This window comes from Falseniella ignava CCUG 37419 (genome assembly GCF_000301055.1).
GTDB classification, from domain to species: domain Bacteria; phylum Bacillota; class Bacilli; order Lactobacillales; family Aerococcaceae; genus Falseniella; species Falseniella ignava.
Genome location: NZ_JH932300.1, coordinates 171,643 through 228,606, shown reverse-complemented (window position 1 = coordinate 228,606; position 56,964 = coordinate 171,643). Strand labels below are relative to the sequence as shown.

Below are 56,964 nucleotides of genomic sequence, written 5' to 3'. Positions count from 1 at the left end.
TGGTGGTACAACGGATTATGCCGTAGAAATCTACTATGAAGCATTGCGCCATGGTAAATATGCCTCATATATCGATAAAGGCACTTATATGGATATGCTCTATATGCCGGATGCGATTGATGCGATTATTCAACTAATGGAAGCACCTGCTGAGAATTTAAAACATCGTAACGCCTTCAATATTAGCGGTATGAGTTTTGAACCTGAAGAAATTGCAGCTTCAATCCGTAAAGTCATGCCTGAATTTGAAATGACGTATGACGTCGACCCTGTCCGCCAAGGTATTGCGGATTCATGGCCTAATTCTTTAGATATCTCTTGTGCTGTTGAAGAATGGGGCTTCAGTCCAAAATATGACCTTGATGCGATGACACGAGATATGCTCGATAAGCTTAAGCTCGACTAATTTCAATCCTTACTATAAATTAAGAAGCGTTGCCTTTTTAAGGCTAACGCTTCTTTTTGAATATATTTACTTAATCTCTAGGTTCTAATTTTACTTCTAGGAACATATTGTTATATTCAATCAATTTCTCTTGGCCTAAACCACGATAAACTTCTAAATGTTCAATAACATCATCGGTAGGATAGAACGCAGGGTCATTCACCACTTCCGGATCCATCAGCTCCATTGCCCGTCGATTTGGGGTCGCATATCCAATATATTCTGCATTTCGCGCTGCAATATCTGGCCGAAGAAGGAAATTAATTAAAGCATAAGCTCCGTCAGGATTAGCTGCATTATGCGGAATGACAATGTTATCAAACCACAAGTTGGACCCTTCGGATGGGACTTTATATGCTAAACGATCATCATTTTCCATCGCCATCGCCGCTTCTCCCGAAAAAGTAATTCCGATAATCGCTTCTTGATTATGCATATGCATTTTCAACTCATCAGCAACCAACGCTAAAATATTGGGCATTAATAATTTCATCTTATCGCGCGCCTCAATTAAGCGACTCGTATCCGTTTCATTCAAGGAATAACCTAACGACTGCAATCCGATACCCATGACTTCTCGGGCACCATCATAAATAATAATTTGATTGCGATATTTTGGATTCCACAGATCATCCCAATGATTCAACTCATCTTCATCCACATATTCAGTATTATATAAAATGCCTAAGGTCCCCCAAAAATATGGGATTGAATACTCATTGTTAGGGTCAAAGGGTTGATTTAAAAAACGTTCATCGATATTTTCTAGTCCTTGAATTTTCGACTTATCCAATGGCGTTAATAATTGATCTTCAATCATTTGTTCAATCATATATTCACTCGGAACCGCTAAATCATAAGCCGTTCCTCCTTGTTGAATTTTGGCAACCATCGCCTCATTCGAGTCAAATGTTTCATAGATAACTCGGTATCCAGTTTCTGCTTCAAAGTCCTTCAAAATTGTTGGGTCGATATAATCGCCCCAGTTATAGAATACCACTGTCTGCGAACCTTGACCGCCCATTCCTCGATCTAAGGAATAACGAACACCGTACAAGACAAAAATCAAGGCTAGAACACCTAGTATTAAACGGTTCAATTGTTTCATGCTTATCTGCCTCCTTGGAAAGGAATTCGACGAGACGGACGTATTCGCTTCTGTTGTTCGCTGATTTGAATTCGGTAATACCCAAAGACAAGTAATAAAGCTAAAATAAACATCAACGTACTCAACGCATTAATTTCGAGACTAATACCAGTTCTTGCTCGCGAGTACACTTCAATCGAAACCGTACTAAAGCCCGCTCCCGTCACAAAGAAAGTAACCGCAAAATCATCTAACGAATAAGTGAATGCCATAAAGAAGCCTGCCACAATCCCTTTAAGAATACTTGGAAGAATCACTCGAGTTAAGGTTTGCCACTGTGTTGCACCTAAGTCTTGTGCGGCAGTAATCATATTTAAGTTCATTTCATAACATTTTGGCAATACCATTAAAACAACAATCGGAATACTGAATGCCACATGCGCAATTAAGACAGACCAGAATCCTAAGGTTACTGGAATCACTGTTGAAAATAAAATTAAGAAACTCGCTCCCATCATTACATCAGGGGTCACCATTAATACGTTATTAAATTGCATTGTCACTTGGCTTGACTTACTTCTACGTGAAAAGAAAATTGCTAAAGCACCAAATGTCCCGATAATAGTAGCAATCAATGCCGAGCTCAAAGCGACGATAAAGGTATTCACGATATAACTTAATAACCGTTTATCGGAAAATAAAGTCTGATAATGCTCCAAGGTAAACCCTGTAAAACCTGACATATCTCCTCCGGCATTAAAGGAGTAAAAGATTAGATAGGCAATCGGCAAATACATCAAAATAAAGATTAGGACGATATAAATCGTTGCCCAAGAAAAATTTTTACGCATCGTGGGTCGAACCTCCAATCTCTTTAGGTCGAGTAAATCGCATCACGATAACCATTAGCAGAAGTAAAACAACACCGATGGTTGCTCCCATGCCCCAGTTTTGCGTGACTAGAAAATGTTGTTCCACGGCCGTTCCGAGTGTAATGACCCGGTTACCTCCGATGAGTCGGGTTAGCATGAACAGTGAGAGCGATGGGATAAACACTGCTTGAACCCCACTCGTTACGCCCCGCATGGATAACGGGAAAATAACCCGTCTGAGTGTCACCCATTCACTCGAACCTAAGTCCAAGCTCGCTTCAATAATCGAGTTGGGGATCTCATCAATGGAATTAAAGATGGGCAGCATCATAAATGGAAGTTCCACGTACGCTGCCACAAGAATAAAAGCTGCATTCGTAAAAAGTAACTGAGGTGACCCTAACCCAAAACGCTGAATTAAAGCAACGACAGGCCCAGTTTGACTCAGCAGTCCAATAAAAGCATAGATCTTCAATAATAAGTTAATCCATGTTGGCAAAATAATTAACATCAGCCATAAATCTTTTCGTTTGGTCTTTGTTAGGAAATACGCCATTGGATAAGCAAATAAAAAAGTAATCAACGTTACCAGTAGCGCCGATAAAAAGGAAGCAAACGTCATTTGCATATAATACGGGCTACTAAAATACTCAATATAGTTCCCGAACGTCAAACTTCCGTCAATCCCAAAAAATGAACGATAAATTAATAATAAAATAGGTGTAACCACAAATAACACAATCCATAGATAATACGGAATAGCTAATATATGTTGTAATCGCCGATTCATATGCTACCTCCTATAATTGTGAAGTCACTGAACCGTTCGATTGCAGAAAATCAAAGTGTTCTTCATCTTCCTCGTCGTCCGTATATTGTTCAATCCGAGCATCAAAATCTTCTTCTGATTCATTGTAACGCATCACATGGATGTCCGTTGGACCAAATGATAAACCAATCTCTGAGCCTTCCTCGATAAATTGCGTCGTATGAATCATCCATTCATTGCCTTGCTTATCGTAGGCAATGACTTCGTTAAAGACTCCTCGGAATAGTTGAGTATCGACATCCGCTACCAATTGGCCTTCTTCTGGCGTAGTAATCTCGATATCTTCTGGTCGAATAACCACTTCAACCCGCTCTCCACTTGGAATCCCTCCGTCATTACACTCAAATTGATATCCTACAAATTCCACAACATAGTCATCAATCATTGTCGCATCAATAATATTACTATCGCCAATAAAGTCAGCAACGTAGTGATTGATTGGCTCATCATAAATATCTTTCGGCGTTCCTGATTGAACCACGACACCTTCATTCATTACAAAAATCCAATCAGACATCGCTAATGCTTCTTCTTGGTCATGGGTGACAAATACAAAGGTAATCCCTAACCGTTGCTGTAACTCACGAAGTTCATATTGCATATCTGTTCGTAACTTTAGGTCTAAAGCAGATAATGGTTCGTCTAATAGAAGAACCTCCGGTTCATTAATTAATGCGCGTGCGATCGAGACGCGTTGTTTTTGTCCTCCCGATAATTCACTAATTTGACGGTTTTCAAACCCATCGAGCTGGACAAGCCGTAACATCTCTTTGACTTTCTGATCAATGACTGCCTTCTTTTCTTTACGTAACGTCATCCCAAACGCAATATTATCGTATACATTCATATGTGGGAACAGTGCATAATCTTGGAAGACGGTATTCACCTTACGACGATTCGCACTCACTTGCGTAACGTCTTTACCATCGAGTACTACGGTCCCAGTATTGGGTTGATTAAATCCTGCAATGATTCGTAACAACGTTGTTTTCCCACATCCAGAAGGACCTAACAAAGTATAAAATTTTCCTTTTTCCAAATCCATATCGATATTTTTTAAGACGATCGTATCCCCATACGTCTTTGAAATACCCTTCAATTCGACACTGTACACTTCTGTCATTACAAATCACTCCCTATTCATCGTTTCGTATGGTGAAGCATCTTTTTTATCTTTTTGGTACTCCACCTTTTACTGTAAAAAGTATAGCATAATTTAATAAAACAAACAGCTTAAGGCACACAAAAAGGCCACCACAAAGTGACCTTATTTTGATATCAAAATGTATTTATGCATCAGCGGGTATCGCTTCGCCAATAATGCGAACTTCAGGCTCTAACTGAACTTGATAAAGCTCCCAAATTCGATGCTGTATAAATTGAATCAACTCGATATAATCTGTCGCAGTCGCATGATCCACATTGACGATAAAGCCAGCGTGTTTTTTTGAGATTTCCGCACCGCCAATACGGTAACCTTGCAAGCCAGCATCTTGAATTAATTTACCGGTGAAATGCCCTTCTGGCCGTTTAAATACACTCCCGCATGAAGGTAATTCAAGCGGTTGTTTGGACGTTCTTAATTCGGTTAAACGATCCATTTCGGACTGAATCAAATCAATCTCACCAGGTTCAAGTTGGAATTTAACTTGTAAGACGACTTCGTGATTATCTTGAAAAATACTATGGCGATATCCAAATTGAGCGGTTTGAGTGCTGTAAGTTCTGAATTCACCCGTGCGAGTCAATGTTTCAATCTCTAAGGGCAAGTCCTTAATCTCTCCACCATACGCTCCCGCATTCATAAAAATGGCGCCTCCAACACTACCCGGAATGCCACAAGCAAATTCTAAACCTGTTAGATGGTGATCGCGGGCAACTTGCGTTGTTTCGATTAGTGATGCACCTGCGTCGGCAATTACCGTTTCACCTTCAACTTGAATCTGGTTCATTCGAGTTAAAATCATTACGACACCTCGAATTCCTCCGTCCATCACAATTAAGTTACTTAAATTTCCTAAAATCGTTAATGGAACTTGATTCGTTTCGACCCATTCAATCATTTGTTGTACTTCTTGCTTAGTCTGCGGGAATACTAACGCATCGGCTTTCCCACCTACTTTAGTGTAGCTGTATTGAGATAAAGGTTCATTTAATTTGATATCCATTGCGGGATATTTGCTAATTAATTCATTATAAAGCACAATCATTTCCTCCTTATGCGTTGTAATCATGTAAAGTATGTCCTAATGGCTTCTCCATCACAATCGTATCATAATATTTACCATCTTGATTAATCCATTGAGATGATCGGCCAATTTCGCAAAAGCCGAATTTCCGATAAAGATTGATCGCACGATGGTTGGATGCCAGCACTTCTAAAGTTAAGATGTTTAACGAAGTTTGTTCTGCAAAGTCAATCAGCGAATCAATCAATGCACTCCCAATTCCACATCCCCAATATTCCTTAATAACAGCAATGCCAACTTCTCCAAGTTGAGGATCTTCTAAAAGATTCCGTACAGATAGATTCGCCGTCGCAATTAATTCCCCAGCTAATTCAACAACTAAAATAATGCTGGAAGAAGCTTGCTCATACTGAGCTAAAAGTTCTCGAAGTGCAGAACAATCATTAAGGTCATTTTTTGTATCAAAGATTAAATAAGACGTCTCTTGTCGAAGTTGGCACATGAGTTGCTGATAGTGAGACGCATCTTCAACTTTTGCTTCGCGGAATAAAAGTTCAACCCTTTCAGTGGTGTTCCCTGAATCGCTAGATATATTAGAGTGCGTTGATTCAACCATTCGCTAGATTAACCCTCTTTCTTCGACCGCATCTTCTATCATAGCTATCACGTTATCGTATTTCAATGAATTCCCACAAGGCTTAATAGTAATTTCTCGCGTCGTTGAATCCAATGGATTTAATTGAATCATTAAATAATCTTCAGGTAAATATCCCTCGATAAATTGTGCCCATTCAATAAAAGTAATCGCATCCGGAGAAAGAACAGCATCGATATCAAGTGACTCTGCCCCTCCTTGTTCTAAACGGTACGCATCCATATGAATTAACTCAAAATTTTTATCCGGAATAGGATATTGCTTTACAATAGTGTACGTTGGACTATTGACACGGCGAGTAATTCCTAATCCTTGTGCAAAACCTTGAGTAAACGTTGTTTTACCCGCACCTAACGGTCCGTCTAATCTAATTACCATCCCAGGCTGAATATATTGAGCGAGCAACTTAGCAACTTGTTGTGTTTCAGCATGTGAAGTCGTTCGTATCCGCATCGTGAATATCCCCTTTCTGAATAAAAATTTGATTTCATGGCTATTCTATGCTATTTTATAGATATAAACAAGTCCTAATAAGGAGGCAAATTATGAAAAAATCATTGAAACTTATATTTTTACCTTTATTAACCATCTTACTCGTTGCTTGTACGAACGGGCAAGATAAAAAAGAAAATGTTGAAACCACCGTTGAAGAAACAACGACAGAAGTTACAACAGTCGAAACAACAGTTGAAACTACTGAAGAAACAACTGAGGTTGCAACGGAAGATGCTGTGAAGATTAACATTTACCTTCATGGCGAAGAAGAACCGATTGCTACAGCCTTTGTCAATGACGGTGCTGGCAAAAGCGTACTCGAAGCGATGCATGAAACAGACCTGAAATTCCACTTCAACGAAGATGAAGGTGTCGTAGAAGAAATCGAAGGTCACGAAAATGACTATGAAGATTTCAATACATGGGTATATCTACTCAATGGTGCATATGCTGAACTTGGTGTTAAATCGCAAATCTTAGAAGCTGGCGATGAAATTAGTTGGTACTATGGTACTCAAGATGAAATTCCAGTAAATATTATTGAATAATAAATAAATCAAAAAACGACCTTGCTTGGGGCAAGGTCGTTTTCTTCTTTTTAAATTAAAGCTTGATTTGCTGTAATAATTGATACTTTGTAGACATCCTCTTCATTACATCCTCTAGATAAATCCGATACCGGTTTATTTAACCCTTGTAGGATCGGGCCAATCGCTTGATATTGTCCTATACGTTGCGCTATTTTGTAACCAATATTACCTGATTGAATCTCTGGGAAGACGAATACGTTGGCATGCCCAGCTACATCTGATTCTGGTGCTTTTTTATCCGCAACGGATTCAACGAGCGCCGCATCAAATTGCAACTCTCCGTCGATAGGTAATGATGGGTCTAATTCACGAGCGATTCGCGTCGCCTCTACAACTTTATCAACCTCAGGTGAAGCAGCAGATCCTTTCGTTGAGAAGCTTAACATTGCGACTTTAGGTTCAATATCAAAAATTCTTGCGGTTTTAGCACTTTCAACTGCGATTTCCGCTAATTCTTGAGCATCGGGATTAATATTGATCGCGCAATCCGCCATAATTAACTTCTCACCACCACCTTCAACTGGCGGTATCATGACGAAAGCACCACTCGTTAGTTTTACATTCGGACGAGTTTTTATAATTTGTAGTGCAGGTCGAACCGTGTCTCCTGTTGAGTAAGTAGCTCCACAAACTAAACCATCTGCTGCATCCGTATAAACCAACATTGTCCCTAAGTACACATTATCACGTAACATTTCACGTGCTTGTTCCTCGGTATTTTTTCCTTTACGACGTTCAACAAATGCCGCTACCATCTCTTCAAAGCGAGGATAGTTGGATGGATCAATAATTTCAATATCACCTAGATTCCAATGGTTTTCTGCTGCCAATTGTTTAATATTATCAGGATTACCAATTAAGATTGGTTCAATCAACTTGTCAGCTTTCAAACGAATTGCTGCCCCTAGAACACGGACATCTTCTGCTTCAGGATAGACGATCCGTAAATTTTTATCTTTGATTTTTAACGATAATGCTTTAAATAATTCCATATTTTCGCTCCTTTATTTTCATATCTTTATTTTACACAATTCATCGATGGTTTTAAATGAATATTCTTCATTTTATTTCATACTGCTTGACATTTTTTGTTTACACCTGTAAACTTTAGATTGAAAGGGGAGTTATTATAGATTACACAATTAGCGATGCTGAATGGCAAGTGATGCGTCTAATTTGGAGCCAGCCTCGATTGACGAGCCGAGAAATCATTGATCAACTTCAACAAACGACGTGTTGGAAAGAGGGCACGATTAAATCGTTAATGAACCGGTTAATGCAAAAAAAATTAATCGATTCGATTGATAAGACTCGACCTTACCAATACATTACCACGATTGATCAGAAAAAAGCGTCCCTCGATCAAATAAATGGCTTTATCGATCGAATTTGTAAACGTCAGGTGGGCACTTACCTTAATGAACTCATTGAAACTAGCGCCTTATCACAAGATGACTGCACGTTACTAATTCAAACATTAGAACAAAAAAGAGCTCTAGCGCCAACGGAAATTCCTTGCAATTGTCCAATTGGCGAATGTCACTGTACTCATACAAATATTCACACTTAGGAGGAATTCAATGAAACAAAATTATCATATTGATGGAATGAGCTGTGCCAGTTGTGCCTCACGAGTGGAACAGGCTGCGCTCAAAGTCCCTTCTGTTAAAGAAGCATCCGTTAACTTAGCGACTGATACACTTCGTGTTACCTCAGATAATGAATTAGACCCAACGAATATTATTGAAAGTGTTCAACAGGCGGGGTACCAAGCAAATCTTATTTTGTCCCCGCAAGAACAATTTGAACGTGATGAACGTCAAAAAGAGGCAAAACGCATTATGCAAAAGAAACAATTATATTGGATGTTTCTCTTTGCCATCCCACTCTTTATCATTGCAATGGGCCCGATGTTAGGAATTCCTTTGCCTCATATAATTGATCCCGTATCGTCTCCCTTAGGTAATGCCTTGGTTCAATTTATCCTTACGGTTCCGATTTTATATTTTGGAAGGGATATTTTTATCCGTGGTTTCCGTCAATTAATACATAAGCAACCTTCAATGGACTCGCTCGTTGCCTTAGGGACCTCCGCAGCCTTTATTCAAGGTATCATTGCGACAATCTATTGGGTCATTTCACCAACTTCAACAACAGGCCATCACCCTATCGAGCTATACTTTGAATCCGCTGGAGTCATCATTACTTTGATGACACTGGGAAGATATTTAGAGGAATTAGCTAAAGGACAAACAGCACAAGCCATCCGCGAACTGATGAATTTAACACCACCTACCGCTCGAGTCATTGACGATAACGGCAACGTAACACTCAAACCCGTTGATGAAGTTCAAATTGATGATCTTATCCAAATTCAACCAGGAGAGAGCTTGCCCGTTGATGGTATTATTACCCAAGGCCGCTCAGCTATCGATGAATCGATGATTACCGGCGAAAGCATGCCAGTCGCTAAAGAAATTGGCGACACTGTCATTGGAGCCAGCGTCAATAGCACAGGCGCTTTCACTTATCGGGCCACCCGTGTAGGACAGGATACGATGATTTCTCAAATTATTCGGATGGTTCAAGAAGCGCAAGGTTCAAAAGCACCAATTAGTAATTTGGCAGACCGGGTTGCACACTATTTTGTGCCAACCGTTATTATCCTAGCCATTTTGGCGGGGGTATTCTGGGGATTAGTAATGGGCGAATCCCTTAATTTTACTTTACGTATTGTTATTAGTGTTCTTGTTATTGCCTGCCCTTGTGCACTTGGTTTAGCGACCCCCACTTCCATTATGGTTGGTACAGGCAATGGCGCTAAGCACGGTATTCTCGTTCGAAGTGGGGAATCCCTTGAAAAAATGCATCACACAACTACGGTTGTCTTAGATAAGACGGGTACCGTTACGATGGGGAGTCCTACTCTCACTGATTGGTTGGTTGATTCAGAACAAGATGAAGCCCAAGTCATGCAATTAATTTATAATGCAGAGAAACAATCTGAACACCCTCTCGCCCTAGCTATTACCCGTTATGGTCAAGAGCAGAATTTTGAGACGTTACCAGTTGAATCTTTTAACAGCATCACCGGAAAAGGAATCGAAGCTCAAATTGCTGATCAAACCATTCAAGTTGGAAATCAAGCGTGGATTGAATCGATGTCTTCGATTCCTAATCACCTTATCCAACAAGCAATACAATGGGCTAACGAAGGGAAAACCCCAATCTTTGCTGCTGTCAACCAACGAGCGGTTGCGACCATAGCGATTAGCGATCCGGTAAAAGACTCTTCCGAAGAGGCCATCCAACAGATGATTGCAGAAGGGTTGAAAGTTGTTCTACTTACAGGTGACAACAAAGCGACTGCTGAGGCCATCGCAAAGCAAGTTGGGATTGAACAAGTCTATAGTCAAGTCTTGCCACAAGATAAAGCCCAAATTGTGAAGCAATTACAGACTAATAGTGAATGTGTGATGATGGTGGGAGATGGCATTAATGATGCTCCCGCTTTAGCTCAAGCAGATATCGGACTCGCAGTAAGTTCAGGTACGGATGTAGCAATTAGCTCGGCAGATGTGATCTTAATGCATAACGATCTTAAAGATGTCTTACGAGCGATTCATTTAAGCAAACTGACTCTCAAAAATATTAAACAAAATCTATTTTGGGCCTTTGCCTATAATATCATTGGAATTCCGATTGCAATGGGCGTATTAAAATTATTCTTTGACGGTCCTCTTCTCAATCCGATGATGGCTGCTTTAGCGATGAGTTTAAGTTCAATCTCTGTTCTAACCAATGCACTCCGTCTACGTTACCAACGCCTATTATAAAAATAAATAGCTCTCAAGCTCAAAGCGACGATGCAAATTAAAACTTCGTCGCTTTTTATGGTGTTTATTCCGATATTGGGGGGTATTTGCATTTACCCTCGTAAGGTTCATCCAATACCATTGATTTTTGGATATCAATAATCTCTAGGCTCATTTGATGAAATTTCAAGTTTTCTCCCCTGTGATGGGTCCACAAGCCATAGTGGTAATAATATTTATAATTCGGATCATCTTGAAAAATGACGATAACAAGGTAGCCTCCCTGCTTCCAATCTTTAATCATTTCCTCACTTTCAATCTGCTCACGCGAAACACCTTGAGCAGTAAGATATGCCTCAAATTTCTTGGATGCTAGAAACTTTTGAACGGGATATTGATAAGCTAGAATCGCTAAAATAGCAATCAATAATAATAATCGTCGTTTCTTTTTCGCTTTCATCGTGCCCTCATTTCTTACCACATATTTTAGTTGATTCCTTTCTATAAGAATAACCACGACGAATGATTTTATCAAGGTGCTTTTATTAATCGATAGACTCAATTATAATAAAATTAACAACAGAAAGGAGCTGCTTTCATGTCAAAAAATGTTTATTTTGCGAGTCCTCTCTTCAACGAAATGGAACTTCAATTCAATGCACAATTAGCCCAAAGAATTCGAGAACGCTATCCAGAAATCAATTTATTTTTACCACAAGAACAAAGTGAAATAAATGATAAGTCTAACTATGCAGACTCTAAGTTAATTGCCCAGGTGGATACCGATGCGGTATTAACGAGTCGGTTGTTGATCGCAGTATTAGACGGCTTAGTCGTTGACCCAGGTGTCGCTTCTGAAATCGGTGTCGCATATCAAGCTGGTATTCCAATTATCGGATTGTATTCCGATACGCGCCAAGCTGGAGCTGATAATCCAGAAAAAATCGAAGCGCTCCATACCATTGCAGAATCTCAATTTAGTTATATCAATTTGTATACGGTTGGGTTAGTTAAATTAAGAGGTGAAATCGTCGGTAGCTCGGCAGATCTCATCGAGTCTATCGAAAAATATTTATAATCTCATATTATTTTAACATTTCTCCAAAGTTACCAGACTGTAACTTTCTTTCACAAGAAGAATGTGCTAATATTATCAATGGTGTTCTTAGGACCCAATGATATTAGAGGAGGCTCATAAATGCTTAATGTATCGAACGTCAGTCTTCATTTTCCTGACCGAAAATTATTTGATGACGTAAATATCACTTTTACACCGGGCAACTGCTATGGCGTTATTGGTGCAAATGGAGCTGGAAAGTCTACTTTCCTTAAAATTTTATCCGGTGAAATCTCACCTACAACAGGAAACGTTACGATGGATCCTAACGAACGGCTTGCGGTATTAAATCAAGACCATTATGGTTTTGAAGATTATCAAGTCCTCGAGACCGTGATGATGGGACACCAAGAGCTTTACAATGTTAAAAAAGAAAAAGACCAAATTTATTTAAAAGAAGATTTTTCCGATGAAGATGGAATCCGAGCTGGAGAGCTTGAAGCTAAATTCGCTGAAATGGGTGGCTGGGAAGCAGAAGCTGAAGCGAGCGACCTACTTCAAGGTCTCGGCATTACTACCGATATGCATTATTTATATATGCGAGAGTTAGTTGAAGCCGATAAAATTAAAGTTTTATTAGCACAAGCGCTCTTCGGGCGTCCTGATAACTTACTACTCGACGAGCCGACAAACGGACTCGATGCGCAAGCGATTGAGTGGTTAAGTAATTTTATTATGGATTTCCCGAACACTGTCATTGTCGTCTCTCACGACCGCCATTTCTTAAATCAAGTTTGCACTCACATGGCAGACGTGGACTTTGGGAAAATCAAACTTTACGTCGGCAACTATGATTTTTGGTTACAATCGAGTCAATTGGCTGCCAAATTACAAGCAGATCAAAACGCTAAAAAAGAAGAGCAAATTAAAGAACTACAAGCTTTTATCGCACGATTCTCAGCCAACGCTTCGAAATCTAGACAAGCTACTTCTCGTAAGAAAATGCTTGATAAAATCACCTTAGATGATATCCAACCTTCCTCTCGACGTTACCCTTATGTCGGATTTTCACCTGCTCGGGAGATTGGTAATGACCTACTACGAGTCGAAGGCTTATCCAAAACGGTTGATGGTGAAGTGTTACTCAATAACATCACCTTCACCTTAAATCGTGATGACAAAGTTGCTTTTGTTAGCCGTAACGACCTAGCCGTCACCACTTTCTTTGAAATGATTACTGGGCGCCTCGAACCGGATAGTGGAATCTACGAATGGGGCGTTACAACGACTCAAACCTACCTACCCCGTAACTCTTCGGATGAATTCGATCATAACGAAATGACGATTGTCGATTGGTTACGTCAATATGCTGAAAAAGAAGAACAAGATAACACATTCTTACGTAACTTTTTAGGTAGAATGCTGTTCCGTGGCGATGATGTATTGAAGCCTGTGAACGTTCTTTCAGGGGGTGAAAAAGTTCGCTGTCTATTGTCTAAGATGATGCTTTCGAAAGCCAATGTTCTTATATTAGACCAACCGACAAATCACCTCGACTTGGAGTCTATTACCGCACTTAACGATGGCTTAATCAAGTTTAAGGGAGCTATTTTAATGGCTTCTCACGACTATGAAGTCTTAGACACTACATGTAATCGAGTGATTGAATTAACACCGAATGGTGCTTACGATCTGATCAATACCACTTACGGTGAATATGTTAATAATCAAGATGCTCAACAACGTATTGCAAAATTGTATGAAACAAAATAATAATTTAATTTAAAGGAGAATCTATCATGGAAGTTTTTGATTTTGAAGATGTTCAGTTGATTCCTAATAAATGTATTGTTAAAAGCCGTTCAGAATGTAACACTGAGGTTCAATTTGGCCCGCGTACATTCAAAATTCCAGTTGTTCCAGCAAATATGCAAACCGTAATGAACGAGGAACTTGCTCAGTGGTTTGCTGAACATGATTATTTCTATATTATGCATCGTTTTGATGAAGCATCTCGCCGTCCATTTATTGAAAAAATGCATAACAAAGGACTCTACGCATCAATCAGTATCGGAATTAAAGAACCTGAATATGCATTCGTAGAAGAACTTGCACGCGACGGTGTCATTCCTGAATACGTTACGATTGACGTCGCACACGGTCACTCTGACAACGTTATTCGAATGATTCGCCATATTAAAAAACATCTCCCTTCTGCGTTCCTCATTGCAGGAAATGTGGCGACACCTGAAGCAGTTCGTGAATTGGAAAATGCGGGAGCAGATGCAACAAAAGTTGGTGTCGGACCTGGGCGTGTTTGTATTACGAAATTAAAAACTGGTTTTGGTACAGGTGGTTGGCAACTTGCTGCGATTCGTCTTTGTGCAAAAGCTGCTACAAAACCGATTATCGCAGATGGTGGAATTCGTCATAACGGAGATATTGCCAAAGCATATCGTTTCGGCGCATCCATGGTTATGATTGGATCACTCTTTGCAGCGCATGAAGAAAGCCCTGGAAAATCTCGTGAAGTTGATGGGGTTATTTACAAAGAGTACTTCGGTAGCGCTTCTGAGTACCAAAAAGGTGAACGCAAAAACGTCGAAGGTAAAATTGAACTCATCCCGACTCGAGGAAAACTCGAAGATACATTAATTGAAATGCAACAAGACTTACAATCTGCTATTTCATATGCGGGTGGAAAAGATATTAATTCACTACGCCACGTCAATTACGTTTTAGTGCGTAACACCGTCTACAATGGTGACCGTTAATTACAGAATACTTATCAAGAGTTGTGTTTAAAACACAGCTCTTTTTTGGTCTTAACGGATGAACAAAGATAAGATTGTTCAATCCAAAAAATTTGCTATAATAGATTTATGCAAATTAATGAAAGAAGTGTGATGATATGGGTCGTAAATGGATGAATATTAAAGAAAAGAAAGCCCAAAAAGATAAAGACACGTCCAGAGTGTACGCAAAATTCGGTATTGAAATTTATGCCGCAGCTAAATCAGGTGAGCCTGACCCAGACCTCAACCAAAAATTAAAATTCGCAATTGATCGTGCAAAATCATACGATGTTCCAAAACATATTATTGATCGAGCGATTGATAAAGCAAAAGGAACCGGCGATGAGAACTTCCAAGAGCTTCGCTATGAAGGCTTTGGTCCAGGCGGATCAATGATTATTGTTGATGCGCTAACAACCAATGTTAATCGAACCGCCGGAAATGTCCGTGCCATCTATGGTAAAAACGGCGGTAATATGGGCGTAAGTGGATCTGTCAGCTATCTATTTGATAACACCGCTGTATTTGTATTTGAACATGCGGATGCCGAGGAAATCATGATGGTCTTATTAGAAGCAGACTGCGATGTCCGAGATGTCGAGCAGCAAGAAGATAATGTTGTCGTTTATGGTAATCCAACGGATTTCCAAAAAATCTATACCGCTCTTGAAGCTTATGGAATTGAAAAATTCGATGTTTCTGAACTAGAAATGTTACCGAAAACAGAAATTACTTTAGAAGGTGCGGAACTTGAGCAATTCGAAAAACTCATCGATTTGCTTGAAGATGATGAAGATGTTCAAAAAGTACACCACAACGTAGATCTCTAATAAAGTTGAAACGACTAACTTCATTTTGACGAAGTTAGTTTTTTTATAGATAAATATGACTTTTATATGAATAACGCTTGAAAAAATTATAAACTTTTGTCTATTTCTCTTTTGTAGTCATTTTTTGTTCTATAATAAAGATAGCAACTCAATAAAAAAGAAAGAAGTGATATTCATGCGTAAGTCCTATTTATTAGCAGCGATTCTACTGGCTGGCACAAACACAATGTCTCCAATGGTCAATTTGGTCAACTCTACTCAGCATGAAAGTGTAATTTCTCGAGTTCAAGCTAAATCGATTCAACCGAGCGCTTCTCTTGGTGCAACTTTATCTGAAAATGATATTAAACGCACCTTACAGTTATTAACAGGTCAAACAATTGAGCAAAAAAATCAATATTTGATTGATGGAGAGATCATTAACCATTATCTAAACGATGGATCAACGCGTATCACACCTGTTTATTCGAGTGCGGTAATTGAACCAAGGGAACCTGGTTATGGGGTTCAAGTTCAAATTGTTACACCTCAAACTATTTTAAATGTTAATTCCCAAACCTATGCCAATGCTGCGATTACAGCTGGGGCGGAAGATGTCTTAATTCGAATCGCCTCACTCTACCCTGTCACCGGTGAAGGTGCTTTGGCAGGTGTTTATAAAATGTATGAAGCTGCAGGACAAGCATTGAATCCCCAAAACGTTACAACAGCGCAAAATGAAATTAAAACGGTCATTCAAGTTAAAGAAACTAAAGAATTAACCGAAAGTCAAATTAACGAAATTCAAGCTTTACTAAAAACCAGCTTACATCAATATTTAGGTGAAGGAAATGACACCAGTCAAGCGGCTTTGGATCAATTAATTCAACAAACCATTGAAAACTGGGCTAAAGAACATCAACTTACCCTCTCTCAAACCGTAATTCAATTATTAACAACGTATGCACGAGAATATGCTCAATCTGAAGCAGCTCAAAATGCTCGTACTGAAAAACAAATTGATGCAAATTCATCTACGAAGTGGACGGCTGAACAAGCCATTGATTTATTCGAAGGTGTCTTCTTATATCACACCAATCAATACGCAAAAATTGATCCTAACCAATATGATCGTAAAGCATGGTCAGTAATTGATAACCATGACCAAACGATTACATTGTCCCTTCAAGGGGTTGGAAAGTATGAATTCACCTATCGTGATCATCAAGTAATTATTACTGCCTATACTGACACGCAATCACCTGAAAAAGTAACAGCAATGTATACGATCGATAAAGTTAGCTATTTGATTTTACATGAAAAACATTTTGATTTACTCGATTCTAAAGAAGGTTTCGATTCATTCACGGAAGAAACAGCTTTTGACTATTTGCAAAAAGCTGTAGTAGGTTCAAATAATGATCTCATTCAATCTTGGATTGAACCTGTAGAGGATGGTTCGTATTTAGTCGAGTTAGTCTACCAAACAAAAGATAACCAAGATGATACGACCAATTATGGATTATTTAGTGTCCAACCTGATGGTTTAATTACAGAGGTGAATAATTACGCTCATGTGATGGGACATCCTTATTATAACGATGACCTCCATTCAAACTCCATTCTCAAACATTTGGCCTGGACTTCTGAAAAACAACAAGCCCTCGAACAATTTATGATTCGTTGGCAAGCTGAAATGGGACAAGAATATATCGCGGCAACACCGAATAATCCTGCGAATATGTATGGTATTACTTTCCCTGAACAATTAACGGAAGGGTTATTGGCTGTTAATGATCAAAAGGTAGCCGCAACTTGGAATCCAAATGGTGAATTATTACCAGATACATACAACATTGTCGCTGCATACTACCAAGTTAACGGCCCAGAGATGGCGGGACATTTCTACTTAATGACCATCTATAACGGACAATCAGTAGTACTGCACTCACAACAAAATCAAGGGCTTCCTGATGGACTTGTTCACTTTACCCCAACTGAAAATATTGCATTAGCGAATGCCTTTACAGATATCGCCAACAATCGATTCACTACAACAAACGTTGTAGGCTACCGACCTACGACTCCAAATGAGGAGACCAGCATTGAACCGATTTCTCCAAGTGAAATCGAACAATATCCAAATACAGAAGATCCTGTGTGGGACGCTGTTAAAGATGAACAAATGAAAGGCTATTTCGGTTCTTACGAAGTTGAAACAGGTGAGCAATATATCCAAGCAACCCCTGCTAGTCAACAATCGATGTATGGTGTAGATTTCCCTACAGGGGTAATTGAGCGACTCGCAGTGAGTGATCAACAAGTTCCAGCGCGCTGGGCTAATTTTGATGAACCCCTTAAAGCAGACGTCTATAATATCGTCGCAGCCTATCGCCAAACACCACCTGAGAACTTAGAATATTTCCCTCATTTTTACTTGTTAGCAATCTACAATGGGGAACCCGTAGTATTGCATTCACAACAAAATCAAGGGGCAGAAGATGGGTTAATCCATTTTGAACCGACTCAAACCGAGTACTTGCGACAACAATTTGAAGCTACCTATCAAGCCACCCCTCCGACTGATGATGATTCTAATGATTCTGCTCAAATACCATGGAATAATGAAAAAACTGAGCAATTGAATACTTTTATGACAGAATGGCAAAAAGATATGAACCAAGAATATCTTCCTGCCTCACCAGAAAATCCAGCGAATATGTATGGTGTCGAATTCCCTGCACAAATTACGGATGACTTTTTAGCGGTAGCAGATCAGCCTGTCCAATCCGTTTGGAATCCGGACGGCCCACTGGTTCAAGACACCTATAATATTGTTGCATCCTATTATCAAATTAACGGTCCGTCAATGCAGACCCACTTCTATTTGATGACGATTTATAATGGCGAGCCGATTGTTTTGCACTCACAACAAAATCAAGGGATGCCAGACCAAAAAATCCACTTTGAACCTACACAAAATGCTGCACTGCAAGAAGGTTTCCGTAATATCTATCTTCAGTAACATTTGATGACAATCTTATGTACTACCCGTTAAATATTGATTTAACGGGTAGTTTTTGTTTGTAAAAAGATTGGATTAATCGTTTATTTGTGATAATATTAACAATGGAAAATAACAAAGGAGGTGCCTTTTTCATGTCTAAATGATGTAATATCTCTTGCGCTAGCATAGCGTACCCTACTTGGCACCTTTGCATCTTTTTACAAAATATTTTTCCAGATAGCAGACAGGGTCAAGTGACGAACTCGATCAACTAAAGGAGGATTCTTGAATGTATAGTCTTTTGGCTTTTCTGATTACCTTAGTACTTTTTTATATTTTATACAAAATGCAGCAACGCAAAATGTCTTTAATGGTCCGAGTATTAACCGCGACTGCAATGGGTGCCATTTTAGGATACTTTTTCCAAGGTCACACCGATTACGTCGTAATCTTTGGTAAAATATACGCCAACCTATTAATGGCCTTTGTAATCCCCTTACTACTCTTTTCAATTATTGCAACGATTATCAATATTGGAGACCTTAAAACTTTAGGTTCTATCGGAGGCAAAACATTAGGTTTTCTTTCACTCCATAATATTTTAGGTTCCGTTATTGCAATTATTATGGGTCAATTAATGAACTTAGGACTCAATGCAGGCATTGATATGGTTTCTACCGATGAACTTGCAGAAGTTCCTCATTTTTCACAAGTTATTGTCAGCTTTTTCCCACGTAATATTATCGATAACATGGCCAATAACAAAGTGATTCCAGTAGTTATTTTTGCTGTGATTATTGGTATCATTATTTTAATCTATGAAGACAAACAAGAAATCAAGCCATTTATTGATTTCATTGTGGCGGGAAATAAAGTAATGAATAAAACAATTGGCTCAATCGTTAAATTTACCCCATATGCAGTACTTTCTCTTTTAGCTAATCAAGTAGCTACATTAGATTTCTCGTTCGTAACTTCACTGCTTATTCTTTTATTGGCGGTTTATATTTGTTGCTTCTTCCATACCTTTATCACAACATCTGGTCTAATTACGTTGTTTGGACGTCATAATCCATTAATTGTTCAACGTAAATTATTCCCTGCGTGGTTAATTGGCTTCACTACCCAAAGCTCTATTGGTAGTATTCCTGCTAATATTCGCTGTCAGAAAGAATTGGGAGTACCCGAAAATATCGCTTCGATTTCGGCTTCTGTCGGTACTACTTTCGGAATGCCTGGATGTGCTTCAATCTGGCCAGTATTACTAGCTATCTTTACAGTCAATGCACTAAATATTGATTTCTCAGTTAACCAATATTTCCTAATGGTTGGCGCCGCTTTACTGGCTTCAATAGGAACCGTTGGTGTCCCAGGTACTGGTACTATCCAAGCTACTGCATTATTTGCAGCAATGGGGCTTCCAGTTGAGATGATTCTAGTTCTAAGTCCAATTGCTGGAATGGCAGATATGGCCCGAACTTCTACCAACGTACATGCAGGAGCTTCAACTGGATTTATGGTGGCAGCAAGTAATCATCTCATTGATGAGGAACAATTCCATCAAACTACCGCACAACTTGATGCATAGATATCACGCATTGTAATTATGATCTATTCTGGTCACTTTCTTTAATTGAAAGTGGCCTTATTTTATTCTTCGATATCGTATAATTTCGAATAGCTTCTAAAACAATTATCTTCATTTATATTTTATGGTATACTACCTCTAGTATGATTGGGGGTGAGGAATCTGTATTACGTAAGTACACAAAATCAAGCGCATCGTGTCACTGCTGGGGAGGCTTTATTGAATAGCATAGCTCCGGACGGAGGTCTTTATGTACCTGAACATATTCCGCATTTTGAAGTAGATTGGGAGACATTTTCCCAATTATCTTATCAAGAGATGGCAGAGAAAATTTTAGCACTTTTCTTTGATGATTTCTCATCTGAACAATTGAGCGATGCCATCAACTCTGCCTATCGCGAACGATTTAACCATTATCAAATTACTCCCGTTCGTAAAGTGAGCGATTATTATATTCTAGAGTTGTTCCATGGGCCAACGGTTGCCTATAAAGATATTAGTATGGCGATTTTACCTTATCTTTTTGAAGCTGCGCGAGCCAATATTATGCCTGACAAACAATTAATTTTAATGTTGAGTTCAACAGGTGAATCTGGAAAAGCTGCTCTCGAGGCTTTTAGAGAGTTTGATAACTTTCGTGTCTTACTCTTCTATCCAAAAGATATTATGTCGAGCCTACAAGAGAAACAGCTTAAAGTTCATCAAACGTATCCTAAAAAAGTTGTCTCGATTATCAATAACTTCCGAGAAACTGTCGGAACATTGGAGCATATCTTACTGGATCAACCCCTTACACAGCGCCTCGAAGAACAACATTGGCACTACAGCTCATTGAATGCCATTAATATTGGAAGAGTGATTCCTCAAATTGTCTATTACTATTATGCTTATGCCCAACTTATCCGCCAAAATGAAATTACGATTGGAGAATTAGTAGATTTTAGCATTCCAACGGGGAACGGGACCAACCTACTTAGCGCCTACTATTCGCGCAGAATGGGATTACCGATGGGAGAATTAATTTGCGTTAATAATGAAAATAACGACCTCTATCAACTCTTTACGACCGGCGAATTTGAACTCAATCGACCAACTTATCATACACTCAGCCCTTCTCTCGATGTCCGCCTACCACGTAATTTCGAGCGAATTCTATACTACTTGCTCAATGAAGACGCTGAGCATACAAAACATCATATGGATGAACTTAAACAAACTGGGCGATTCAAATTAGACCCCGAAGATTACAGTAATATTGATGATTTTATTGCAACGTGTATTACCAATGCAGAAACGAAAGCTCAAATTCGACAAACTTTTGAAAACCATATCTATTTACTTGATCCTCATAGTGCCGTTGCGATGGCAGGTATGCGTAAATTAAGACGTGAAGGACGGCTGACACATAAGCAAATGGTTATTGCAACCTCCAGCCCTTATAAATTCCCTTATGCGACGTTAGACGCCCTAAATATTCCAGTAGATGGTAAGACAGATCGGCAAATTTTAGAATTGACCGAAAATATTTTGCAGTACGATTTACCCGATTCGATTCTTGAATCGATTAATACCGTCGACAGCCATCTTTATTCAATAACACATCAAAAACTCAAGCCTTTCTTAGAAGAATGGTTCAATAAATTAGATTAACTTAAAAACTCCAGGTATACACTGAAAAAGTACGCCTGGAGTTTTGTGTTTTATTCTTTCTCGACATAATGAAACGCTAAACGTTCTCCACCACCGTTGATTAATTGAATCGTACCACAATATTCAAAACCTGAGCTTGATAAAAGATGAAGCATCGCCGTATTATCGCGATGTGTATCGATACGGATATTTGAAAAGTTTTGTTTCAATGACTCGATAATAAATCGTCCGGTGCCACGTTGGCGCGATGCCATGCGATGGACGGTTACATAAGGAGCAGTACTTAACCAGGAACCTTCAATTGTCGCATAGGAGGGCTCAGGCTGATTCATTAAACAATATGTCCCGACCAGATACGGTTTCTCATTTTTATCCGTTGAAACAACCACATAACTCTCTCCACGTTCAATATCTGATTCAATATGCTGTTTCAGCGGGTAATTCTCCCCCCATTGATTGAGATTCCCTTGATCTCGTTGCAGCGACTTGGCATAATCAATAATTTCCATGATATCCCACAAATCAGATAACTTAGCCGGTCGAAGTGATAGTTTCATTTTTATAACTCCTTTTGTTATTACATTCATTATATCTTAAGATTGATTTCAATCAAATAATCGTATAATCTAGTAAGTGATCATACATGAAGGAGCAAACATCATGCAATATATTACTGAAAGTCAAGCTAGAAGATTAGCTAAAGAATACATCGCAAACCCTGAACAAAAGTATATTACTTATAATATTCGCGAACGCAGTTATCGTTTAGTTGATTTTTATAAGTTTTATTTTCGTTTTAGTCGCCGGGAATCGGTCTGGAACATTCCAATCTACCATGTTGAGGAAATTTATTTAGAAGATCCTAACGAAGATGCCATGACCGAAGCCATAATGGCGGCCATTAATACGCGAGTAGACGATACACTACAATTAAAATTAAAAAGAAGTTTTACCAAAGACGATTGTAAAGTGATGTTAAATTACTATTTTTCAAGTAAATGTTACCTACTCTATTATGACTATTACTTAGGACGCGTAGTTTTAATTAAAGAGCGGGATAAAACATTAGACTTTATCAATTTAGTAGGTGTTCGCTACCATTTTATCGGTGACATGAACGATATTATGACGCAACGAATTGACATTGATGAGCATACTTTAATGACCTTTATGTCAATCTTTATGAATGAACAGACTCCGATTCGCTCGATCAGTGGCTTTAATGAAATTAACGAAAAAGTTCACGCTTACTTATGTCCTGAAATTCAAAAGCTAGATCAATGGTTGACGGATAAAGAAGTCATTGTGACTGATTAAATTCAAATTTGGTTAAATTAACTTTAAAAAATGGCTGGAACCCATAGGTCCAGCCTCTTTGTTTATTTAAAAATATTTTCTGGATATACCACTTCAACTAGAAATAATCCTTCAGGTTTTGCGGTAGGTCCAGCAAGATTGCGATCTCGAACTTGTAGTAACCGTTCCATATCTGATACCGGACGAATCCCATCGCCAATTTGTAATAGCGTCCCCACTAAAATACGTACCATATTATATAAAAAACCATTACCACTAAACGTGAAGATTAAATGATTCGCATCTTCTTGATATACGATGGCTGCTTCAGTAACCGTCCGAACTTTATCTTCTTGTTGGGTCTTAGTTGAGCAAAAACTGGTAAAGTCATGCGTTCCCTTAACAGCTTGAATTGCTTCCTCAATACGCGCGATTTCAATCGGATAAGGATGATGGAGGGTATATAATCGCGTAAATGGATTTGGAAAATCATTTAAGTCCACAATGTAGCGATAAGTTTTACTGATCGCATCGTAGCGTGCATGAAAAGTGTTACTCACACAAGCAACAGCTACCACACGAATCGAATCATCAAGAATACTATTTAATCCTCTACGCAGCCCTTCAGATGGAATTTCATAAGGAAAATCAACGTGTACAACTTGTCCTAGTGCATGAACACCTGCATCCGTACGCCCTGATACTGTATTAGCAACTCGCGTTGTCGAACTAACTTTTGCAATTCGCCTTAAAGCCCGTTCTAACACCTCTTGAATTGATAATCCATTGTCTTGTACTTGATACCCAACATAGTTCGTGCCATCATATTGGATTTTTAACGCATAACGAGGCATTTGCTCATTCCTTTCCAGAAATTAAGTAAAGTATCGAATCAATAACAGTATGATTGTAAGCAATACGAGTGATAGGAAAGCTATGGAATCCCGGCGAGTATACTGTAATTGGCGGTATTGGGTACGCCCTTCGCCGCCTCGATACCCTCTTGCTTCCATCGCAATCGCCATCTCATCCGCTCGATTGAAAGCACTAATAAATAATGGCACTAAAATTGGAATTAATGACTTGATACGTTGAATCAAACTTCCTTCATCAAACTCAACCCCTCTTGCACGTTGGGCATTCATAATCTTTTCAGCCTCATCCATTAAAGTAGGGACATAGCGTAGGGCAATCGACAACATCAACGCAATTTCATGCGACGGAAAACCAAATCTTGATAAAGGTCTGAGCAGTTGTTCGATGCCATTAGTTAGTTCAATCGGTGACGTCGTGAGTGTTAAAACAGTAGACATTGTTATAATCAAGACTAAGCGCATAAAAATATAAGCCGCATTCGTCACACCTACCGAAGTGATACGAATGATTTTCCACTGAAAATAAACGGTGCCTCCGGTGGTAAAAAACAGTTGAAAAACAACTGTAAACAAAATTATCCATAACATCGGACGGATCCCTTTTAGGAAATAACGCATTGAAATTCCGGTGAAATAGATTACTAAGAAAGCATAGATCACTAGAGCTAAATAACCCCACCATGAATTCGCTAAAAAGACAATTAATATAAAGTAAAAACTAGCCAATAATTTCGTCCGAGGATCCAATCGATGAACAAAGGATTCTCCTTGAATATACCTTCCTATTAATAGCTTAGTATTCATTGGTATCATCCCCCTCCTTTGTTCCCATCGCTTTCATCTTAATAATTTGGTCTGCTAAGGCTTCAATTGTTAAAGGGAGATACACTGTTGGCGCAGGACGATCGGACAACTCTAATAACTGGTGATAAAATTCAGCAGCATGTGGGAGTGCTAGTTGTTTACTTTCAAGCCATTGCTGACTCTCAAATAATGTTGCTGGACTCCCCTCTTTGACAACGCGCCCTCGTTCCATCACAATCGCATGATCGGCGTAACGAGCGACATCTTCCATTTTATGGGTGACGAGAACTAACGTTAGTTGGTAATCCTTTTGGAGTTGCATGAATAAGTCCATCATCTGTTTTTGACCAGCGGGGTCTAAACCTGCGGTTGGCTCATCTAAAACCAAAACTTCAGGTCGGCAAGCTAAAACACCTGCAATGGCTACGCGACGCATTTGACCACCACTAAGCTCAAACGGTGAGCGTTCAAAGAGTTCATCTGGAATACCTACTAGACGCAAAATTTCTATTGCATCCTGACGTGCCTCTTCTGGCGATGCGCCGAAATTAATCGGGCCAAACATTACATCTTTTAAGACTGTTTCTTCAAAAAGTTGTGATTCAGGAAATTGGAAAACAATACTTACTTTTTTACGTAATTGCTTTAAATTCGTGTGTTTTGAATCTTTTGTAAAGACTTCACCATCAATGGTCATTCGTCCATGGGTCGGTCGTAGTAGCGCATTTAAATGCTGAATGAGCGTTGATTTCCCAGAACCCGTATGCCCAATAATCGCAGTGACTTTACCACGTGGTATTGAAACACTGACTTGATCTAGCGCTCGAACTTCAAAGGGAGTCTTCTCATTGTAAATATGGCTTACTTGGTCAAATACGATGTGCTGATCCATCTTAGGAGCTCCTCCTCACTTAAATAATCCTCAGGAACGGTAACACCCCGATTTTCTAGTTCTTTCATCAGTTGAACTGCAAATGGAACATCTAATCCAAAATCAATTAACTGTTCGCCATAATGGAAAATTTCTTCAGGTGTTCCCTCATACATTAAGTGACCCGCTTTTAATACAAAAATTCGATCTGCCTTCGCCGCTTCGTTAATATCATGCGTGATTGAAATGACGGTTAAATTATATTGTTGCTTAAGCTCTGCAATTGCCTCAATCAATTCTTGACGTCCGAGTGGATCCAGCATCGACGTTGCCTCATCTAAAATGATTACTCCAGGTTTTAAAGCTAGCACTGAAGCAATCGCTACACGTTGCTTTTGACCTCCCGATAATCGTGCGGGTTCTTTCTTAAGATGCGGTAACATTCGAACTTGTTCAAGCGATTCATGAACGCGTTGAATCATTTCTTCTCGCTCGATGCCCATATTTTCTAATCCAAAGGCGACATCATCTTCAACCGTAGCCCCCACAAATTGGTTATCCGGATTTTGAAAAACCATACCGATTAACCGACGAACATCCCAAACTGTATCATGATTTAATTCTTCCTGATTAATCAGCACTTGGCCTTGATTAGGTATTTGAAGTCCATTCATCAATTTTGCTAAGGTTGATTTACCCGAGCCATTTGGGCCGATCACAGCGATCCATTCTCCAGCATTGATGGATAAATTAATTTGGTTTAAAGCGTTACGCTCAGCTTGATTATATTTAAACGAAACATCTTTTAATTCAATGATTGGAAGTGTCAAGTATTTCCCTCCTATAGCTAATAATACGAACGCCGTATTTTTTATCGTTAAATTGTCATTCAAATTATGAGTTAAATCATAATTTAACGATAAAAAAACCACTTATACGATGAAGCGTGGGTTGGGGTGAACCCCCAACCCCAGCACGAATAGGCTGTGCTTTAGAGCTAGACTAGTTACTTAAGTACTAATCGTAACACTCTCCATCATTAAGTGTTTCAAAAATCTATCTTATCGATTACACTAATTCTAAAATAACCATTTGTGCGGCATCACCACGACGAGGTCCTTTTTTAAGAATACGTGTATAACCACCATTACGTTCTGCATAGCGTGTAGCATAATCATCGAATAGACGATCTAATACAGATTGAATAATTAGTTCATCTTCTTCAACACGCACATCTGCTAATTCACGACGTAAGAATGACGCTGCTTTACGACGAGATGCTAAATCTCCCTTTTTACCAAGCGTAATCATTTTATCAACAAATTTTCTCACTTCTTTTGCGCGAGCTTCTGTTGTTTCAATACGTTCGTTAATTAATACGTCTGTGGTTAAATCACGTAACATTGCTTTACGTTGTGAACTGGTACGTCCTAATTTACGGTATGACATTCATTTTCCTCCTTATCACTGACTGATTGACGAAGTGGACTTTAATCTTCTTCTTTTAGGCTTAACCCTAACTGATCTAGTTTGTTCTTTACTTCAGCTAAGGACTTACGACCTAAGTTACGAACTTTCATCATCTCTGCTTCGGTCTTATCAGTTAATTCTTGAATGGTATTAATTCCTGCACGTTTTAAGCAGTTATAAGAACGGACTGATAGATCAAGTTCTTCAACAGTCATTACAAGAACTTTTTCTTTTTCAGTTTCTTCCTTCTCTACCATAATTTCTGCTTCTTTAGCTTCTTCAGTTAAGTTAACAAAGATATTTAAATGTTCGGTCAAAATTTTTGCGGCCAAACTTAAAGATTGTTCTGGGCTGATTGATCCATCAGTCCAAATATCCAAGGTTAAGCGGTCATAAACATTCTTTTGACCAATGCGTGTATTCTCAACTTGATAGTTAACTTTCTCCACAGGAGTATAAATTGAATCCACTGGCAATACGCCGATTGGCATATCTTCAGTTTTATTATATTCACTGCGAACATAGCCACGCCCTTTAGATACATTCATACGCATACTTAGCGTTGCGCCTTCAGCAAGTGTACAAATATATAAATCTGGATTTAAAATTTGAACTTCATTGTCATGAATAATGTCAACTGCGGTAACCTTTTTGGGACCTGTTACATTTAATTCAATGACTTTGCTTTCTTCTGTATATAATTTAAGGGCTAATTGCTTCAAGTTTAAGATAATAGCTGGAATATCTTCTACTACCCCATCAACGGTGGCAAATTCATGCAGAACACCGTCTACTTGAATATTTGTAATTGCTGCTCCGGGTAATGAGGATAATAAGATACGACGTAATGAATTTCCAAGGGTTGTGCCATAGCCACGCTCTAGCGGCTCAATCACAATCTTGCCATATTTCTCATCTTCGCTGACTTCTACTATTGTAATCTCTGGTTTTTCAATTTCGATCATTAGCAATAAGGTCCCCTTTCAATACGCTAGTCCAATAATAATTTCAAGCAACAATTTATTTGAGGCTTATTACAATTATACACGGCGGCGCTTCGGTGGGCGACATCCGTTATGAGGAATTGGAGTCACGTCACGAATTGCTGTTACATCTAAACCAGCAGCTTGTAAAGAACGAATTGCAGATTCGCGTCCTGAACCTGGTCCTTTAACTGCAACTTCAATGCTCTTCATACCATGTTCCATTGCACCTTTAGCTGCAACTTCAGAAGCCATTTGTGCGGCGAATGGAGTTGATTTCTTAGAACCACGGAATCCTAAAGATCCTGCAGAAGACCATGATACCGCATTACCTTGCTCGTCTGTAATCATCACAATCGTGTTATTAAAAGTTGAACGAATATGAGCTATACCGCGTTCAATGTTTTTTCTATCACGACGACGTCTACGAGTTTGTTGTCTTTTAGCCATGAAATACATTCCCTCCTTATCAGATTAATTATTTTTTGCCAGTAATGGCTTTTTTAGGTCCTTTACGCGTACGAGCGTTGTTTTTTGTGTTTTGACCGCGAACTGGTAAGTTACGACGGTGACGCATACCACGGTATGAACCAATTTCTTGAAGGCGTTTAATGTTTAAGCTGACTTCACGACGTAAGTCACCTTCCACTTTAATGCCATCTACTACTGCACGAATTTTATCTAATTCGTCGTTAGTTAAGTCTTTGACACGAGTATCTGGATTCACGCCTGCCTCTTCACAAATATGCAAAGCAGTCGTTTTACCGATACCGTAGATATATGTTAATGAAATCACTACTCGCTTATCACGAGGGATATCTACACCGACTATACGAGCCATAGTGTTGTTTCCTCCTTTGTATTATTATCCTTGACGTTGTTTGTGTTTCGGATTTTCACAAATTACCATCACTTTACCATTGCGTTTGATTACTTTACATTTTTCGCAAATTGGTTTTACTGATGCTCTAACTTTCATAATATTTCCTCCTTAGTTCGAACTTCTATTTGAAGCGGTACGTGATGCGACCCTTAGTTAAATCATAAGGAGACATTTCTACTGTAACTTTATCCCCTGGTAAAATACGGATATAGTTCATACGAATTTTACCTGAAACATGAGCCAAAATTTCATGACCGTTCTCTAATTCAACTCTGAACATGGCATTAGGTAACGTTTCTAAAATTGTTCCTTCAATTTCAATGACATCTTCTTTAGCCACTCTTAATTCCCTCCTTATTTATACCAGTGAATAACGTAAGTAATTAAGCGTGCGGACTTTCTCCTAGAATGTCGCGAACTTCCCGATATACGTTTTCAATCTGATTATCACCGTTTACTCGATGGAGTAATCCTTTAGCTTCATAGTATTCAAGAATCGGACGAATTGAGTCCATTTGTAATTGAATACGGTGTCTCACTTTTTCTGGTTTATCGTCTTCACGTTGGTAGAAATCATTTGATCCACATGTATCACATACTCCCGCAGTGGAAGGTGGATTATATAACTTGTGGTATGTAGCGCCACAGTTACGGCAAATAATACGCCCACTTAGACGATCTTCAAGTGTTTGAGCATTAACATCAATATAAATGACTGCATCTAGAGTTTCATTTAACGCTTTTAAATTTTCTTCTAAAGCTTTAGCCTGATCGCTTGTTCTTGGATAGCCATCTAACATGAATCCATTTTCTTTAACATCAGGTTGCGATAAGCGCTCAGATACGAGACTATTTGTCACTTCATCAGGAACGAGATTGCCTGCATCCGTGTATTCTTTCGCTTTTAATCCAAGCTCTGTTTCATTTTTGATTGCTTCTCGGAAAATGTCTCCAGTTGCAATATGAATCATTGGATAATCGCGTGAGATTTGTTCACTTTGCGTCCCTTTACCTGCTCCAGGTAAACCCATCAATAGTATGTTCATTTAATTATCAGTCCTTACTCTTAATTATATAGGAATCCTCGGTAACGACGTTTGATCATACGTCCTTCAATTTGTTTTGCTGTCTCCATTGCAACACCTACGACAATAAGTAAACTCGTTCCACCTAAAGCCATATTTGTTGGAATCTTCCAAATCAAACCGACAATAATAGGTGCAACAGCAATGACAACAAGATATAAAGCACCAACAAAGCTGAGTCGATTTAATAAATAAGTAATATACGATTCTGTATCTTTACCTGGACGTACTCTTGGAATATATCCGCCTTGTTTTTGTAGGTTTTCAGCAACCTTCTCTGGATTTACTTGGACCAAAGCATAGAAATAAGTAAATGCAATTAATAATACGGTATAAAATACTGCACCCATCCAGTGTTGTAAATTAAATAAATTCATAAAGAATTGTTGAACTGGACCAGCATCTTGCGTATTCATTAATGAGAAAATTGTTTGTGGCGTTGTAATAAATGATGAAGCAAAAATCACGGGAATCACACCAGCTGCATTAATTTTTAAAGGTAAATGAGCAGTATGTTTTGCACCCGATGCCTTCTTAGAATGATGGATTGGGATTCTCCGTTGACCACTTTCCATCACAACGACAACAACAATCGCTAATACAAGTAAAACAATCACTCCTAATAGAATTAATACTCCATTACGTAATTTTTCACCCGTTGCGCCATGAATCATTGCGCTAAAGAAACGATAAACGTCTTGTGGTACTTGTGCGACAATCCCAGCGAAAATAATCATTGAGAGGCCATTTCCCACACCTTTACGCGTGATTTGTTCTCCTAACCAAACTAAGAACATCGTTCCTGTGGTTAAAATTAGTGCGATTGTTATATAGGTGCTCATCGACGGATTTTTAATTAATCCTAAGCCCGATAGGCGGTTGAAGCCAAATGATAATCCAAGCGATTGTATAAAACCGAGTATAATACCCAGATAAGTCGTTGCTTGATTGAGTTTACGGCGTCCAACTTCACCTTGTTCAGCCCATTCAGTAAACTTAGGCACTAGATCCATCTGTAATAGTTGCATAATGATTGAAGCGGTAATGTAAGGAGATACTCCCATGGCGAATAATGAGTATCGCTGTAGAGCTCCTCCTGCAAAGGTATTTAACATTCCTAAAATACCTGTATTTCCTAACTTAGATAATGCCTGTGCATTAACACCTGGAACAGGAATATGTGTTCCAAGACGAAAAATAGCAAAGATAAATAATGTAAAACCAAGTCGTTTACGAATATCTTTATCTGCGAGTGCATTTTTTAGAAAGGAGAACATTACATCACCTCAACAGATCCGCCTGCTGATGTAATAGCTTCTTCAGCAGCTTTAGAGAATTTAGCAGCTTGGACTGTTAATTTCTTCTCTAATTTACCTTGTCCTAAGATTTTCACACCAGATAATTCCTTGTTTACAAGGCCAGCCTCTTTTAAGAGTTCAAAATTAACCGTTGTTCCATCTTCGAAGCGATTTAAATCTTCAATATTTACAATGGCATAGTCTTTACGGTTGATATTTTGGAATCCACGTTTTGGTAAACGACGGAACAATGGTTGTTGTCCACCTTCAAATCCTAAACGTACTCTTCCACCTGATCTGGATTTTTGTCCTTTTTGACCGCGTCCAGCAGTTTTACCATTTCCTGACCCTGATCCACGTCCTACACGGTTGCGTTCGAAACGCGAACCTTCTGCAGGTTTCAATGTATGAAGTTTCATCTAGGCACCTCCTTATTATTAGAATAATGTTATACTTCTTCTACTTCTACTAAGTGACTGATTGTATTTACCATACCGCGAATTGCTTCGTTATCAGGTTTAACAACCGTCTTATTTGGTTTTCTCAAGCCTAATGCATGAGCTGTTTTAATTTGGTTTTCTTTACGACCAATCAAACTTTTCTTTAATGTAATTTGTAAATTTGCCATTACATGTCCTCCTATCCTAGAATTTCTTCTACTGATTTCCCACGTAATTTGGCAACTTCTTCAGCTTCTTTTAACTGCATTAATCCGTTAACAGTCGCTGTGATCATGTTAATCGGCGTATTAGAGCCTAGAGATTTACTTGTTACATCTGCGATACCAGCTAACTCTACTACCGCACGAACTGGTCCACCAGCTGCAACTCCGGAACCGGCCGTAGCTGGTTTAAGTAATACTCGCCCGCCACAGAATTCGCCGATCACTTCATGAGGGATCGTTGTTCCAGTACGAGGAATTGAAATCATTCTTCTTTTTGCATTTTCAATCGCTTTGCGGATGGCTTCAGGAACTTCTTGCGCTTTACCTGTACCAAATCCTACATGACCATCACGATCTCCGACAACAACTAACGCTGAGAAACGTAGACGACGTCCACCTTTAACAACTTTAGTAACACGGTTGATCGCAACGACACGTTCTTCGATTTCACCTAAAGTGTTAGGATTAACATATTTCATGAATCGGTATTCCCCTTTCTTCTAAAATTCTAATCCATTCTCACGAGCAGCTTCAGCTAATGCTTTAACTCGTCCGTGATATGCATATCCACCACGGTCAAAGACAACTTCTTTAATGCCTTTTTCAGTAGCTTTTACGGCAATTGCCTTACCGACTGCTTGTGCTTGTTCAGTTTTTGTTCCTTTTTCATCTTGACTAGAGGCACTGACTAGCGTCACACCCGCTACGTCATCAATTAATTGAGCGTAGGTGTTTGTATTAGATCTAAATACACTTAAGCGTGGGCACTCTGCAGTACCAGAAATTTTATTACGGATACGTTGATGTCTTTTCTTACGTAATTTATTACGTTCTGGTTTGTTAATCATTTTGTCACCTCTTTAATTTATTTATTATTTACCAGTCTTACCTTCTTTGCGGCGTACATATTCACCAACATAGCGAATACCTTTGCCTTTGTAAGGCTCTGGTGGACGAACGGCGCGAATATTCGCTGCTAATTCGCCAACTTTTTCTTTGTCATATCCTTCAACAACAACTTGTGTGTTTGAAGGTACTTCAACATTAATACCATCAGCTGGTTCGAATTCAACTGGATGTGATAAACCAACGTTTAATACTAATTTATTACCTTGTTTTTGCGCACGATATCCAACCCCTACTAATTCAAGTTCTTTCTTGAAGCCAGCAGAGACACCTTCGATCATGTTATGAACTAATGAACGAGTGGTACCATGGATAGAACGGTTTTCTTTTTCATCGTTTGGACGTGCAAAAGTAATGATATTATCTTCAATTTTAAGCTCGATAACCGGTGAAAGTTCACGAGTTAATTCACCTTTAGGACCTTTAACTGTTACAGTTTGATCCTTAATATCTACGGTTACTCCTGATGGAATTTCAATAGGTCTATTTCCTATACGACTCACAGTACCGTACCTCCTTAATTATAATGTGTTATAAGTAAATTACCAAATATAGGCAATTACTTCTCCGCCCACTCCTTGATTGCGAGCAGCTTTATCAGTAATTACTCCAGCAGATGTTGAAATAATCGCAATACCTAAACCATTCAATACTTTTGGAACATCTTCAGATTTTGCGAACACACGTAAACCTGGTTTTGAAATACGTTTTAATCCAGTAATTACTTTTTCGTTGTTTTGACCATACTTAAGTTGGATGGTAATTTCATTTTGTTTATTATCTTCTTTTACTTCGAAGTCTTTAATGAACCCTTCTTCTTTAAGAATCTCTGCAATCGCAACTTTCATCTTAGAAGATGGCGCTGAGACAGAAGCATGATGTTGTGCGTTAGCATTACGAATTCGTGTTAGGAAATCTGCTATCGGATCTGTCATTGTCATGTGATATAACCTCCTTTATTAAGAGTTGTAGATTACCAGCTAGCTTTTTTAACGCCTGGTATTTGTCCTTTGTAAGCTAGTTCACGGAAGCAAATACGGCATAATTTGAACTTACGATATACAGAGTGTGGACGTCCACAACGTTCACAACGAGTGTACTCTTGAACTCTAAACTTTGGTTTACGTTGATTCTTTTCAATCATTGATTTTTTAGCCAATATATTTCGCCTCCTTATTATTTTCTAAATGGCATGCCTAATTCTTTTAGTAAGGCATGAGATTCTTCGTCAGAATTTGCAGTGGTTACAATCACAATGTCCATTCCGCGAACTCTGTCAACATTGTCATAAGAAATTTCTGGGAAAATTAATTGTTCTTTAACACCAAGTGTGTAGTTTCCACGACCATCAAAAGCTTTGTTGCTAATCCCTTGGAAGTCACGTACACGAGGTAAAGATACTGAAATTAATTTATCTAAGAAATCATACATTCTTTCACCACGTAAAGTTACTTTACAACCGATTGGCATTCCATCACGTAAACGGAATCCAGCGATTGATTTCTTCGCTTTAGTAATAACAGGTTTTTGACCTGAAAGTAATGTCAATTCATCGACAGCTTTTTCTAAGTTTTTTGCGTTAGAAACAGCGTCGCCGACACCCATATTGATGACGATTTTTTCAATTTTAGGAACTTCCATTACAGATGTATAATTGAATTGTTCAACTAATTTATTAATGACTTCATTAGTGTATTTTTCTTTTAAACGATTTGCCATTCTTAGAATATCCTCCTTCCTCGAGATTAGTTAATTACTTCGTTTGACTTTTTAGAATATCTTACTTTTTTACCATCTTCAAAGCGATAACCTACACGAGTAGGCTCTCCAGTAGATGGATCAATAAGCATAACGTTAGATACGTGGATTGGAGCTTCGAACTCTTCGATACCACCTGTAGACATTTGTGTTGGTTTTTGGTGGCGTTTATGAATATTTACACCCTCAACTACCACACGGTCTTCTTTAGGTAAAGTTCTTAACACTGTACCTTCTTTACCTTTATCTTTTCCTGTGATAACTCTAACTTTATCTCCTGATTTAATACGCATTTATGTCTCCTCCTTCTCTCTATAAAATTACAGAACTTCTGGAGCTAAGGAAACAATACGCATAAAGTTATTGTCACGAAGTTCACGAGCGACTGGACCAAAAATACGTGTTCCACGAGGTGATTTATCATCACGAATAATTACACACGCATTCTCGTCAAATTTGATGTATGAACCGTCTTTACGGCGTGTACCAGATTTCGAACGTACAATTACCGCTTTTACGATATCGCCTTTCTTAACAACTCCACCTGGTGTTGCTTGTTTAACTGATGCAACGATGACATCTCCAATGTTAGCAACTTTACGTCCAGATCCACCTAGTACTTTGATTGTTAGAACTTCTCTTGCTCCTGAATTATCAGCAACTTTTAATCGACTTTCTGTTTGAATCATTTGATGTCCTCCTTCCGATTAACCCATTATCATTAAATAATAACGGCTTCTTCAATGATATCTACTAAACGGAAGCGTTTCGTTTTAGATAATGGACGTGTTTCCATAATACGCACGATATCGCCTTCTTTAGCGCGGTTTTCTTCATCATGTGCGGTATATTTCTTAGAATACTTCACACGTTTACCGTAGATCGGATGAACTTTACGAGTTTCTACAACAACTGTAATTGTCTTGTCGTTTTTTGCAGAAATAACACGTCCACGGTACACTTTACGTTGTTTGCGTTGTTGTGTTTGTTCTTCAGCCATTCTATTCTGCCTCCTTTAATTATTTACTAGATGACAGTTCTTGCTCTCGAAGAACAGTCTTAATACGAGCAATTGTCTTGCGAACTTTACTTAATTGGGCAGTGTTTTCTAATTGACCCGTTGCCAATTGGAATCGAAGATTGAATAATTCTTTCTTTAATTCTTTCTCTTTAGCAACCATCTCTTCAGTAGATAATTCTCTAATTTCATTAATTTTCATTCGATTCACCACCATATCCTTCACGTACGACAAACTTCGTCTTAACTGGGAGTTTGTTCGCAGCTAATCGTAATGCTTCTCTTGCAACTTCTTCGGAGACACCATCGATTTCAAACATGATTTTACCACGTTTGACTGGAGCTACCCATCCTTCAGGTGCACCTTTACCAGAACCCATACGTACTCCGATTGGTTTAGAGGTATAAGATTTATGTGGGAAAATCTTAATCCATACTTTACCGCCACGTTTCATGTAACGGGTCATCGCAATACGTGCAGCTTCAATCTGGCGGTTAGTGATCCAGCTAGATTCAGTTGCTCTTAATCCGTATGTCCCAAAATCTACGTTTTTACCGCCTTTTGCTTCTCCGCGCATTTTACCACGGAACTCGCGACGGTACTTCACTCGTCTAGGTACTAACATGATTAGTTATCTCCTTCCTGAACATCGTTTGATTGTGGAAGAATTTCACCACGGCAAATCCAGACTTTAACTCCTAACTTACCATAAGTAGTATCTGCTTCTTCCCAAGCATAGTCGATATCCGAACGAAGCGTATGTAATGGAACTGTACCTTCACTATAGTGTTCAGTACGAGCCATATCAGCACCGTTTAATCGACCTGAAACTTGTGTTTTAATCCCTTGTGCTCCGGCACGCATTACACGTTGGATTGCTTGTTTTTGTGCACGACGGAATGCAACACGATTTTCTAATTGATGTGCAATATCTAATGCAACTAATTTTGCATCTAAGTTTGCATCTTTAATTTCAACAATATTAATATGAACTTTTTTGTTTGTTAATTTGTTTAATTCATTACGTAAAGCATCTACTTCAGATCCACCTTTACCAATTACCATTCCTGGCTTTGCAGTATGAATCGATACGATAACACGGTTCGCTGCACGTTCGATTTGAATCGTAGATACGGATGCATCAGCTAATCGCTTATAGATGTACTCACGAATTTTTAGGTCTTCGTGTAGGTAGTCAGCATAATTTTTATCTGCGTACCATTTCGCATCCCAGTCGCGAATAACGCCAACGCGTAGTCCTATTGGATGTACTTTTTGACCCATATTATGCCTCCTCTTTCTCAGATACCACAATTGTGATGTGGCTGGTTCTCTTGTTGATTGGTGAAGCTGAACCACGAGCACGTGGACGGTAACGCTTCATTGTTGGTCCTTCATTGACATAAGCTTCTGTAACGTACAATGATTCTACGTCTAAATCGAAGTTATGTTCTGCGTTAGCAATTGCTGACATTAAAACTTTTTCTACCACTGGAGATGCTCCGCGCGGTGTGAATTTTAAGATCGAAATTGCTTCAGAAATATGCTTACCTCTTATTAGATCGACTACTAGGCGAACTTTACGAGGGGCAATTCGAACTGTTTTAGCTGTCGCTTTTGCGGATGTAATTTGTTCTGACATCTTATTCCCTCCTGTTAACGTTTCTTAGTCGTTCTATCGTCTTTTGTGTGACCTTTGTATGTACGAGTAGGTACAAACTCTCCTAATTTATGGCCAACCATGTCTTCTTGAATGTAGACTGGAACGTGTTTACGTCCGTCGTATACTGCAATTGTTAACCCGATGAAGTTCGGGAAAATAGTAGAACGACGAGACCAAGTTTTAATTACTTGTTTTTTCTGTGCGTTGGCTTGTTCTTCAACTTTTTTCATCAAATGGTCATCAATAAATGGCCCTTTTTTCAAACTACGACTCACAGTGTAGCCTCCCTTCGAAAATTCTCTTAACTAGTTAGTAATTATTTTTTACGTCCTCGGATGATTAACTTGCTAGATTTCTTCTTAGCATTACGTGTTTTAACACCCATTGTTTTCTTGCCCCAAGGTGACATTGGACTTGGACGACCAATTGGTGCGCGTCCTTCCCCACCACCGTGTGGGTGATCGTTCGGGTTCATTGCAGAACCACGTACGTGTGAACGTTTAGATAACCAGCGACTACGTCCTGCTTTACCAATGTTGATGAGTTCGTGTTGTTCATTACCAACAGTACCGATTGTCGCACGACATGTAGAAAGAATCATACGAACTTCACCAGATGCAAGACGAACTAATGTGTATTTACCTTCGTGTCCTAATACTTGAGCGCTGGCGCCAGCTGAACGAACAAGTTGTCCACCTTTACCTGGTTTCATTTCAATATTATGTACCACAGTACCTACTGGAATATGTTCAAGTGGTAATGCATTACCTAATTTAATGTCTGCATTTTCACCAGACTCAATTTTATCTCCAACTTTAATTCCTCGTGGCGCTAAGATATATGTCTTAACCCCATCTTCATAATGCACTAAAGCGATATTAGCTGTTCGGTTTGGATCGTATTCAATCGTAGCGATGGTTCCGATAACGCCATCTTTATTGCGTTTGAAATCAATCACACGGTAAGCACGTTTATGTCCTCCACCTCTGTGACGAACAGTAATTTTACCTTGGGCATTACGTCCCGCTCTTTGTTTCTTTGACTCTAATAATGATTTTTCAGGTTTATTTGTTGTGATTTCTGAGAAATCATAGCCAGTCATATTACGACGACCATTTGTGATCGGTTTGTATGTCTTAATTGGCACGTGAATTCCCTCCTATAATAGTTTTCTATTCTTCACTGTCAGCGTCAGTTTCTGAAGCGAACAATTCAATATTCGCTGAACCTTCAGCTAAGGTGATAATTGCTTTTTTGTAACGACGAGTAAAACCTTGGTAACGCCCCATGCGTTTTTTCTTAGGCTTCACGTTGACTGTATTTACTTTGGCAACCTTCACTCCATCAAACATCACTTCAACAGCTTGTTTGATTAAGTTTTTGTTAGCACGACGATCTACTTCAAAAGTATATTTACCTTCATCGATATCATACATAGATTGTTCTGTAATTACAGGACGTAGAATAACTTCTGAAAATTCCATTATGCTAATGCCTCCTCTACAGTTTCTAATGCTTGTTTAGTAATTAAGATTGTATCGTAATTAACCACATCGAGAACATTGACATTACGTTCGTCAATTACTTTAACGTTTGGTAAGTTACGAGCTGATAGATATGCGTTATCGTTATCCCCTTCAAGCACGACTAAAGTTTTTCCTAAGTTCAAGTTTGTCAGGATATCTTTGAACGCTTTTGTTTTTGGTGCTTCGAAAGCTAAACCTTCAATTACTTTAATTTGATCTTCTGCAGCTTTCATTGATAATGCAGAACGAATTGCAAGTCTTCTAACTTTCTTCGGTAATTTATATGCGTACGAGCGAGGTGTAGGTCCAAATACTACGCCCCCACCAACCCATTGTGGTGAACGGATTGATCCTTGACGTGCGCGGCCCGTTCCTTTTTGTCTCCAAGGTTTACGGCCTCCACCGCGTACTTGACTGCGGTTCTTAACAGCATGCGTTCCTTGACGCATTGAAGCACGTTGCATGATGACTGCATCGAAAACTACGCTTTCGTTCGGCTCAATCCCGAAAATTGCATCATTTAATTCAATTTGTCCATTTTCAGTACCATCTTGTTTATATAATGTAACTTTTGGCATATTCTCGTTCCTCCTTCCTGAAATTAGTTCGCTTTAATCGCTTGTTTGATTTCTAATAATGATTTCTTAGGTCCAGGTACGTTTCCTTTAATTAGGATTACATTGTCTTCTGCGTTCACTGCAACAATTTCTAAGTTTTGAATTGTTACACGCTCGCCACCCATTTGCCCTGGTAATTTTTTACCTTTCATAACGCGTGATGGCGTAGAAGCTGCCCCCATTGAACCTGGGCGACGGTGGTAACGAGATCCGTGAGACATTGGTCCGCGGCTTTGTCCGTGACGTTTGATTGCTCCTTGGAATCCTTTACCTTTTGATGTACCCGTTACATCAACGATGTCTCCCACTGCGAACGTTTCAACTGTGATTTCTTGTCCAACTTCGTATTCTCCTAGCTCGACATCACGAAATTCGCGAATGAAGCGCTTAGGAGTAGCATTTGCTTTTGCTACATGACCTTTATGGGGTTTGTTAGCTAATACTTCACGTTTGTCGTCGTAACCTAATTGCACCGCCTCGTATCCGTCAGTTTCGCTTGTTTTAACTTGCAAAACAACGTTTGGTTGCGCTTCGATTACTGTTACAGGAATTAATTCTCCGTTTTCCGTAAAATATTGCGTCATCCCTACTTTTTTTCCTAAGATTCCTTTGGTCATGAGTACACCTCCATTTTCCTTTTTTATTATAATTTGATTTCTACGTCAACACCACTTGGTAAATCTAATTTCATTAATGCATCAACTGTTTTAGCTGTTGGATTAACGATGTCAATTAGACGTTTGTGGGTACGCATTTCGAATTGCTCACGTGAATCTTTATATTTATGTGGTGAACGAATAACAGTATAAAGCGAGCGCTCTGTAGGTAATGGGATTGGCCCAACCGTTTCTGCTCCCGTTCTTTTCGCTGATTCTACGATTTTCTTAGCTGATACGTCTAAAGCACGGTGTTCGTAAGCTTTTAGACGAATACGAATTTTTTGATTTGCCACAATAGTTCCTCCTCGTCATTAATCATTGTTTGACTTGCTCCATAAGAATTACCGACTTCACCAGCGGTGGCAACTCCACCTGGCGTGTCGCAACCTCTTATTTCATCGCTCCCCCATTCCGAAGAATAGAGGGTGCGTAATTTAGGGCGCAACGATCCCCTAATAATAAGCACAAAGATTATTATACCTAAGACAAACCCTCTTTGCAACACCTTTTTCGATCTTTTTTAAGTTTTTATTAACCATTTTTCTTTCTTTGAATTAAAAAAGCAACTTGCTGAAAAACAAGTTGCTAATCTTTGGTTTTATTTTACTTTAAATCTTTTAGACGTGCATTTTTAACATCTTCAATTGTCTGGGTTCCAGCTAGCTGCATTACACGTTTAAGGTCTGTTTCAAAGTATTCAAAAACAGACTTCACGCCTTTCCATCCACCTAAGGCAAGCGAGAATAGCACCGGGCGTCCAATTGCTACGATATCTGCTCCACTTGCGAGCGCCTTGAAGATATGTTCTCCACGACGAATACCTGAGTCAAATACGATGGGTACCCGACCTGCCACCGCAACAGCAATTTCTTCCAACACTTCAAATGAACCTGGCGCACCATCTAATTGGCGACCACCATGATTTGATACCCAAATTCCATCTGCTCCAGCGCCCATAGCAGCTAACGCATCCTCAGGTGTTTGCACCCCTTTAATAAAAACAGGTAACTCTGAGTGCTCCTTGATAAAACGAATATCATCTAAATTAATTTTTTGTTTTGATTGACCGTAAATATTGTTAAGTGACATATTTGCGCCCGTTCCCGTTAAGTAGCGAGATACAATTGGCATTCCAAATGGATAGACAAACTCGTTACGATCGTCGCGGTGTCGGTTACCCGATACTGTGGCATCCGCTGTTAAAATAATCGCTGAGGCTCCGTCCGCTTTTGCTTCATCAAGAATGTTTTTATTTAGCTCATCGTCTTTTGACATATAGATTTGGAACCAGCGTGGTGTATCGCCTAATCCTTCTGAGATTTCCTCAAATGACGCTCCAGAGTAAGCAGAAATTGACATGAGGGAACCACCAAACTCGCGAATTCCTCTAGCTGTTCCTGCTTCTTTACTTTCATGTGCCAACCCGTGAGCAGCAATTGGCGCCATAATAAATGGCACTTTCAACTCATGCTCGAAAATTTTTGTGCTTGTGTCCGGAAATTCAACATCCGCTGCCATTCGAGGGAGGATCCCTTTAAAATTAAAGCATTCAACGTTACGTCTTAATGTAAATTCATCTCCTGAACCACCAGCCATATAGTTAAAGCCACCATGCGGAACGATTTCTTGAGCAAAGTCTTCCAGTTCAATAGTATTAATAATCCGTAATTCTTTTACTTCTTTCGGTGCGTTATAATTTAATTCTGTCATTTTTTTCTCCTTCATTTTCTTTGTTTATTTGATTAGCCATTGCAAAATCGGCTCAACAAGCGGGGCAAGTAAGACAACGACAATCCCAGTCATAATAATCGAAATGCTCGACATCGCTCCTTGTACATCCCCCAATTGGATTGCTTTCGCTGTTCCCATCGCATGGGCTGACGTGCCTAATGCTACGCCTTGTGCCACAGGATCGGTTATTTTAAAAATTCCAAAAACAGTTTCGCTAAGCATTGCGCCAATGACACCTGTAAAGACGACTACAGCCACCGTTAACGATACAATGCCTCCCAATGATTCACTCACTCCAATTGCAATCGCGGTTGTAATTGATTTAGGATAGAGCGTCGCTACCATCGCATAGTCGAATTTGAATAAGATTGCGAGTATCACAATTAATGTCGTATGAATAATAACTCCCATTACAATCGAACTCACAATCACTTTAAAGTAACGTCTTAAATATTCAAAGTTCTCTTCAAGTTTTATGGCTAAAGAAACCGTAGCAGGCGCGATCATAAACGATATAAAATGCCCTCCCTGAGCATAGTCTTGATAAGGGATTTGATTCAACTTCAAAATAAGAATAATTACAGCAATCGTCAATAATAACGGATTAAATAACGATTTTATAATAACGTGGTTGAATTTCCCTTGAATCATTGTCAGCAAACGAAATACGCCGAGGGTTAACACTAACCAAATAAAGGGATTAGATAACAGGGCTTCTTTCATTCGTTCACCTCCTCTAATTGATCATGTTGTCGTATAAATTTTTGGACGAATTTACCGATACAAATTAATAGCACGATGACCGTAATTAAAACAACCAATAATAGTTGCCACCAAATGGATTGCAGTGTATCAAAATGCGTCATCAGTCCTACACCAGCTGGCACGAAAAATATCGCCATATTATCCGTCAACCAAGTTCCGACCATTTTTATGCTCGATTTTTTGATCCATCCAAAGTGGAGCGCAGCAAAAAGAATCAACATTCCCATTACCGGACCTGGCACTGCGATGTACGGCGATAATAAAACCGCTATAACTTCACCTATCAACGAAAATAGTAAAATGAAAAATAATTGCTCGATAATTTTCACCTTTTCCCTCCTTTCACGATACATAAGCTTATTATACCAGTATCTGAAGCGTTTGCAATATATATACCTTTTAAAAATGACCAGAAATATCACTTTTAGAAACATCTGTGAAGTAACAAAAAATCCCCCGGCTTTGAAAGGAAAATCAATGCCAGAGGATGATGTTCATCGCTGAAGTTTGTATTTATTATTATCAAATAATTTTAGTGTTTTAAGTAATCGCGCATTCTATCTGCCACGAACTCAACATCCGTACCGACAATAACATGTAAGTTTTGATCATCGAGCACGTGCGTTCCCGGAACACCTGTTGCTTTAATGCGATCCATATCCACTTTATCCATATCATTCACTCGTAAGCGCAGACGTGTTGCACAATTTGTTAGTGAAATAATATTTTCAGCTCCTCCTAATGCTTCAAAGATCGCAGTGGCACGTTCATCATATGCTGAGCTATCTGTTGTTTTTAAAACTGTTTCATTCATTTCGGTAGCTTCAACATTTCGACCTGGTGTATTAAGATCTAATTTTTTGATCATCAAAGTGAAGATCACATAATAAATTACAGCAAAGACAAGCCCTTGGACAATTAGCATCCATGGATGATTTGCCATCGGAACTCCAAGTGAAAGAATAAAGTCAATGGCTCCAGCTGAGAATGCAAACCCTGCAGTCCATTGCATCGTTGCAGCGATAAATAATGATACGCCTGTTAATAATGCATGGACAAAGTATAATTGTGGTGCCACAAACATAAAGGTAAATTCAATTGGCTCAGTTACCCCTGTTACAAATGCCGTAACAGCTCCCGCTAATAATAACGACGCAGTGACTTTCTTAGCTTTACTATCTGCTTGTTGATACATTGCTAAACAAGCTGCAGGCAAACCAAACATAAAGATCGGGAAGAAACCACCTTGATACATTCCAGTAATTCCTTTGACTCCTTCATTCGCCCAGAATTTTCCGATATCGTTAATATTTACTAAGTCAAACCAGAATACGTTGTTTAAAGCGTGGTGTAATCCTGTTGGAATTAATAAGCGGTTGAAGAAGCCGTATAAACCAGCTCCAAATGCACCCATCCCAGCAATCCACGTACCGAATGATAATAAAATTCCATAAACGACTGGCCAAATAAAGATTAATAATAGCGATACTAAGAGCATAACTAGTCCAGTGATAATCGGAACAAAGCGGCGCCCTCCAAAGAAAGCAAAAGCTTTTGGAACTTGAATTCGATGGAATCGATTATAGAGTTCACCCGCTACAGCCCCTGAGAGCATTCCCATAAAGACGTTTTTAAAGTTAATCGCATTAAATGCAACGTTTACCTCTTCCAAAGGAATTCGGGTTAAGTTTGCTACGGATGCAGGTTGTAGCAACGTATTCACAGAAAGCATCGCGATCAATCCTGCTAGAGCTGCAGAACCATCGTTATCTTCAGCCATCCCAACTGCTACCCCGATTGCAAAAACTAACCCAATGTTATCTAAGATTGAGCCCCCAGCTCCAACTAAGAAAGCAGCAATCGCACTATCGCCACCCCAACCAGCAGGGTCAATCGCATAACCAATCCCTAGCAAGAGTGCAGCTAGTGGTAGTGTCGCGACAGGTAGCATCAACGATTTACCTAATTTCTGCATATATGTTTTCATATTTTTTCTCCTTTTATAAAAACGTTTACATATAACTTTTTTTATAAAGCGCCCCAAGAAACCGAGGCGCTTATAGATCTCTTAATTAGATTAAGATAAAATTTCTGTAACTGTACCCGCACCAACAGTACGCCCACCTTCACGGATAGAGAAGCGTGTTCCTTCTTCGATCGCGATTGGGTGAATCAATTCAACAGTCATGCTTACGTTATCGCCAGGCATAACCATTTCAACACCATCTGGTAAGTCAACAACACCCGTTACGTCCGTTGTACGGAAGTAGAATTGTGGGCGGTAGTTTGTGAAGAATGGCGTATGACGTCCACCTTCTTCTTTTGATAATACGTATACTTCAGCTTTGAACTTAGTATGAGGCGTGATTGTTCCTGGAGCTGCAAGAACTTGTCCACGTTCGATATCATCACGAGTTACACCACGTAATAATGCACCGATGTTATCTCCAGCTTCTGCGTAGTCTAACATCTTACGGAACATTTCAACACCAGTAACAGTTGTTTTGTTTGTATCTTTGATACCAACGATTTCAACTTCGTCACCAACGCGAACTTGTCCACGCTCAACACGACCAGTTGCAACTGTACCACGACCAGTGATTGAGAATACGTCCTCAACTGGCATCATGAATGGTTTGTCGATTTCACGTTCTGGTTCTGGAATATAAGCGTCAACTTCTTCCATTAAGTCTAAGATTTTTTGTTCGTAAGCTTCGTCGCCTTCTAAAGCTTTAAGCGCTGAACCTACAACGATTGGAATATCATCACCTGGGTAGTCGTACTCAGATAATAAGTCGCGAACTTCCATCTCAACTAATTCGATTAACTCTTCATCGTCAACCATATCAGCTTTGTTTAAGAATACTACGAAGTATGGAACACCCACTTGACGAGAAAGTAGGATATGCTCACGAGTTTGTGGCATTGGACCATCAGCTGCAGATACAACTAAGATCGCACCGTCCATTTGAGCAGCACCAGTAATCATGTTTTTAACGTAGTCCGCGTGTCCTGGCGCGTCAATATGCGCATAGTGGCGGTTTGCTGTTTCATACTCGATATGAGATGTGTTAATTGTAATTCCACGCTCTTTTTCTTCAGGAGCGTTATCGATTGCTGCGTAGTCTTTTGCTTCACCAAAACCGTGTTTTGCTAAAACTGTTGCAATCGCAGCAGATAAAGTTGTTTTACCGTGGTCAACGTGGCCTAAAGTACCAATGTTAACATGGGGTTTCGTACGTTCAAATTTTTCTTTTGACATTGATTAATCCTCCTAATGTTGAATGTATTATAGATTACTAATGTTAACCTATCGAAATGATTATAACGTGAAACGCTAGTAAATTCAATCAATTACTAGCATTCCAACGTATTTTTATTGCAAAGTTATCTCGGATTACTTACCGTGAGCTGCAATAATTTCTTCTTGAATTGATTTTGGAACTGGTTCGTAGTGGTCGAATTGCATTGTAAAAGTACCGCGACCTTGTGTTGCAGAACGTAATGTTGTTGCATAACCGAACATTTCAGATAAAGGAATAAATCCTTTAACGATTTGTGCGTTTCCACGAGCGGTTGTTCCTTCAATGCGTCCACGACGAGCACTTACGTGTCCCATTACATCTCCTAAGTAATCTTCAGGAACTGTAATATCAACCATCATCATCGGTTCTAAAATAACTGGGTCTGCTTTCTTCGCAGCTTCTCTTAAAGCAAGTGAAGCAGCAACCTTGAAGGCAGTCTCAGAAGAGTCGACGTCGTGGTATGATCCGTCAAATAGACGTGCTTTAACGTCAATTAATGGATAACCAGCAAGGACACCATTTTCCATTGCGTCTTTAAGACCTGCATCGACAGCCGGGATATATTCACGTGGAACTACCCCACCCACGATTGCGTCTTCGAACTCATATCCTTTACCTTCTTCGTTAGGTGTAAACTCAATCCATACGTGACCGTATTGACCTTTACCACCTGATTGACGAACGAATTTACCTTCCGCTTCAACACCTTTACGGAATGTTTCACGGTAAGATACTTGTGGTGCACCTACCGTTGCGTTAACCTTGAATTCACGTTTCAAACGGTCAACAATAACGTCTAAGTGTAACTCACCCATACCAGCAATAATAGTTTGACCTGTCTCATGATCTGTTGATGCACGGAATGTTGGGTCTTCTTCAGCTAATTTCGCTAAAGCTGTTGACATCTTATCTTGGTCAGCTTTTGAGTCAGGTTCAATTGCAACGTTAATAACAGGCTCAGGGAACGTCATTGACTCTAAAATAACAGGGGTATCTTCAGCACATAAAGTGTCTCCAGTTCCTGTATCTTTCAGACCTACTGCAGCAGCGATATCTCCAGAGAATACTTCTGAGATTTCTTCACGAGAGTTCGCGTGCATTTGCAGGATACGTCCGATACGTTCACGTTTACCTTTCGTTGCGTTGAGTACATATGATCCGGATTCAAGCGTTCCAGAATAAGCACGGAAGAATGTTAAGCGACCAACGAATGGGTCTGTCATCACCTTGAACGCTAATGCCGCAAAAGCTTCACTATCATCCGCGTGATGTTCGATTTCTTCACCTGTGTCTGGGTTTGTACCAACGATTGGCGGTACTTCAAGTGGAGATGGTAAGTAGTCAATAACACCATCCAATAGAAGTTGGACCCCTTTGTTTTTGAAAGCAGAACCTACGAAAACAGGGAAGAACTCTACAGATAGAGTTGCTTTACGAATTGCTGCTTTAATCGCGTCAACTGAAATTTCTTCACCTTCAAGGTAAGCTACCATGATATCTTCATCATAATCTGCAATTGCTTCGATTAAGTTAGCGCGCCATTCTTCAGCTAAGTCAACCATATCTTCAGGAATTTCAATCTCATCAACTTGCGTTCCTAAATCGTCCGCATAGTTGTAAGCTTTCATTTCAACTAAGTCAATAATTCCTGTAAAGTTATCTTCTGCTCCGATTGGTAATTGAACCGGATGAGAATTCGCTTGTAGACGCTCACGAATTGTCTCGTTAGCGTTTAAGAAGTTAGCACCTAACTTGTCCATCTTGTTAACGAAAACCACACGTGGTACGTGGTAAGTTGTTGCTTGTCGCCAAACTGTTTCAGTTTGTGGCTCAACGCCCGATTGAGCATCCAGTACTGTTACCGCACCGTCAAGAACACGTAGTGAACGTTCTACTTCAACTGTAAAGTCCACGTGCCCTGGGGTATCGATAATATTTACACGATGACCTTTCCATTGCGCAGTCGTTGCAGCTGATGTAATGGTAATACCACGTTCTTGCTCTTGCTCCATCCAGTCCATTTGTGCTCCACCGTCATGGGTTTCACCAATCTTATGGATACGGCCTGTATAATAGAGGATACGCTCTGTAGTCGTCGTCTTACCCGCATCGATATGCGCCATGATACCGATATTACGAGTTTTGTCTAGAGAGAAAGCTCTCTTCGCCATACAATATTACCCCTCTTTCATAATAAAATTTTATATAAACTAGAAAACGGCTTGGTAAATTATTACCAACGGAAGTGTGCGAACGCTTTGTTCGCTTCTGCCATTTTGTGCATATCTTCACGTTTCTTAACTGATGCACCTGTGTTATTTGCTGCATCCATAATTTCACGCGCTAAACGTGTTTCCATGGTTTTTTCACCACGTAAACGTGAATATTGGATTAACCAACGAATCGCTAAAGTATAACGACGTTCTGGACGAACCTCCACTGGCACTTGGTAGTTTGACCCCCCAACACGACGAGCCTTAACTTCAAGTAATGGCATGATATTTTCAATCGCTTGTTCGAAGACTTCTAATGGCTCTTGGCCTGTTTCTTCACGAATGATATCAAATGCCGAATATAAGATTTTAGAAGCTTTCCCACGTTTACCATCAACCATAATACGGTTAATTGTACGTGTTACAAGTTTAGAATTGTAAATTGGATCTGCGATCACTTCACGCTTTGGAACATTTCCCTTACGAGGCATTCATACTCCTCCTTTCAAATTTTAGTAAGTATAGTTAAAAAAGTCTTATTTCTATCCCTTAGGACGTTTTGTACCGTATTTAGAACGGCTTTGTTTACGATCATTAACACCTGATGTATCTAACGCACCACGAACGATATGGTAACGTACCCCTGGCAAGTCTTTTACACGTCCTCCACGGATTAGTACCACACTGTGCTCTTGTAAGTTGTGGCCTTCACCTGGAATGTACGCTGTTACTTCCATTAGATTAGATAAACGAACACGAGCATACTTACGTAAAGCTGAGTTCGGTTTCTTAGGTGTCATTGTTCCCACACGAGTACATACTCCACGTTTTTGCGGAGACATTGTTTTAGTTTGAGAACGTTTGAAGCTGTTGTAACCTACGTTAAGTGCTGGTGAATGAGATTTTGTCATTTTAGACTTACGAGGCTTGTTAATCAATTGATTAATTGTAGGCATTAAAGTTCCTCCTTCCACTTAAGAATCTTAGTCCACACATCCAAGTGTGTCATGTTTATGAAAAATAATAATCCAACGAAAAACGTTGGTAATATAGGGTTTAATGCAGTCAGCACGACTGATATACAGGAATCTGTCATTAAAACACCTCTGCTATCTTAACATGATTGATGTTAACCGTCAACCCATCGAATGCATTTTTCACTTTAAAAAAACTGTAAAATATAAGAAATCCCCTCCGTGTAATTAACAGAGGGGAATAGTGTATCACTTACTTATATGACTCTACCGTCTTAGCCATTTTCTAACGGTTGGGTTGTAGCTCCAATATACAGCTCTCCTTCGAATTCACTCATCTTCGGATAGACTTCATTATTGATAATATGGAACAAATCAACTACCGATTGATAAGCGATTTTCGCAGAGGGTTGGATAATTGTCGTGATCGGCTTCAGTAGGAATTCATTGATTTCTAACCCATCAAACCCTGCCACCGAATAATCTTCAGGAACACGGTAGCCGTGATCATCAATCGCTTTAATTGCACCAATCGCCACAAAGTCTGAAATGGCAAAAATTGCAGTACAATCAATTTGTTCTTTAATAATTTTACAAGCTGATTGGTAACCATGATGTAGCGAATAAGGATTTAAATCCGTTGTTGGATATATTACTAAGCGTTCATCATAGTCTATGCCATGTTCTTTCAAGGCACTTCGATACCCTTCAAGTCGCAATCGACCAATACTTTCGTCATCCGAACGGGCTGCAATGAAGGCTATCTTCCGGTGACCCAGATTAATCAAATATTCAATCATCTTTTTACTTTCAGCATAGTCATCCACACCGACACACGTTGAATGATCAACCTCTAAATCTCGATTAATGGTTGTTGTCATTGAAAATGGCACGCCTAATCGATGGAGTTTTCGAGAATCTTCAATATGGTAACCCCCAAGGAAGATAATCCCTTCCGGCTTCACATTTTCAACCACGCGTTGAGCCACCTCTAATTCACATCGATTTTCTTCTACTTTATGTAGCGAGAAAGTGTAATGGGTCTTAGTAATTTCTTCCTCAAGCACATTTAACATCGGGGTAAAAAATGGGTTGGTTACCCCTTTAACAATGACCGCAATCGTTTTGTTTTTATGCACTTTTAAGTTCCGAGCATTTTGACTTGGAATATATCCTGTCTCTTCAATGGTAGCTAAAATCTTTTCTCGGGTAGCCTGAGAAATTTCATCGGTATTATTGATTGCTCGCGAGACGGTACTTGGACTTACACCGCACATTGTTGCAATATCTTTAATCGTTGTCCTTTTCATACTAACCTTTAACTGCTCCTGCCGTAACAGATTTTACAATATGTTTCTGCATTGATAGGTAGAAGACAATAACTGGAAGCATACTTAAAACGAGCATAGCCATCATTGCTCCTAAGTCTTTGTTTCCGTTTGTTCCTACTAACATTTGAATAACGACCGGCACGGTCTTATATTGCGTTGAAACACCAATCACTAGATAAGGCAAGAGATAGTCGTTCCAAATCCACATCGCATTCAATATCGCTACGGTAATGGCCGTCGGCTTTAAGATTGGCAAAATAATATAGAAGAAATGCATAAGTGGTGAGCACCCATCAATCATTGAAGCTTCTTCAATTTCAATTGGAATAGATTTGATAAAGCCACTGAACATAAAAACAGATAGCCCTGAACCAAAACCGAGATATAATACCACCATCCCAATCGGATTATTTAAATGTAAGAAGTCCGCAATTTTAATCGTAGGGAACATGACCATTTGGAACGGTACAATCATTGAGAATACAAATAAGTAATAGATTAATTTTGTCCACCAAGTTTTCACGCGCGTTAGGTAGTAAGCAGTCATCGCAGATAGTAAGACTACCACTGCTACGGATAAAATCGTAATTAAGAAAGACCAGCCTGCCGCTTGCAAGAAACCTGTTCTCGCTAAGCCCGAAGTGTAGTTTTCTAACCCTGCAAAAGCCTCCCCAGTTGGAATACTGAATGGCGAGTCGCTAATATAGAATTTTCCTTTAAAAGAGTTCACTACGATAAAAAGAATTGGAAATAGGAAAATTGCCAGTAACACTAGCATAATTAAAAATAAAATCGTATCAATTGTTTTCTCTTTCATCTAATGTTCCACCTCTTTTTCTCTAGTAATCTTAATTTGTAGATAGGCAATAAATGCTACGATAATAAAGAACACCACCGCTTTGGCTTGTCCGACTCCCTCGAAACCATTCCGTGAGAACATTGTATCGACAATATTCATCGCCAACATTTCTGTCTTGTACATTGGCGCCCCAGCAGTTAACGCTAAGTTTTGGTCGTATAACTTAAAACTGTTGGTGAGCGTTAAGAACGTACAAATCGTAATCGATGGCATAACCATTGGAATGGTAATATGACGTAAAATTTGCCAACGTGTTGCACCATCGATTTTGGCAGCTTCGATTAATGAATGTGGCACATTCTGCAATCCTGCAATATAGATTACCATCATATAACCTATCAACTGCCAGTTCATTAAAATAACCAAGCCCCAAAATCCAAATTTTGGATCTGCTAATAATGTTTTACCATAGCTTAAAAGAACTGCGTTAATCATCACTTGCCATGTATAACCTAATACAATACCACCAATTAAGTTTGGCATAAAAAATACCGTTCTAAACAAGTTTGTTGCGCGTATTTTCCGCGTCAAAATTAAAGCCAAACAAAACGCAAAAATATTAATTGTAATTACAGACACAATGGTAAAAAGCACCGTAAAGATAAAAGCTTTTCCAAACCTTTGCCCTTTTGAGAAAGCGACGATATAGTTTTGTAATCCCACGAATTCCATATTAAAAATGGTAGTGAATTTAGCAAATGATAGTCCTATTCCTAAGAAGAATGGGAGAATAAAGACAATACAAAACACTAAAAAGGTGGGTAAAACAAAGAGTGGAAAATGTTTTTTTAGTATTTTTTCCATAGAAATCTCCTTCTAGACATATGAGATAGATAAGAGGTCTAAATGTATTTACGGCAAAAGCAACCCGATACATCAGACCTCTTATATCTTACTTCAATGTCAAGTTTATCTATTAGTTTCCAGTCATTGCTTTTTCATCAGCCCAGCTAGTGATGAATGCTTCTTTGACATCTTCCCACTCCATTGAACCTGAAGCATATTGACCTAAAGCTTGGCCGAAGAAGTCTTTGAACGCTTGACTTGGGAATGACGTGAAGTTCCAATCAATGTTATATAAATCAGTATTAGACATATAGCGGCTTACTTCTAAAGCAAGTGGATCTTTTGGTGCATCTTCATCCGTGAAAGTATCGAACGGTGCGATAAATCCTAATTCTTCAGTAACATAGTGTTTACCTTTGTCACTTGTGAATAACCATGCTAAGAAATCTTCTGTCGCTTTTTGATCTGCTTCACTCGCTTGAGAGTTAATTGAGAAGAAGTTTTCGGTACCGACAGAGATACTTTGTTTTTCTTCACCTTCAACACCGGTATAAATAGGTAAGAATTTAATGTTTTCTTCTAAAACTTTGTTTCCAGATACTTCAGCAATTTGGCTCCAAGCCCAGTTTCCGTTTTGAACGAATGCTGCTTTTTCAAGGGCAAATTCTGCCATTGAATCTGTAACTGATTTACCTGTTAAAACTTCTGGACCAACCGTTGAATTGTTAATGTATAAATCAAAGATGTTTTTGAAGTTCTCAGCGTAAGTAAATTCGACTTCATCTAAGTCTTTTACATCTTTATCACGGTATTCATAGAAGATTGGTAAGTTTGCTAAGTGTGTTTGCCATCTCCAGTCTTCGCCTGGTGCTAATGACGTTGAAGCGAATGCTCCTTCAATTCCTAATTCATCTTTTCTTGCTTGCATATCTTCAGCAACTTCTTTTAATTTATCAAAGTTATTAATTTCATCGATGCTCGCAATTTTTGCACCATCTAATGCAATATATTTTTGAAGAATCGCATCGTTATAGATAATTCCATAACCTTCAACAACATATGGAATACCATAAACGCCTTCACCTTCTGTGACTGCTAACTCTTTGTTAACAAGGTGTGCGTAAATTTCAGTATCTTTTAAGTCTTTCGTGTAATCTTTCCAGTTTAAGTAACCAATCGGTCCATTAATTTGGAATAACGTTGGCGCATCTGCTTTTGTAATTTCTGCTTTCAGTGTTGACTCATAGTTCCCACTTGCTGCCGTTACAACTTTTACAGGAACACCTGTTTCAGCTGTATAATCCTCTGCGATTTTATTCCAAACATCTTCTACTTCCGGTTTAAAGTTTAAATAATAAACTGAACCTTCATCTTCAGCAGATACTGTACGTTCTACTTGACTGTGTCCAAGATTCCCTAACAAACCAGCTAAAGCCATTAATGAAACAGCTCCAGTAAGCAACATCTTTTTAAGTTTCATCCTTAAATCCTCCTTTTTTTGATTACCTCAAATGCAATCTTTCTCAGTGAAAAAACCTTTCAGTTTTACACCTTAATTTTTGAAAGCACTTTACGGTAACGTTTCCGTAAATAGAATATACCACTTTTTGTTTTCGTTTACAAGCGCTTTTATTGCTTTTCTTATTGAACTTTTTAATGCTATCCAATGCATAAGGTGAAACGTGATGACTCTCTTGCTTACATTCTATTTTCATAATTTAATTTTCTATGCCTACACCTCAACTTTCTATAAAATTAAAAACTGTCTCCAATCTAAGACGTATCGCATTAGATCGAAGACAGTTTTATTTATCAAATATTTTATCCGTGTTGCATTACTTATTGATTACGCATGGTTGGGAAAATCCCCTTTACTTTAGATAATTGTCTAAATCTCTATAAAAGTCTATTTTATGGTACTTCTCCATTTACGACAATTTGCTAACTCTCTATAAGTGCCTATAGATTTCTAGCAAATTGTCGTAAATTTGTCGTAAGCTGTCGTAAATTCTAAAATATAAATTTCATTGCTTTTTCAAATTCTCCCATCTGTTCTATCTTAAAGTCCTCTGTAGCATCTACATATATATCCATTGTTGTACTAATATCAGAATGACCTAGAATAGACTGCATTGCTTTTGTATTTATATTTTGTTCATTAAGCCTTGTAGTAAAGGTGTGTCTGAAAATGTGATTGCTTAAATGTGGAACTAATAGAATATCATTAGAGTTCGATTTATTTTTATCCATTATACTTAAATTGCAATCTCTAACAATTCTTCTTAAAGCTTTATTAAGTGTTCCATTATTGTGAACCTTTCCGAATCTATTTAAAAATACAAAGTCTTTAAATCCATCGATTGAATCACAACATTCGATTCCAAAAGTTTTTTGTAACTCTCTTTCCATAAGAAAAGCATCTTTTACTTTTTGAACCATAGGAATACTTCGCTTACCTGATTCTGTCTTCGGTGTATTAATAGCATATCTATTGTTTAATCCTTTACCTTTACTATAATATACCAAAGTCCTATTTACATTTATAAGACCATTATCAAAATCTAGATCGTCCCATTGCAATCCTGTGACTTCTCCAACTCTCATGCCTGTCCAAAGCATAACAATGAATATTGGATACCATTTTTTATATTCATCACTATTAGATAAATATTCTTCAAATAGCACCTGTTCTTCTATTGTCATGGCTTTTTTCTTCGGAGATTCATTTCGATAAGCTACTTTCAGTTCCTTTAAAGCATTGTCAGACGGATTAAACCTTATATATTCGTCATCCACTGCTAATTCTAAAACCTGATGTAAGACAGTATGAACACAATCTATGGTAGAAACCATCAATCCCTGATCTTCCTTTAATCTGTTATAAAAACTTCTAACATCAGATCTTTTAATATCAGATAGTTTAATGCGACCAAAAGTCGGTTCTACAAATTGTTGATACATATAGATGTAATTTTTAAAGGTATTATCCTTTAAACCTCTTTTTACCTTTGTCCATAGCTTAAAAGTATCATTTACAGACAAGCTACTTCCTTCGTTGTTGATTCCATCTATAGTATTGCGTAAAATATCTAATTCTTTTTCTCTTAATTCTTTTAGAGTTTTCGCATAGATAGATTTTCTACGACCTATTTTGTCTTGCCACTTAAATTCATAAGTGCCATTTGACCTTTGATATTCACCGTCTTTTAAAACAACCCCTTTACTATCTTTGCGTCTTTTTACCATAAAAATTCTCCTTTTTTGATAAAAGACACGCTATAATTATTATAGCGCATTAAGCGTGTTTTATATATAGTTTTAGATTAAATAGAGAACTGTCTATTTAAATATTCTTCCATTAACTTTTTCTTAATAAGACGCTTACTACCATTAAATAATACAAAATCGCAATCATCTTCATCCGTTAATTGTCTAACTTTATCTTGACCAATATTAAAATATTCAGATGCTTCTTTTAATGTTAGAAATGCTTTCTCAGAAACACGAACACCTTTTATATTTTCGTTAATCATAAATCCTCCAAATAATATATTTAAAATATTTATTTTAATATTTTTAAAGTTTTTTGACATTGACAAGTGCCTTGGATTAGCAACATAGGAATCTCACCTCCGCCTCTGTTCAGGATGAGCCGGCTTCAACCTTAGAAGTATCATTATCCTCATTTTCTTCGTAGCGAATAGGGTATCCCTCCCTATATTCAAACTCTTACTTATCGCTCCCTTTCTTCTTCCCTTGCTTTTAGCTTAGCAGTACTTGTTTTGCCGAATTTTTCAGCAGAAAGATCTTGACGGATAGGTTATTACGCTCCAAAAATGATTAATGTCTTGTCTTGGTCTATTCAATTGTTAAGGTTCAAATATTGTTTAAATTTCTTTTAAAATAGAAAGAGGACAAAACTCCCCTCACTTTATAAAGGAAAATTTGCCCTCTTTGGTAACCAGAAATTATATTTCTTCTATAAATTTCTTTAGTTTTTCTAAAATCTTATCTCGTCTTTTTATTAAAGCAGGATGTGATATATTTTGAGTCTTTGCTACTGCACGAAGTGTTTCATCATTGAAATATAATCTTTCAATTATTTCCCGCTCATCCCTATTTAACTTTGACAAAGCACTTTTTAGTGCTTCAATCATCATTTGTGTAGCTACAACTTTTTCTACATCAACGTTTTTATCCTCTAAATTATCTTCAAAATTCCCATCATGATTTAGGGACGAAAAAAAGAGCAAGTGGTTTTTCTTGTCCACCTGCTCTAAATATTTTTCATGTTCTCTTTCTTGCCAGTAGACTTTGTATATCTGCTCGCTTACTTTGATTTTTTGCCCACCGACATAAAGGTAATATTCTTTTGTCATTTATGTTTCCTCCATTCTTTTCTTTTTTGTCTTTATGTTTTCAGACAAAAAAAGGAGGACTCCTGCTCTTGGGCATGGTTAGTCCTCTAGAATGAAAAAAACTCTTTCTAATAGTAATTGTATTTAATTTTTTAACTGAGTTATCTAACTTGTAAATAGCGTAAACCAAAGAAAAAAGGTAAATGTACTTTAATTATATTTATTTGCATATTTCCCTCAGTCAAGTCCACAATCCTGTGTAAAATACTATACAATGTTTTACCGGTCACTCATTGATCAAACTTAATATATTTTCTTGTAGAACTGAGCCATTCATCATGAAGGTCCATAAGGACAGCTCCAATTAATCGATTGGCGGACG

General features: G+C 38.6%; 70 protein-coding genes (1 of these 70 only partly in view). 12 read left to right on the top strand and 58 right to left on the bottom strand.

All coding sequences use genetic code 11. The features are described from left to right. Positions 1–406: the final stretch of an L-threonine 3-dehydrogenase gene (locus HMPREF9707_RS01205; RefSeq protein WP_006700905.1), read on the top strand. Its footprint begins 539 nt before the window's first position; 406 of the gene's 945 nt are visible here — the last part of the coding sequence; its start codon lies beyond the left edge, outside the window; it ends in the stop codon at positions 404–406. Between the two features lie 70 nt (positions 407–476). On the opposite strand, the gene HMPREF9707_RS01200 is transcribed toward HMPREF9707_RS01205, so the two are convergent. The 7 genes from HMPREF9707_RS01200 to tsaE all read right to left on the bottom strand — a co-directional run bounded on the left by HMPREF9707_RS01200 (position 477) and on the right by tsaE (position 6,530). Continuing rightward, positions 477–1,553 (bottom strand): ABC transporter substrate-binding protein, encoded by a 1,077-nt coding sequence (locus tag HMPREF9707_RS01200; protein ID WP_006700904.1) that lies wholly within the window; start codon positions 1,551–1,553, stop codon positions 477–479. Positions 1,554–1,555: 2 nt separating this feature from the next. Further along, complete coding sequence (locus tag HMPREF9707_RS01195; protein WP_006700903.1) at positions 1,556–2,383, bottom strand: ABC transporter permease; 828 nt, start codon at positions 2,381–2,383, stop codon at positions 1,556–1,558. After that, positions 2,376–3,194, bottom strand: coding sequence for an ABC transporter permease (locus HMPREF9707_RS01190; RefSeq protein ID WP_006700902.1), 819 nt, complete (start codon positions 3,192–3,194; stop codon positions 2,376–2,378). The genes HMPREF9707_RS01195 and HMPREF9707_RS01190 overlap by 8 nt, the downstream gene beginning before the upstream one ends. 10 nt (positions 3,195–3,204) lie before the next feature. Further along, positions 3,205–4,356 carry an ABC transporter ATP-binding protein gene (locus HMPREF9707_RS01185; RefSeq protein ID WP_006700901.1) on the bottom strand — a complete coding sequence of 384 codons (1,152 nt, stop codon included), beginning with the start codon at positions 4,354–4,356 and terminating at the stop codon, positions 3,205–3,207. Between the two features lie 166 nt (positions 4,357–4,522). Then, complete coding sequence (murB, locus tag HMPREF9707_RS01180) at positions 4,523–5,467, bottom strand: UDP-N-acetylmuramate dehydrogenase (RefSeq protein WP_006700900.1); 945 nt, start codon at positions 5,465–5,467, stop codon at positions 4,523–4,525. After that, the gene (locus HMPREF9707_RS01175; protein ID WP_006700899.1) at positions 5,451–6,038 is read right to left on the bottom strand and encodes a GNAT family N-acetyltransferase; all 588 of its coding nucleotides are present in this window, start codon (positions 6,036–6,038) and stop codon (positions 5,451–5,453) included. Before HMPREF9707_RS01175 ends, murB begins: the two co-directional genes overlap by 17 nt. Positions 6,039–6,041: 3 nt before the next feature. Further along, complete coding sequence (tsaE, locus tag HMPREF9707_RS01170; protein WP_006700898.1) at positions 6,042–6,530, bottom strand: tRNA (adenosine(37)-N6)-threonylcarbamoyltransferase complex ATPase subunit type 1 TsaE; 489 nt, start codon at positions 6,528–6,530, stop codon at positions 6,042–6,044. Positions 6,531–6,622: 92 nt separating this feature from the next. On the opposite strand from tsaE, the gene HMPREF9707_RS01165 reads away from it, so the two are divergent. Continuing rightward, positions 6,623–7,120, top strand: coding sequence for a DUF4430 domain-containing protein (locus HMPREF9707_RS01165; RefSeq protein ID WP_006700897.1), 498 nt, complete (start codon positions 6,623–6,625; stop codon positions 7,118–7,120). Positions 7,121–7,170: 50 nt separating this feature from the next. On the opposite strand, the gene pta is transcribed toward HMPREF9707_RS01165, so the two are convergent. Then, the gene (pta, locus tag HMPREF9707_RS01160) at positions 7,171–8,154 is read right to left on the bottom strand and encodes a phosphate acetyltransferase (RefSeq protein WP_006700896.1); all 984 of its coding nucleotides are present in this window, start codon (positions 8,152–8,154) and stop codon (positions 7,171–7,173) included. Positions 8,155–8,273: 119 nt separating this feature from the next. On the opposite strand from pta, the gene HMPREF9707_RS01155 reads away from it, so the two are divergent. Together HMPREF9707_RS01155 and HMPREF9707_RS01150 are read left to right on the top strand one after the other, a co-directional pair. Then, entirely contained in the window at positions 8,274–8,732 is a 459-nt protein-coding gene (locus HMPREF9707_RS01155) for a CopY/TcrY family copper transport repressor (protein ID WP_332244887.1), read from the top strand. Positions 8,733–8,742: 10 nt separating this feature from the next. Beyond that, entirely contained in the window at positions 8,743–10,998 is a 2,256-nt protein-coding gene (locus tag HMPREF9707_RS01150) for a heavy metal translocating P-type ATPase (RefSeq protein ID WP_006700894.1), read from the top strand. Between the two features lie 64 nt (positions 10,999–11,062). Here HMPREF9707_RS01150 and HMPREF9707_RS01145 read toward each other — a convergent pair whose 3' ends face one another. Then, positions 11,063–11,437 carry a DUF3139 domain-containing protein gene (locus tag HMPREF9707_RS01145; protein ID WP_006700893.1) on the bottom strand — a complete coding sequence of 125 codons (375 nt, stop codon included), beginning with the start codon at positions 11,435–11,437 and terminating at the stop codon, positions 11,063–11,065. Between the two features lie 138 nt (positions 11,438–11,575). Between HMPREF9707_RS01145 and HMPREF9707_RS01140 the strand changes: the two genes are divergently transcribed. The 7 genes from HMPREF9707_RS01140 (at position 11,576) to HMPREF9707_RS01110 (ending at position 21,883) form a co-directional block, all read left to right on the top strand. Then, positions 11,576–12,055 carry a nucleoside 2-deoxyribosyltransferase gene (locus tag HMPREF9707_RS01140; protein WP_006700892.1) on the top strand — a complete coding sequence of 160 codons (480 nt, stop codon included), beginning with the start codon at positions 11,576–11,578 and terminating at the stop codon, positions 12,053–12,055. Positions 12,056–12,175: 120 nt separating this feature from the next. Next, positions 12,176–13,807: an ABC-F family ATP-binding cassette domain-containing protein gene (locus tag HMPREF9707_RS01135; protein WP_006700891.1), complete on the top strand. Its 1,632-nt coding sequence runs from the start codon at positions 12,176–12,178 to the stop codon at positions 13,805–13,807. A gap of 26 nt (positions 13,808–13,833) precedes the next feature. Further along, the gene (guaC, locus tag HMPREF9707_RS01130; RefSeq protein WP_006700890.1) at positions 13,834–14,808 is read left to right on the top strand and encodes a GMP reductase; all 975 of its coding nucleotides are present in this window, start codon (positions 13,834–13,836) and stop codon (positions 14,806–14,808) included. A gap of 137 nt (positions 14,809–14,945) precedes the next feature. Beyond that, entirely contained in the window at positions 14,946–15,659 is a 714-nt protein-coding gene (locus tag HMPREF9707_RS01125; RefSeq protein WP_006700889.1) for a YebC/PmpR family DNA-binding transcriptional regulator, read from the top strand. A gap of 175 nt (positions 15,660–15,834) precedes the next feature. After that, entirely contained in the window at positions 15,835–18,663 is a 2,829-nt protein-coding gene (locus HMPREF9707_RS01120) for a DUF1002 domain-containing protein (RefSeq protein WP_006700888.1), read from the top strand. A gap of 271 nt (positions 18,664–18,934) precedes the next feature. Beyond that, the gene (locus HMPREF9707_RS01115; RefSeq protein ID WP_006700886.1) at positions 18,935–20,233 is read left to right on the top strand and encodes a dicarboxylate/amino acid:cation symporter; all 1,299 of its coding nucleotides are present in this window, start codon (positions 18,935–18,937) and stop codon (positions 20,231–20,233) included. Between the two features lie 153 nt (positions 20,234–20,386). Further along, positions 20,387–21,883 (top strand): PALP domain-containing protein, encoded by a 1,497-nt coding sequence (locus HMPREF9707_RS01110; protein ID WP_198003475.1) that lies wholly within the window; start codon positions 20,387–20,389, stop codon positions 21,881–21,883. A gap of 50 nt (positions 21,884–21,933) precedes the next feature. Here HMPREF9707_RS01110 and HMPREF9707_RS01105 read toward each other — a convergent pair whose 3' ends face one another. Beyond that, a complete protein-coding gene (locus HMPREF9707_RS01105) occupies positions 21,934–22,440 on the bottom strand; it encodes a GNAT family N-acetyltransferase (RefSeq protein WP_006700884.1) in 507 nt (168 codons plus the stop codon). A gap of 103 nt (positions 22,441–22,543) precedes the next feature. On the opposite strand from HMPREF9707_RS01105, the gene HMPREF9707_RS01100 reads away from it, so the two are divergent. Beyond that, positions 22,544–23,200, top strand: coding sequence for a hypothetical protein (locus HMPREF9707_RS01100; RefSeq protein WP_006700883.1), 657 nt, complete (start codon positions 22,544–22,546; stop codon positions 23,198–23,200). A gap of 62 nt (positions 23,201–23,262) precedes the next feature. Here HMPREF9707_RS01100 and truA read toward each other — a convergent pair whose 3' ends face one another. The 48 genes from truA to HMPREF9707_RS00860 form a co-directional block, all read right to left on the bottom strand. Continuing rightward, entirely contained in the window at positions 23,263–24,033 is a 771-nt protein-coding gene (gene truA, locus HMPREF9707_RS01095) for a tRNA pseudouridine(38-40) synthase TruA (RefSeq protein ID WP_006700882.1), read from the bottom strand. 21 nt (positions 24,034–24,054) lie between these two features. Further along, positions 24,055–24,858, bottom strand: a complete 804-nt coding sequence (locus tag HMPREF9707_RS01090) for an energy-coupling factor transporter transmembrane component T family protein (protein ID WP_006700881.1) — start codon at positions 24,856–24,858, stop codon at positions 24,055–24,057. Then, a complete protein-coding gene (locus HMPREF9707_RS01085) occupies positions 24,848–25,750 on the bottom strand; it encodes an energy-coupling factor transporter ATPase (RefSeq protein ID WP_006700880.1) in 903 nt (300 codons plus the stop codon). The genes HMPREF9707_RS01090 and HMPREF9707_RS01085 overlap by 11 nt, the downstream gene beginning before the upstream one ends. After that, positions 25,720–26,559 (bottom strand): energy-coupling factor ABC transporter ATP-binding protein, encoded by an 840-nt coding sequence (locus HMPREF9707_RS01080; RefSeq protein ID WP_006700879.1) that lies wholly within the window; start codon positions 26,557–26,559, stop codon positions 25,720–25,722. Before HMPREF9707_RS01080 ends, HMPREF9707_RS01085 begins: the two co-directional genes overlap by 31 nt. 238 nt (positions 26,560–26,797) lie before the next feature. Then, the gene (gene rplQ / locus HMPREF9707_RS01075; RefSeq protein WP_006700878.1) at positions 26,798–27,178 is read right to left on the bottom strand and encodes a 50S ribosomal protein L17; all 381 of its coding nucleotides are present in this window, start codon (positions 27,176–27,178) and stop codon (positions 26,798–26,800) included. Between the two features lie 41 nt (positions 27,179–27,219). After that, positions 27,220–28,164, bottom strand: a complete 945-nt coding sequence (locus HMPREF9707_RS01070) for a DNA-directed RNA polymerase subunit alpha (protein ID WP_006700877.1) — start codon at positions 28,162–28,164, stop codon at positions 27,220–27,222. 75 nt (positions 28,165–28,239) lie between these two features. Next, complete coding sequence (gene rpsK / locus HMPREF9707_RS01065) at positions 28,240–28,632, bottom strand: 30S ribosomal protein S11 (protein WP_006700876.1); 393 nt, start codon at positions 28,630–28,632, stop codon at positions 28,240–28,242. 28 nt (positions 28,633–28,660) lie between these two features. After that, entirely contained in the window at positions 28,661–29,023 is a 363-nt protein-coding gene (rpsM, locus tag HMPREF9707_RS01060; RefSeq protein WP_006700875.1) for a 30S ribosomal protein S13, read from the bottom strand. Positions 29,024–29,047: 24 nt separating this feature from the next. Then, positions 29,048–29,161, bottom strand: coding sequence for a 50S ribosomal protein L36 (rpmJ, locus tag HMPREF9707_RS01055; protein ID WP_022155406.1), 114 nt, complete (start codon positions 29,159–29,161; stop codon positions 29,048–29,050). A gap of 25 nt (positions 29,162–29,186) precedes the next feature. After that, complete coding sequence (infA, locus tag HMPREF9707_RS01050) at positions 29,187–29,405, bottom strand: translation initiation factor IF-1 (RefSeq protein WP_006700874.1); 219 nt, start codon at positions 29,403–29,405, stop codon at positions 29,187–29,189. A gap of 43 nt (positions 29,406–29,448) precedes the next feature. Beyond that, positions 29,449–30,111 (bottom strand): adenylate kinase, encoded by a 663-nt coding sequence (locus tag HMPREF9707_RS01045; RefSeq protein WP_006700873.1) that lies wholly within the window; start codon positions 30,109–30,111, stop codon positions 29,449–29,451. 20 nt (positions 30,112–30,131) lie between these two features. Next, on the bottom strand, positions 30,132–31,427 hold the full coding sequence (secY, locus tag HMPREF9707_RS01040) for a preprotein translocase subunit SecY (protein ID WP_006700872.1): 1,296 nt from the start codon (positions 31,425–31,427) through the stop codon (positions 30,132–30,134). Continuing rightward, entirely contained in the window at positions 31,427–31,867 is a 441-nt protein-coding gene (gene rplO, locus HMPREF9707_RS01035) for a 50S ribosomal protein L15 (RefSeq protein WP_006700871.1), read from the bottom strand. Before rplO ends, secY begins: the two co-directional genes overlap by 1 nt. 29 nt (positions 31,868–31,896) lie before the next feature. After that, positions 31,897–32,076, bottom strand: coding sequence for a 50S ribosomal protein L30 (rpmD, locus tag HMPREF9707_RS01030; RefSeq protein WP_006700870.1), 180 nt, complete (start codon positions 32,074–32,076; stop codon positions 31,897–31,899). 11 nt (positions 32,077–32,087) lie between these two features. Next, a complete protein-coding gene (gene rpsE, locus HMPREF9707_RS01025) occupies positions 32,088–32,591 on the bottom strand; it encodes a 30S ribosomal protein S5 (protein WP_006700869.1) in 504 nt (167 codons plus the stop codon). A 21-nt stretch (positions 32,592–32,612) separates the two neighbouring features. Continuing rightward, positions 32,613–32,960 (bottom strand): 50S ribosomal protein L18, encoded by a 348-nt coding sequence (gene rplR / locus HMPREF9707_RS01020; protein ID WP_006700868.1) that lies wholly within the window; start codon positions 32,958–32,960, stop codon positions 32,613–32,615. A 24-nt stretch (positions 32,961–32,984) separates the two neighbouring features. Then, complete coding sequence (gene rplF, locus HMPREF9707_RS01015) at positions 32,985–33,521, bottom strand: 50S ribosomal protein L6 (protein WP_006700867.1); 537 nt, start codon at positions 33,519–33,521, stop codon at positions 32,985–32,987. A 39-nt stretch (positions 33,522–33,560) separates the two neighbouring features. After that, complete coding sequence (rpsH, locus tag HMPREF9707_RS01010; protein WP_006700866.1) at positions 33,561–33,959, bottom strand: 30S ribosomal protein S8; 399 nt, start codon at positions 33,957–33,959, stop codon at positions 33,561–33,563. A gap of 32 nt (positions 33,960–33,991) precedes the next feature. After that, entirely contained in the window at positions 33,992–34,177 is a 186-nt protein-coding gene (locus HMPREF9707_RS01005; RefSeq protein ID WP_006700865.1) for a type Z 30S ribosomal protein S14, read from the bottom strand. Between the two features lie 17 nt (positions 34,178–34,194). Further along, positions 34,195–34,737: a 50S ribosomal protein L5 gene (rplE, locus tag HMPREF9707_RS01000; RefSeq protein ID WP_006700864.1), complete on the bottom strand. Its 543-nt coding sequence runs from the start codon at positions 34,735–34,737 to the stop codon at positions 34,195–34,197. A gap of 26 nt (positions 34,738–34,763) precedes the next feature. Continuing rightward, the gene (gene rplX / locus HMPREF9707_RS00995; RefSeq protein ID WP_006700863.1) at positions 34,764–35,069 is read right to left on the bottom strand and encodes a 50S ribosomal protein L24; all 306 of its coding nucleotides are present in this window, start codon (positions 35,067–35,069) and stop codon (positions 34,764–34,766) included. 27 nt (positions 35,070–35,096) lie between these two features. Beyond that, positions 35,097–35,465, bottom strand: a complete 369-nt coding sequence (gene rplN / locus HMPREF9707_RS00990) for a 50S ribosomal protein L14 (protein ID WP_006700862.1) — start codon at positions 35,463–35,465, stop codon at positions 35,097–35,099. Between the two features lie 32 nt (positions 35,466–35,497). Then, positions 35,498–35,776, bottom strand: coding sequence for a 30S ribosomal protein S17 (gene rpsQ, locus HMPREF9707_RS00985; protein WP_006700861.1), 279 nt, complete (start codon positions 35,774–35,776; stop codon positions 35,498–35,500). A 19-nt stretch (positions 35,777–35,795) separates the two neighbouring features. Further along, a complete protein-coding gene (gene rpmC, locus HMPREF9707_RS00980; RefSeq protein ID WP_006700860.1) occupies positions 35,796–35,996 on the bottom strand; it encodes a 50S ribosomal protein L29 in 201 nt (66 codons plus the stop codon). Continuing rightward, positions 35,986–36,420 (bottom strand): 50S ribosomal protein L16, encoded by a 435-nt coding sequence (rplP, locus tag HMPREF9707_RS00975; RefSeq protein ID WP_006700859.1) that lies wholly within the window; start codon positions 36,418–36,420, stop codon positions 35,986–35,988. The genes rpmC and rplP overlap by 11 nt, the downstream gene beginning before the upstream one ends. Before the next feature lie 2 nt (positions 36,421–36,422). Then, positions 36,423–37,079 carry a 30S ribosomal protein S3 gene (rpsC, locus tag HMPREF9707_RS00970; protein WP_006700858.1) on the bottom strand — a complete coding sequence of 219 codons (657 nt, stop codon included), beginning with the start codon at positions 37,077–37,079 and terminating at the stop codon, positions 36,423–36,425. Position 37,080: 1 nt separating this feature from the next. Continuing rightward, a complete protein-coding gene (rplV, locus tag HMPREF9707_RS00965) occupies positions 37,081–37,437 on the bottom strand; it encodes a 50S ribosomal protein L22 (protein WP_006700857.1) in 357 nt (118 codons plus the stop codon). Between the two features lie 14 nt (positions 37,438–37,451). Next, positions 37,452–37,733, bottom strand: coding sequence for a 30S ribosomal protein S19 (rpsS, locus tag HMPREF9707_RS00960; RefSeq protein WP_006700856.1), 282 nt, complete (start codon positions 37,731–37,733; stop codon positions 37,452–37,454). 41 nt (positions 37,734–37,774) lie between these two features. Beyond that, complete coding sequence (gene rplB / locus HMPREF9707_RS00955; protein WP_006700855.1) at positions 37,775–38,605, bottom strand: 50S ribosomal protein L2; 831 nt, start codon at positions 38,603–38,605, stop codon at positions 37,775–37,777. Between the two features lie 25 nt (positions 38,606–38,630). Continuing rightward, the gene (locus tag HMPREF9707_RS00950; RefSeq protein WP_006700854.1) at positions 38,631–38,942 is read right to left on the bottom strand and encodes a 50S ribosomal protein L23; all 312 of its coding nucleotides are present in this window, start codon (positions 38,940–38,942) and stop codon (positions 38,631–38,633) included. Further along, positions 38,942–39,562 (bottom strand): 50S ribosomal protein L4, encoded by a 621-nt coding sequence (gene rplD, locus HMPREF9707_RS00945; RefSeq protein WP_006700853.1) that lies wholly within the window; start codon positions 39,560–39,562, stop codon positions 38,942–38,944. Before rplD ends, HMPREF9707_RS00950 begins: the two co-directional genes overlap by 1 nt. A gap of 23 nt (positions 39,563–39,585) precedes the next feature. Then, positions 39,586–40,218, bottom strand: coding sequence for a 50S ribosomal protein L3 (rplC, locus tag HMPREF9707_RS00940; RefSeq protein ID WP_006700852.1), 633 nt, complete (start codon positions 40,216–40,218; stop codon positions 39,586–39,588). Between the two features lie 26 nt (positions 40,219–40,244). Then, positions 40,245–40,553, bottom strand: a complete 309-nt coding sequence (gene rpsJ / locus HMPREF9707_RS00935) for a 30S ribosomal protein S10 (protein ID WP_006700851.1) — start codon at positions 40,551–40,553, stop codon at positions 40,245–40,247. Between the two features lie 310 nt (positions 40,554–40,863). Continuing rightward, positions 40,864–41,970, bottom strand: coding sequence for an alpha-hydroxy-acid oxidizing protein (locus tag HMPREF9707_RS00930; RefSeq protein ID WP_006700850.1), 1,107 nt, complete (start codon positions 41,968–41,970; stop codon positions 40,864–40,866). 24 nt (positions 41,971–41,994) lie between these two features. Next, entirely contained in the window at positions 41,995–42,714 is a 720-nt protein-coding gene (locus HMPREF9707_RS00925; protein ID WP_006700849.1) for an LrgB family protein, read from the bottom strand. Continuing rightward, a complete protein-coding gene (locus HMPREF9707_RS00920; protein ID WP_006700848.1) occupies positions 42,711–43,085 on the bottom strand; it encodes a CidA/LrgA family protein in 375 nt (124 codons plus the stop codon). Before HMPREF9707_RS00920 ends, HMPREF9707_RS00925 begins: the two co-directional genes overlap by 4 nt. Positions 43,086–43,288: 203 nt before the next feature. Then, positions 43,289–44,743, bottom strand: coding sequence for an N-acetylglucosamine-specific PTS transporter subunit IIBC (nagE, locus tag HMPREF9707_RS00915; protein ID WP_006700847.1), 1,455 nt, complete (start codon positions 44,741–44,743; stop codon positions 43,289–43,291). Positions 44,744–44,833: 90 nt separating this feature from the next. Then, a complete protein-coding gene (gene tuf / locus HMPREF9707_RS00910) occupies positions 44,834–46,018 on the bottom strand; it encodes an elongation factor Tu (protein ID WP_006700846.1) in 1,185 nt (394 codons plus the stop codon). Positions 46,019–46,153: 135 nt separating this feature from the next. Then, complete coding sequence (gene fusA, locus HMPREF9707_RS00905; RefSeq protein ID WP_006700845.1) at positions 46,154–48,232, bottom strand: elongation factor G; 2,079 nt, start codon at positions 48,230–48,232, stop codon at positions 46,154–46,156. Positions 48,233–48,294: 62 nt separating this feature from the next. After that, complete coding sequence (gene rpsG / locus HMPREF9707_RS00900) at positions 48,295–48,765, bottom strand: 30S ribosomal protein S7 (RefSeq protein ID WP_006700844.1); 471 nt, start codon at positions 48,763–48,765, stop codon at positions 48,295–48,297. A gap of 51 nt (positions 48,766–48,816) precedes the next feature. After that, on the bottom strand, positions 48,817–49,230 hold the full coding sequence (rpsL, locus tag HMPREF9707_RS00895) for a 30S ribosomal protein S12 (RefSeq protein ID WP_006700843.1): 414 nt from the start codon (positions 49,228–49,230) through the stop codon (positions 48,817–48,819). A 293-nt stretch (positions 49,231–49,523) separates the two neighbouring features. Next, the gene (locus HMPREF9707_RS00890; protein ID WP_006700842.1) at positions 49,524–50,558 is read right to left on the bottom strand and encodes a LacI family DNA-binding transcriptional regulator; all 1,035 of its coding nucleotides are present in this window, start codon (positions 50,556–50,558) and stop codon (positions 49,524–49,526) included. A gap of 1 nt (position 50,559) precedes the next feature. Next, entirely contained in the window at positions 50,560–51,396 is an 837-nt protein-coding gene (locus HMPREF9707_RS00885; protein WP_006700841.1) for a carbohydrate ABC transporter permease, read from the bottom strand. Continuing rightward, complete coding sequence (locus HMPREF9707_RS00880; RefSeq protein ID WP_006700840.1) at positions 51,397–52,242, bottom strand: carbohydrate ABC transporter permease; 846 nt, start codon at positions 52,240–52,242, stop codon at positions 51,397–51,399. A gap of 112 nt (positions 52,243–52,354) precedes the next feature. Continuing rightward, positions 52,355–53,704 carry an ABC transporter substrate-binding protein gene (locus tag HMPREF9707_RS00875; protein ID WP_006700839.1) on the bottom strand — a complete coding sequence of 450 codons (1,350 nt, stop codon included), beginning with the start codon at positions 53,702–53,704 and terminating at the stop codon, positions 52,355–52,357. 530 nt (positions 53,705–54,234) lie between these two features. Beyond that, positions 54,235–55,470: a tyrosine-type recombinase/integrase gene (locus tag HMPREF9707_RS00870; RefSeq protein ID WP_005956591.1), complete on the bottom strand. Its 1,236-nt coding sequence runs from the start codon at positions 55,468–55,470 to the stop codon at positions 54,235–54,237. A 77-nt stretch (positions 55,471–55,547) separates the two neighbouring features. After that, on the bottom strand, positions 55,548–55,757 hold the full coding sequence (locus tag HMPREF9707_RS00865; RefSeq protein ID WP_006700838.1) for an excisionase: 210 nt from the start codon (positions 55,755–55,757) through the stop codon (positions 55,548–55,550). A 435-nt stretch (positions 55,758–56,192) separates the two neighbouring features. Next, the gene (locus HMPREF9707_RS00860; protein ID WP_006700837.1) at positions 56,193–56,603 is read right to left on the bottom strand and encodes an RNA polymerase sigma factor; all 411 of its coding nucleotides are present in this window, start codon (positions 56,601–56,603) and stop codon (positions 56,193–56,195) included. Positions 56,604–56,964 lie beyond the last annotated feature (361 nt).

Bases quoted from the DNA above. Each gene is read 5' to 3' on its own strand.
- HMPREF9707_RS01140 (WP_006700892.1), top strand. From the start codon at position 11,576: ATGTCAAAAAATGTTTATTTTGCGAGTCCTCTCTTCAACGAAATGGAA.
- rpsL (WP_006700843.1), bottom strand. From the start codon at position 49,230: ATGCCTACAATTAATCAATTGATTAACAAGCCTCGTAAGTCTAAAATG.
- HMPREF9707_RS01070 (WP_006700877.1), bottom strand. From the start codon at position 28,164: ATGATCGAAATTGAAAAACCAGAGATTACAATAGTAGAAGTCAGCGAA.
- rplP (WP_006700859.1), bottom strand. From the start codon at position 36,420: ATGTTAGTACCTAGACGAGTGAAGTACCGTCGCGAGTTCCGTGGTAAA.
- rpsH (WP_006700866.1), bottom strand. From the start codon at position 33,959: ATGACAATGACAGATCCGATAGCAGATTTCCTAACACGAATTCGTAAT.
- HMPREF9707_RS01185 (WP_006700901.1), bottom strand. From the start codon at position 4,356: ATGACAGAAGTGTACAGTGTCGAATTGAAGGGTATTTCAAAGACGTAT.
- HMPREF9707_RS00885 (WP_006700841.1), bottom strand. From the start codon at position 51,396: ATGAAAGAGAAAACAATTGATACGATTTTATTTTTAATTATGCTAGTG.
- HMPREF9707_RS00930 (WP_006700850.1), bottom strand. From the start codon at position 41,970: ATGACAGAATTAAATTATAACGCACCGAAAGAAGTAAAAGAATTACGG.
- rpsQ (WP_006700861.1), bottom strand. From the start codon at position 35,776: ATGGCTGAAGAACAAACACAACAACGCAAACAACGTAAAGTGTACCGT.
- secY (WP_006700872.1), bottom strand. From the start codon at position 31,427: ATGTTCTCCTTTCTAAAAAATGCACTCGCAGATAAAGATATTCGTAAA.
- HMPREF9707_RS00860 (WP_006700837.1), bottom strand. From the start codon at position 56,603: ATGACAAAAGAATATTACCTTTATGTCGGTGGGCAAAAAATCAAAGTA.
- rplE (WP_006700864.1), bottom strand. From the start codon at position 34,737: ATGGCAAATCGTTTAAAAGAAAAATACACTAATGAAGTCATTAATAAA.
- HMPREF9707_RS01085 (WP_006700880.1), bottom strand. From the start codon at position 25,750: ATGGATCAGCACATCGTATTTGACCAAGTAAGCCATATTTACAATGAG.
- HMPREF9707_RS01145 (WP_006700893.1), bottom strand. From the start codon at position 11,437: ATGAAAGCGAAAAAGAAACGACGATTATTATTATTGATTGCTATTTTA.
- rpsG (WP_006700844.1), bottom strand. From the start codon at position 48,765: ATGCCTCGTAAGGGAAATGTTCCAAAGCGTGAAGTGATCGCAGATCCA.
- HMPREF9707_RS01115 (WP_006700886.1), top strand. From the start codon at position 18,935: ATGTATAGTCTTTTGGCTTTTCTGATTACCTTAGTACTTTTTTATATT.
- rpmC (WP_006700860.1), bottom strand. From the start codon at position 35,996: ATGAAAATTAATGAAATTAGAGAATTATCTACTGAAGAGATGGTTGCT.
- HMPREF9707_RS00880 (WP_006700840.1), bottom strand. From the start codon at position 52,242: ATGGAAAAAATACTAAAAAAACATTTTCCACTCTTTGTTTTACCCACC.
- HMPREF9707_RS01200 (WP_006700904.1), bottom strand. From the start codon at position 1,553: ATGAAACAATTGAACCGTTTAATACTAGGTGTTCTAGCCTTGATTTTT.
- HMPREF9707_RS00875 (WP_006700839.1), bottom strand. From the start codon at position 53,704: ATGAAACTTAAAAAGATGTTGCTTACTGGAGCTGTTTCATTAATGGCT.
- rpmD (WP_006700870.1), bottom strand. From the start codon at position 32,076: ATGGCAAATTTACAAATTACATTAAAGAAAAGTTTGATTGGTCGTAAA.
- HMPREF9707_RS01125 (WP_006700889.1), top strand. From the start codon at position 14,946: ATGGGTCGTAAATGGATGAATATTAAAGAAAAGAAAGCCCAAAAAGAT.
- rplC (WP_006700852.1), bottom strand. From the start codon at position 40,218: ATGACCAAAGGAATCTTAGGAAAAAAAGTAGGGATGACGCAATATTTT.
- rpsM (WP_006700875.1), bottom strand. From the start codon at position 29,023: ATGGCTCGTATAGTCGGTGTAGATATCCCTCGTGATAAGCGAGTAGTG.
- tuf (WP_006700846.1), bottom strand. From the start codon at position 46,018: ATGTCAAAAGAAAAATTTGAACGTACGAAACCCCATGTTAACATTGGT.
- HMPREF9707_RS01150 (WP_006700894.1), top strand. From the start codon at position 8,743: ATGAAACAAAATTATCATATTGATGGAATGAGCTGTGCCAGTTGTGCC.
- HMPREF9707_RS00950 (WP_006700854.1), bottom strand. From the start codon at position 38,942: ATGGAATTTTCAGAAGTTATTCTACGTCCTGTAATTACAGAACAATCT.
- rpsC (WP_006700858.1), bottom strand. From the start codon at position 37,079: ATGGGTCAAAAAGTACATCCAATAGGACTACGCGTTGGCGTTATTCGC.
- rplD (WP_006700853.1), bottom strand. From the start codon at position 39,562: ATGCCAAAAGTTACATTATATAAACAAGATGGTACTGAAAATGGACAA.
- rplX (WP_006700863.1), bottom strand. From the start codon at position 35,069: ATGCGTATTAAATCAGGAGATAAAGTTAGAGTTATCACAGGAAAAGAT.
- HMPREF9707_RS01120 (WP_006700888.1), top strand. From the start codon at position 15,835: ATGCGTAAGTCCTATTTATTAGCAGCGATTCTACTGGCTGGCACAAAC.
- rpsK (WP_006700876.1), bottom strand. From the start codon at position 28,632: ATGGCTAAAAGACAACAAACTCGTAGACGTCGTCGTGATAGAAAAAAC.
- rpmJ (WP_022155406.1), bottom strand. From the start codon at position 29,161: ATGAAAGTTAGAGCATCAGTAAAACCAATTTGCGAAAAATGTAAAGTA.
- HMPREF9707_RS01100 (WP_006700883.1), top strand. From the start codon at position 22,544: ATGCAATATATTACTGAAAGTCAAGCTAGAAGATTAGCTAAAGAATAC.
- rplN (WP_006700862.1), bottom strand. From the start codon at position 35,465: ATGATTCAAACAGAAAGTCGATTAAAAGTTGCTGATAATTCAGGAGCA.
- tsaE (WP_006700898.1), bottom strand. From the start codon at position 6,530: ATGCGGATACGAACGACTTCACATGCTGAAACACAACAAGTTGCTAAG.
- HMPREF9707_RS00865 (WP_006700838.1), bottom strand. From the start codon at position 55,757: ATGATTAACGAAAATATAAAAGGTGTTCGTGTTTCTGAGAAAGCATTT.
- rplR (WP_006700868.1), bottom strand. From the start codon at position 32,960: ATGATTAACAAACCAGAACGTAATAAATTACGTAAGAAAAGACATCAA.
- guaC (WP_006700890.1), top strand. From the start codon at position 13,834: ATGGAAGTTTTTGATTTTGAAGATGTTCAGTTGATTCCTAATAAATGT.
- HMPREF9707_RS01195 (WP_006700903.1), bottom strand. From the start codon at position 2,383: ATGCGTAAAAATTTTTCTTGGGCAACGATTTATATCGTCCTAATCTTT.
- HMPREF9707_RS00890 (WP_006700842.1), bottom strand. From the start codon at position 50,558: ATGAAAAGGACAACGATTAAAGATATTGCAACAATGTGCGGTGTAAGT.
- rplO (WP_006700871.1), bottom strand. From the start codon at position 31,867: ATGAAACTTCATACATTGAAACCTGCAGAAGGTTCGCGTTTCGAACGC.
- truA (WP_006700882.1), bottom strand. From the start codon at position 24,033: ATGCCTCGTTATGCGTTAAAAATCCAATATGATGGCACGAACTATGTT.
- HMPREF9707_RS01165 (WP_006700897.1), top strand. From the start codon at position 6,623: ATGAAAAAATCATTGAAACTTATATTTTTACCTTTATTAACCATCTTA.
- pta (WP_006700896.1), bottom strand. From the start codon at position 8,154: ATGGAATTATTTAAAGCATTATCGTTAAAAATCAAAGATAAAAATTTA.
- HMPREF9707_RS00925 (WP_006700849.1), bottom strand. From the start codon at position 42,714: ATGAAAGAAGCCCTGTTATCTAATCCCTTTATTTGGTTAGTGTTAACC.
- HMPREF9707_RS01190 (WP_006700902.1), bottom strand. From the start codon at position 3,194: ATGAATCGGCGATTACAACATATATTAGCTATTCCGTATTATCTATGG.
- HMPREF9707_RS01105 (WP_006700884.1), bottom strand. From the start codon at position 22,440: ATGAAACTATCACTTCGACCGGCTAAGTTATCTGATTTGTGGGATATC.
- fusA (WP_006700845.1), bottom strand. From the start codon at position 48,232: ATGGCGAAGAGAGCTTTCTCTCTAGACAAAACTCGTAATATCGGTATC.
- HMPREF9707_RS01135 (WP_006700891.1), top strand. From the start codon at position 12,176: ATGCTTAATGTATCGAACGTCAGTCTTCATTTTCCTGACCGAAAATTA.
- rplV (WP_006700857.1), bottom strand. From the start codon at position 37,437: ATGTCAGAACAAATTACATCCGCAAAAGCGACAGCTAAAACAGTTCGA.
- HMPREF9707_RS01045 (WP_006700873.1), bottom strand. From the start codon at position 30,111: ATGAACATACTATTGATGGGTTTACCTGGAGCAGGTAAAGGGACGCAA.
- HMPREF9707_RS01090 (WP_006700881.1), bottom strand. From the start codon at position 24,858: ATGAATACTAAGCTATTAATAGGAAGGTATATTCAAGGAGAATCCTTT.
- HMPREF9707_RS00870 (WP_005956591.1), bottom strand. From the start codon at position 55,470: ATGGTAAAAAGACGCAAAGATAGTAAAGGGGTTGTTTTAAAAGACGGT.
- murB (WP_006700900.1), bottom strand. From the start codon at position 5,467: ATGATTACAACGCATAAGGAGGAAATGATTGTGCTTTATAATGAATTA.
- HMPREF9707_RS01175 (WP_006700899.1), bottom strand. From the start codon at position 6,038: ATGGTTGAATCAACGCACTCTAATATATCTAGCGATTCAGGGAACACC.
- rplQ (WP_006700878.1), bottom strand. From the start codon at position 27,178: ATGTCATACCGTAAATTAGGACGTACCAGTTCACAACGTAAAGCAATG.
- nagE (WP_006700847.1), bottom strand. From the start codon at position 44,743: ATGAAAACATATATGCAGAAATTAGGTAAATCGTTGATGCTACCTGTC.
- rpsE (WP_006700869.1), bottom strand. From the start codon at position 32,591: ATGAAATATGTTAATCCTAACACTTTAGGTGAAATCGAAGAACGTGTC.